The sequence below is a fragment of the Pseudomonas sp. NFACC45 genome (assembly GCF_900113505.1).
Lineage (GTDB): Bacteria > Pseudomonadota > Gammaproteobacteria > Pseudomonadales > Pseudomonadaceae > Aquipseudomonas > Aquipseudomonas tehranensis.
In genome coordinates, this window is the sequence record NZ_FOPO01000006.1 from 115,343 (window position 1) to 173,013 (window position 57,671).

General features: G+C 61.3%; 43 protein-coding genes (1 of these 43 cut by a window edge). 20 read left to right on the top strand and 23 right to left on the bottom strand.

Annotated elements, in window-relative coordinates; translation table 11 throughout:
* Nucleotides 1-525: 525 nt before the first annotated feature.
* The 8 genes from fdhA to BM132_RS12795 all read right to left on the bottom strand — a co-directional run bounded on the left by fdhA (nt 526) and on the right by BM132_RS12795 (nt 10,719).
* A complete protein-coding gene (gene fdhA, locus BM132_RS12760) occupies nt 526-1,725 on the bottom strand; it encodes a formaldehyde dehydrogenase, glutathione-independent (protein WP_047228141.1) in 1,200 nt (399 codons plus the stop codon).
* 188 nt (nt 1,726-1,913) lie between these two features.
* Entirely contained in the window at nt 1,914-2,771 is an 858-nt protein-coding gene (gene purU / locus BM132_RS12765) for a formyltetrahydrofolate deformylase (RefSeq protein ID WP_014340578.1), read from the bottom strand.
* Between the two features lie 206 nt (nt 2,772-2,977).
* Nucleotides 2,978-3,610, bottom strand: a complete 633-nt coding sequence (locus BM132_RS12770; RefSeq protein WP_092400767.1) for a sarcosine oxidase subunit gamma — start codon at nt 3,608-3,610, stop codon at nt 2,978-2,980.
* Nucleotides 3,611-3,804: 194 nt separating this feature from the next.
* The gene (locus BM132_RS12775) at nt 3,805-6,822 is read right to left on the bottom strand and encodes a sarcosine oxidase subunit alpha (protein WP_092455704.1); all 3,018 of its coding nucleotides are present in this window, start codon (nt 6,820-6,822) and stop codon (nt 3,805-3,807) included.
* Nucleotides 6,819-7,148: a sarcosine oxidase subunit delta gene (locus BM132_RS12780; protein WP_092400761.1), complete on the bottom strand. Its 330-nt coding sequence runs from the start codon at nt 7,146-7,148 to the stop codon at nt 6,819-6,821. Before BM132_RS12780 ends, BM132_RS12775 begins: the two co-directional genes overlap by 4 nt.
* Before the next feature lie 14 nt (nt 7,149-7,162).
* Nucleotides 7,163-8,413, bottom strand: a complete 1,251-nt coding sequence (locus BM132_RS12785) for a sarcosine oxidase subunit beta (protein WP_003177603.1) — start codon at nt 8,411-8,413, stop codon at nt 7,163-7,165.
* Between the two features lie 21 nt (nt 8,414-8,434).
* Nucleotides 8,435-9,688: a serine hydroxymethyltransferase gene (glyA, locus tag BM132_RS12790; RefSeq protein WP_092455706.1), complete on the bottom strand. Its 1,254-nt coding sequence runs from the start codon at nt 9,686-9,688 to the stop codon at nt 8,435-8,437.
* A gap of 326 nt (nt 9,689-10,014) precedes the next feature.
* Entirely contained in the window at nt 10,015-10,719 is a 705-nt protein-coding gene (locus BM132_RS12795; protein WP_092455708.1) for a TraX family protein, read from the bottom strand.
* Nucleotides 10,720-10,914: 195 nt separating this feature from the next.
* Here BM132_RS12795 and BM132_RS12800 point away from each other — a divergent pair, with 195 nt between their 5' ends.
* Nucleotides 10,915-11,955, top strand: a complete 1,041-nt coding sequence (locus tag BM132_RS12800; protein WP_092455710.1) for a threonine aldolase family protein — start codon at nt 10,915-10,917, stop codon at nt 11,953-11,955.
* Nucleotides 11,956-12,093: 138 nt separating this feature from the next.
* Here BM132_RS12800 and gbcB read toward each other — a convergent pair whose 3' ends face one another.
* Nucleotides 12,094-13,194: a glycine-betaine demethylase subunit GbcB gene (gene gbcB / locus BM132_RS12805; protein WP_047228148.1), complete on the bottom strand. Its 1,101-nt coding sequence runs from the start codon at nt 13,192-13,194 to the stop codon at nt 12,094-12,096.
* A 285-nt stretch (nt 13,195-13,479) separates the two neighbouring features.
* Between gbcB and gbcA the strand changes: the two genes are divergently transcribed.
* Complete coding sequence (gbcA, locus tag BM132_RS12810; protein WP_092455712.1) at nt 13,480-14,775, top strand: glycine-betaine demethylase subunit GbcA; 1,296 nt, start codon at nt 13,480-13,482, stop codon at nt 14,773-14,775.
* A gap of 96 nt (nt 14,776-14,871) precedes the next feature.
* Here the strand turns inward: gbcA and BM132_RS12815 are convergent, their stop codons facing one another.
* The 10 genes from BM132_RS12815 to BM132_RS12860 all read right to left on the bottom strand — a co-directional run bounded on the left by BM132_RS12815 (nt 14,872) and on the right by BM132_RS12860 (nt 31,457).
* Nucleotides 14,872-16,116, bottom strand: coding sequence for a metallophosphoesterase family protein (locus tag BM132_RS12815; RefSeq protein ID WP_092455715.1), 1,245 nt, complete (start codon nt 16,114-16,116; stop codon nt 14,872-14,874).
* A 27-nt stretch (nt 16,117-16,143) separates the two neighbouring features.
* Complete coding sequence (locus BM132_RS12820) at nt 16,144-18,012, bottom strand: c-type cytochrome (RefSeq protein WP_092456032.1); 1,869 nt, start codon at nt 18,010-18,012, stop codon at nt 16,144-16,146.
* A 212-nt stretch (nt 18,013-18,224) separates the two neighbouring features.
* Nucleotides 18,225-21,677 (bottom strand): GMC oxidoreductase, encoded by a 3,453-nt coding sequence (locus BM132_RS12825; protein WP_092455717.1) that lies wholly within the window; start codon nt 21,675-21,677, stop codon nt 18,225-18,227.
* 1,091 nt (nt 21,678-22,768) lie between these two features.
* Nucleotides 22,769-23,335, bottom strand: a complete 567-nt coding sequence (locus BM132_RS12830; protein WP_092455719.1) for a GNAT family N-acetyltransferase — start codon at nt 23,333-23,335, stop codon at nt 22,769-22,771.
* Between the two features lie 327 nt (nt 23,336-23,662).
* Nucleotides 23,663-24,433, bottom strand: coding sequence for an electron transfer flavoprotein subunit beta (locus tag BM132_RS12835; protein WP_092400736.1), 771 nt, complete (start codon nt 24,431-24,433; stop codon nt 23,663-23,665).
* Nucleotides 24,434-24,448: 15 nt separating this feature from the next.
* Entirely contained in the window at nt 24,449-25,669 is a 1,221-nt protein-coding gene (locus tag BM132_RS12840) for an electron transfer flavoprotein subunit alpha (protein WP_092455721.1), read from the bottom strand.
* Nucleotides 25,669-27,633 carry a dimethylglycine demethylation protein DgcB gene (gene dgcB, locus BM132_RS12845; protein ID WP_092455724.1) on the bottom strand — a complete coding sequence of 655 codons (1,965 nt, stop codon included), beginning with the start codon at nt 27,631-27,633 and terminating at the stop codon, nt 25,669-25,671. The genes BM132_RS12840 and dgcB overlap by 1 nt, the downstream gene beginning before the upstream one ends.
* Before the next feature lie 161 nt (nt 27,634-27,794).
* Nucleotides 27,795-29,855: a dimethylglycine demethylation protein DgcA gene (dgcA, locus tag BM132_RS12850; RefSeq protein ID WP_092400727.1), complete on the bottom strand. Its 2,061-nt coding sequence runs from the start codon at nt 29,853-29,855 to the stop codon at nt 27,795-27,797.
* A gap of 15 nt (nt 29,856-29,870) precedes the next feature.
* Complete coding sequence (locus tag BM132_RS12855) at nt 29,871-30,401, bottom strand: DUF5943 domain-containing protein (RefSeq protein ID WP_065760209.1); 531 nt, start codon at nt 30,399-30,401, stop codon at nt 29,871-29,873.
* 78 nt (nt 30,402-30,479) lie between these two features.
* Nucleotides 30,480-31,457: a dipeptidase gene (locus BM132_RS12860; RefSeq protein WP_047230381.1), complete on the bottom strand. Its 978-nt coding sequence runs from the start codon at nt 31,455-31,457 to the stop codon at nt 30,480-30,482.
* A gap of 235 nt (nt 31,458-31,692) precedes the next feature.
* Between BM132_RS12860 and BM132_RS12865 the strand changes: the two genes are divergently transcribed.
* Nucleotides 31,693-32,094, top strand: coding sequence for a lysozyme inhibitor LprI family protein (locus tag BM132_RS12865; protein ID WP_092455726.1), 402 nt, complete (start codon nt 31,693-31,695; stop codon nt 32,092-32,094).
* 45 nt (nt 32,095-32,139) lie between these two features.
* On the top strand, nt 32,140-32,556 hold the full coding sequence (locus BM132_RS12870) for a DUF3010 family protein (protein ID WP_092455728.1): 417 nt from the start codon (nt 32,140-32,142) through the stop codon (nt 32,554-32,556).
* Between the two features lie 153 nt (nt 32,557-32,709).
* Here the strand turns inward: BM132_RS12870 and BM132_RS12875 are convergent, their stop codons facing one another.
* Nucleotides 32,710-33,885: an AAA family ATPase gene (locus BM132_RS12875; protein ID WP_092455730.1), complete on the bottom strand. Its 1,176-nt coding sequence runs from the start codon at nt 33,883-33,885 to the stop codon at nt 32,710-32,712.
* A gap of 68 nt (nt 33,886-33,953) precedes the next feature.
* On the bottom strand, nt 33,954-34,913 hold the full coding sequence (locus BM132_RS12880; protein WP_092455732.1) for a GlxA family transcriptional regulator: 960 nt from the start codon (nt 34,911-34,913) through the stop codon (nt 33,954-33,956).
* Between the two features lie 168 nt (nt 34,914-35,081).
* On the opposite strand from BM132_RS12880, the gene choX reads away from it, so the two are divergent.
* From choX to BM132_RS12910, 6 genes are all read left to right on the top strand, one after another.
* Nucleotides 35,082-36,026: a choline ABC transporter substrate-binding protein gene (gene choX, locus BM132_RS12885; RefSeq protein ID WP_092455734.1), complete on the top strand. Its 945-nt coding sequence runs from the start codon at nt 35,082-35,084 to the stop codon at nt 36,024-36,026.
* 72 nt (nt 36,027-36,098) lie between these two features.
* Nucleotides 36,099-36,986, top strand: coding sequence for a 3-dehydrocarnitine:acetyl-CoA trimethylamine transferase CdhC (locus tag BM132_RS12890; protein ID WP_076383396.1), 888 nt, complete (start codon nt 36,099-36,101; stop codon nt 36,984-36,986).
* Between the two features lie 142 nt (nt 36,987-37,128).
* A complete protein-coding gene (locus BM132_RS12895) occupies nt 37,129-38,094 on the top strand; it encodes an L-carnitine dehydrogenase (protein WP_092455736.1) in 966 nt (321 codons plus the stop codon).
* A 211-nt stretch (nt 38,095-38,305) separates the two neighbouring features.
* Nucleotides 38,306-38,782 (top strand): thioesterase family protein, encoded by a 477-nt coding sequence (locus BM132_RS12900; protein ID WP_092455738.1) that lies wholly within the window; start codon nt 38,306-38,308, stop codon nt 38,780-38,782.
* A 20-nt stretch (nt 38,783-38,802) separates the two neighbouring features.
* Nucleotides 38,803-39,966 (top strand): gamma-butyrobetaine dioxygenase, encoded by a 1,164-nt coding sequence (locus BM132_RS12905; RefSeq protein ID WP_092400704.1) that lies wholly within the window; start codon nt 38,803-38,805, stop codon nt 39,964-39,966.
* A 379-nt stretch (nt 39,967-40,345) separates the two neighbouring features.
* Nucleotides 40,346-40,609 carry a hypothetical protein gene (locus BM132_RS12910; RefSeq protein WP_092455740.1) on the top strand — a complete coding sequence of 88 codons (264 nt, stop codon included), beginning with the start codon at nt 40,346-40,348 and terminating at the stop codon, nt 40,607-40,609.
* A gap of 94 nt (nt 40,610-40,703) precedes the next feature.
* Here BM132_RS12910 and BM132_RS12915 read toward each other — a convergent pair whose 3' ends face one another.
* Both BM132_RS12915 and BM132_RS12920 read right to left on the bottom strand, forming a co-directional pair.
* On the bottom strand, nt 40,704-41,807 hold the full coding sequence (locus tag BM132_RS12915) for a choline metabolism transcriptional regulator GbdR (RefSeq protein WP_092403477.1): 1,104 nt from the start codon (nt 41,805-41,807) through the stop codon (nt 40,704-40,706).
* 447 nt (nt 41,808-42,254) lie between these two features.
* Nucleotides 42,255-43,631, bottom strand: a complete 1,377-nt coding sequence (locus BM132_RS12920) for an L-serine ammonia-lyase (RefSeq protein WP_092403479.1) — start codon at nt 43,629-43,631, stop codon at nt 42,255-42,257.
* 426 nt (nt 43,632-44,057) lie between these two features.
* Between BM132_RS12920 and BM132_RS12925 the strand changes: the two genes are divergently transcribed.
* The 10 genes from BM132_RS12925 to dbpA all read left to right on the top strand — a co-directional run.
* Entirely contained in the window at nt 44,058-45,005 is a 948-nt protein-coding gene (locus tag BM132_RS12925) for a choline ABC transporter substrate-binding protein (RefSeq protein WP_092403481.1), read from the top strand.
* A gap of 66 nt (nt 45,006-45,071) precedes the next feature.
* Nucleotides 45,072-45,917 carry a choline ABC transporter permease subunit gene (gene choW, locus BM132_RS12930; RefSeq protein ID WP_047230366.1) on the top strand — a complete coding sequence of 282 codons (846 nt, stop codon included), beginning with the start codon at nt 45,072-45,074 and terminating at the stop codon, nt 45,915-45,917.
* A complete protein-coding gene (gene choV / locus BM132_RS12935; protein WP_092403483.1) occupies nt 45,914-47,092 on the top strand; it encodes a choline ABC transporter ATP-binding protein in 1,179 nt (392 codons plus the stop codon). Before choW ends, choV begins: the two co-directional genes overlap by 4 nt.
* Before the next feature lie 473 nt (nt 47,093-47,565).
* Nucleotides 47,566-48,186, top strand: a complete 621-nt coding sequence (betI, locus tag BM132_RS12940; protein ID WP_092455742.1) for a transcriptional regulator BetI — start codon at nt 47,566-47,568, stop codon at nt 48,184-48,186.
* Nucleotides 48,187-48,266: 80 nt separating this feature from the next.
* On the top strand, nt 48,267-49,739 hold the full coding sequence (gene betB, locus BM132_RS12945; protein WP_092455744.1) for a betaine-aldehyde dehydrogenase: 1,473 nt from the start codon (nt 48,267-48,269) through the stop codon (nt 49,737-49,739).
* A 253-nt stretch (nt 49,740-49,992) separates the two neighbouring features.
* The gene (gene betA, locus BM132_RS12950; RefSeq protein ID WP_092401657.1) at nt 49,993-51,696 is read left to right on the top strand and encodes a choline dehydrogenase; all 1,704 of its coding nucleotides are present in this window, start codon (nt 49,993-49,995) and stop codon (nt 51,694-51,696) included.
* Nucleotides 51,697-52,062: 366 nt separating this feature from the next.
* Nucleotides 52,063-53,505, top strand: coding sequence for a TldD/PmbA family protein (locus tag BM132_RS12955; RefSeq protein WP_092455746.1), 1,443 nt, complete (start codon nt 52,063-52,065; stop codon nt 53,503-53,505).
* Nucleotides 53,505-54,842 (top strand): metallopeptidase TldD-related protein, encoded by a 1,338-nt coding sequence (locus BM132_RS12960; protein ID WP_092455748.1) that lies wholly within the window; start codon nt 53,505-53,507, stop codon nt 54,840-54,842. The genes BM132_RS12955 and BM132_RS12960 overlap by 1 nt, the downstream gene beginning before the upstream one ends.
* A 211-nt stretch (nt 54,843-55,053) precedes the next feature.
* A complete protein-coding gene (gene mdtD / locus BM132_RS12965; RefSeq protein ID WP_092401648.1) occupies nt 55,054-56,481 on the top strand; it encodes a multidrug transporter subunit MdtD in 1,428 nt (475 codons plus the stop codon).
* 303 nt (nt 56,482-56,784) lie between these two features.
* Nucleotides 56,785-57,671 carry the 5' portion of an ATP-dependent RNA helicase DbpA gene (dbpA, locus tag BM132_RS12970; RefSeq protein WP_256244261.1) on the top strand. It continues 451 nt past the right edge of the window, so the window shows 887 of its 1,338 coding nt (coding positions 1-887); it begins with the start codon at nt 56,785-56,787; its stop codon lies off the right edge, out of view.

A 57,671-nucleotide genomic window follows, 5' to 3' on the forward strand; every position in this document is an offset into this window, starting at 1 on the left:
ATTTCCTATCTGTCTGATCTGCTGTCAATTCTGAGAGTAGTCCAGCCCTGTTGATCAAATGATTATCTGAACTTCAATCTAGCGAGGAACGAGAATCATGAACAAATTTTTTTTCGCTGGCATGCTGTCCGTCGCTGGGCTGCCAGGCACCGTTCATACTGTGTACGCAGCAAGTTGCCCCTCTGTACAAGAGATAGTAGCTACTCCATTGCCAAATACCTCGCCGAATGATCCGGTAGGGTCTTACGAATATAAAGTGAGCAGTTCAGGCTGGTCGGGGCGGGCCCATGGGGACAATATCCTGTTGCTGAAAGGCTTAGCACTGGAAAGCTCAGCCTCAAACACCTGCGTATATGCTGTGGAGAAAACAATAGACCAATATGGGAACACCGAGAAGCGAACACTGACACTAACCAAAGGGAGTTGATCACTCATTCTGTACCTCCCATTTTTTGCACGAAGCCAGCCAAGACAAATAAAAAAGGGCGACATCACTGTCGCCCTTTTTCCGTCTTGCCTACCGCTTTAGGCCGCACTGAACATCTTGTGCGGATCGATTACAAATTTCTTCGGTACGCCTGCATCGAACTCGCCGTAGCCTTTAGGCGCGTCGTCCAGGCTGATGACCTGTACGCCAACGATTTCTGCGATGTTGATGCGATCCCACATGATGGCTTGCATCAGTTGGCGGTTGTACTTCATCACTGGGGTCTGACCGGTGTGGAAGCTGTGGGATTTGGCCCAGCCGAGGCCGAAGCGGATGCTCAGGCTGCCCATTTTCGCCGCGGCATCGACTGCGCCCGGGTCTTCGGTGACGTAGAGGCCGGGGATGCCGATCTTGCCAGCCACGCGAACCACACCCATCAACGAGTTGAGCACGGTGGCCGGAGCTTCGTGCTTGACGCCTTCATGGCCGTGACCACGGGCTTCGAAGCCCACCGCGTCAACGGCGCAGTCGACTTCCGGTTCGCCCAGCAGCGCGGCGATCTGTTCGTGCAGCGGAGTGTCTTTGGACAGGTCGGCGATTTCAAAACCCTGGGCCTTGGCGTGGGCCAGGCGGATCGGGTTGACGTCACCGATAATGACCACAGCGGCACCCAGCAGGCGGGCGGAAGCGGCAGCCGCCAGGCCAACCGGACCGGCACCCGCGATGTAGACGGAGCTGCCAGGACCAACGCCGGCGGTAACGGCGCCGTGGTAGCCGGTCGGCAGGATGTCGGACAGGCAAGTCAGGTCGCGGATTTTCTCCATGGCCTTGTCGCGGTCCGGCAGCTTCAGCAGGTTGAAGTCGGCGTACGGCACCAGCACGTATTCGGCCTGACCACCGGTCCAGTCGCCCATGTCAACGTAACCGTAGGCACCGCCGGCACGGGCCGGGTTGACGGTCAGGCAGACGCCGGTGTGTTGCTCTTTGCAGGAACGGCAGCGCCCGCAAGCCACGTTGAACGGAACAGACACCAGGTCGCCGATCTTCAGGTTTTCGACGTCGTTGCCCTTTTCGATCACTTCACCGGTGATTTCGTGGCCCAGGACCAGGCCGGTCTGAGCGGTGGTGCGGCCGCGCACCATGTGCTGGTCGGAGCCGCAGATGTTGGTGGATACCACGCGCAGGATGACGCCGTGCTCGATCTTCCTGCCGCGCGGGTCCTGCATTTTTGGATAGTCGATTTTCTGTACTTCGACCTTGCCGTTGCCGAGATACACGACACCACGATTGCCAGACATGCTTTCACCTCGCTGTTGTTTTTGTGGAACTGCGTTGCCCAGGCAGGCAGCGCGTTGATTGCTCGGGTAGTGCTTGTGTCTTGTTTCTTTGTTGTTTGGGAGGACCTCTTCGCGAGCAGGCTCGCTCCCACATTGGATTTTTGTGCGCTCCCGCATTTTGTGGGAGCGAGCCTGCTCGCGATGTCGGCCTAAAGAACGACAGTGCGATTGGCGTTGAGAAACACTCTTCGCTCGATGTGATACCCCACCGCCCGGGCCAGGGTCAGCCCTTCGATATCCCGGCCCTTGGCGATCAGGTCTTCGGGGTAGTGGCTGTGGTCCACCACTTCCACGCCCTGGGCGATGATCGGGCCTTCGTCCAGGTCGTTGTTGATGTAGTGCGCCGTGGCGCCGACCAGTTTCACGCCTTTGTTGTAGGCCTGGTGATACGGCTTGGCGCCCTTGAAGCCCGGCAACAGCGAGTGATGGATGTTGATCGCCTTGCCATCGAGTTTGCGGCACAACTCCGGCGAGAGCACCTGCATGTAGCGGGCGAGAATCACCAACTCGGCGCCGGTGTCTTCGATCACCTGCCACACCTGCCGTTCCTGGGACGGTTTGTCGTTCGGGTCCAGGGGGAAATGGTAGTAGGGAATCTGGTGCCAGTCGGCCAGCGGCTTGAGATCCGGGTGGTTGGACACCACGGCCACCACGTCCATGGACAACTGGCCGATGCGCTGGCGGTAGAGCAAGTCGTTGAGGCAGTGATCGGCCTTGGAGACCATGATCACCACTTTGGGCCGGTAGTTGGGTGGCGTCAGTTCGAAGACCATGCCAAAGGCTTCGGCACGCTCGGCCAAGCCGCTGCGGAAGTTTTGCTCGTCGAAGCCATCCGGCTGGCGAAATTCCACGCGAATGAAAAAACGTCCCGAGAGCCGGTCATCGAAGGAGTGGTGCTCAGTGACGTAGCAGCCCTGCTCGAACAGAAAGCGGGTCACCGCGTCCACCGTGCCGAGCACGCTGGGGCAGTCGGCAGTCAAGATCCATGTGTCTGGGGCGCGGCTCATTGCGGTGACTCCTGTTCAAATTAACTGTGGCGAGGGCGCTTGCTCCCGCTCGGTTGCGTAGGAGCTGTCGAGTGCAACGAGGCTGCGATCCTGTCTCAGACAATCGAATCTGGAGCGAAAGATCAAAAGATCGCAGCCTTCGGCAGCTCCTACACAGCCCAGCGGGAGCAAGCTCCCTCGCCACAAAAGCAGTCCAGGGACTTAAATCAGGCCTGCACGCTCAATCCATACTCAGCCGCCGCATCCTGCAACCACAGCCACCAGTAATCGGAGAAGCTGCGGCGGATCACCAGTTCCCAGGTGTCTTCGCCCGTGTGGCGGATCACCAGTTGCGACTTGGCGAACACCGTACCCACGGCCTTGCCCACCGGAAAATTGCTTGGGTGTACGTCGTAGCTGGTGGATTTCATCAGCACGTCACGCACGTTCGGGCCGGACAGTTCGAGGATCTGCTGGCCGCCGCTGACGTTGACGATCTGGATGTGCAGGTCGCCCAGGGCTTCGCGCAGGTTTTTCTCGGCGGCAAATTCTTCGCCACTGGGCACCACCAGCAGCCACTCATCCGGGCCGAGCCATTGCAGGCTGGTTTCGCCCTTGATGATGACGGTCAGCGCGCCAGGCAGCTCCAGGCCCAGAGCCTTGTGCACGCCAGCGGCGAACGCAGGATCATGACCATCGCCACGGAGGGTCAGGTGGCCCAGGAGTTTTTTCTCGCGCACGGTCACGCCGGCGTTTTTGCGGCCCTTGCCCACCAGGCTGGCGAGGTCGGCATGGTGCAGCGACGACTCGGCCTTGGCCCCGGTGGTTGGGCGTTGTTGGTACACGTTGACTGCGGTCATGTGGAGCACCTGTCTTGAATTTTGTTGTTCCGGCATTTGTGGTGACTGTCCTGCCGCCTTCGCGAGCAAGCCCGCTCCCACATTGGATTGATGCCTGGCTCAAATTCCTTTGGCGACTTGGATCCTGTGGGAGCGGGCTTGCTCGCGAATCAGGCGACGCGGTGTAACTGCCCACCCACAGGACCAAAGTCCCTTTAGATATTCTGCCGATCCCCCTTCGGATCGAAGAACACCGAAGAAACAATCTCTGCCTCGATCACGCTGCCGTCGGCCAGAGGCGCGAAGACGCGCTCGCCCATCCGCTTGAGGCCGCCCTTGACCACGCCCATGGCAAATGAATAACCCAGGGAGTTGTGAGCGTAGCTGGACGTCACATGGCCGACCATGGTCATCGGGATTGCCTGCTTGGTGTTGAACACCAGTTGCGCACCTTCCGGCAGCCAGACATTCGGGTCGATCGGCTTGAGGCCCACCAGTTGCTTGCGGTCCTCACGCACACAGTCTTCGCGATTCATGCCACGCCAGCCGATCCACGAGAACGGTTTGGTCCGGCCTACGCACCAGCCCATGTTCAGGTCGTCCGGGGTCATCGAGCTGTCGGTGTCCTGACCGACGATGATGAAGCCCTTCTCGGCCCGCAATACGTGCATGGTTTCGGTGCCGTACGGGGTCAGGTTGTATTTCTTGCCGGCCTCGACGATCTGCTCGAGCACGCCCATGGCATAGTCGGCCTGCACGTTGACTTCGTAAGACAGCTCACCGGTGAACGAGATACGGAACACCCGCGCCGGTACACCACCCACCAGGCCTTCTTTCCAGGTCATGAACGGGAAAGCGTCCTTGTCCAGGTCGATGTCGGTGACTTCGCTCAGCAGCTTGCGACTGTTGGGGCCCGACAGGGTCATGGTCGCCCAGTGGTCGGTGACCGAAGTGAAGTACACCTTAAGGTCCGGCCATTCGGTCTGGTGATAGATCTCCAGCCATTGCAGCACGCGTGCGGCGCCGCCCGTGGTGGTGGTCATCACGAAATGGTTGTCCGCCAGACAGGCCGTCACGCCATCGTCGAAGACCATGCCGTCTTCCTTGCACATCAAACCGTAGCGGGCCTTGCCCACGTCGAGCTTGGTCCAGGCGTTGGTGTAGACGCGGTTAAGGAACTCGCGGGCGTCCGGGCCCTGGATATCGATCTTGCCCAGGGTCGAGGCATCCAGCAGGCCGACGCTGTCGCGCACGGCTTTGCATTCGCGCTTGACCGCAGCGTGCATGTCTTCACCGTTCTTCGGGAAGTACCAAGGGCGCTTCCACTGGCCGACGTCTTCGAATTCAGCGCCATTTTTCACATGCCAGGCATGCAGCGCGGTGAAGCGTACCGGTTCGAAGATGTGCCCGCAGTGCCGCCCGGCTATCGCGCCGAAGGTCACCGGCGTGTAGTTCGGCCGGAACATCGTGGTGCCCATCTGCGGGATGCTCACGTTCAGCGAGCGGGCCGCGATGGCCAGGCCGTTGACGTTGCCCAGCTTGCCCTGGTCAGTACCAAAGCCCAGTGCGGTGTAGCGTTTGACGTGTTCGACCGACTCGAAGCCTTCGCGGGTGGCGAGTTCGATGGCGGCGGCGGTGACGTCGTTCTGCAGGTCGACGAATTGCTTCGGCGCTCGTGCAGTGGATTTTTCATGCGGCACCTGAAACAGCGCCAGGGTCGGCTCTTCCTGACGGCTCAGGGCTTTGGGCAACAAGCCCTCCACCGCCTTGAAACCGGCTTCAGTGGCCGCGCGCACGCCGCCCTCGAAACCATCGGCCAAGGTATCGCCGAGGCTGTAGACGCCATTCACGCCGCCGACGCACACACGCTTCTGCGGGGCTTCGCCCGGTACGAAACCGAGGATGTCTTCGCGCCAGATCGGCTTGCCGCCCAGATGCGACGCCAGGTGAACCACTGGGCTGTAACCGCCGGAGCTGGCCACCAGATCGCAGTCCAGCCATTCGCCGGGACTGGTGACCTTGTGCGCCTTGACGTCAATGGCGGCGATGCGGGCCCCGGTGACGCGCTTGCTGCCACGGGCCTCAATCACGGCGCTGCCGGTGAGGATGCGGATGCCTTTGGCGCGCGCCTCTTCCACCAGCGCACCACGCGGGTTGCTGCGAGCGTCGGCGATGGCCACCACTTGCAGGCTAGCGTCGAGCCAGTCCAGCGCCACGCGATAGGCGTGATCGTTGTTGGTGCTCAGCACCAGTTTCTTGCCCGGCGCCACGCCGTAGCGGCGCACGTAGGTGGAGACCGCGCCGGCCAGCATGTTGCCGGGAACGTCGTTGTTGCCGTAGACCAGTGGCCGTTCGCAGGCACCGGTTGCCAGGACTACGCGCTTGGCGCGGACCCGGTTGATGCGCTGGCGCACCTGGCCGATTGGCGCACGGTCACCGAGGTGGTCGGTAAGGCGCTCGTGGATGGTCAGGAAGTTATGGTCGTGGTAACCGTTCACCGTGGCGCGCGGCAACAGCACCACATCTGGCATCGACTTGAGCTCAGCGACAACAGCGGCCACCCATTCGGTCGCTGGCTTGCCATCCAGGCTCTCGCGGGAATCGAGCAGGCTGCCGCCGAACTCTTCCTGCTCGTCGGCCAGGATCACCCGCGCACCGCTGCGGGCCGCTGCCAATGCCGCAGCCAGCCCAGCAGGGCCCGCGCCGACAACCAGCACGTCGCAGTGACGGTTCATGTAGTCGTAGGTGTCCGGGTCGTTCTCGGTCGGCGAGCGACCCAGGCCGGCGGCCTTGCGGATGTACTTCTCGTAAGTCATCCAGAACGATTGCGGGTACATGAAGGTTTTGTAGTAGAAGCCCGGCGGCATCAGCTTGCCGCCGACCTTGCCGAGAATGCCCATCATGTCGTTGTTCACGTTCGGCCAGCCGTTGGTGCTGGTGGCGACCAAACCTTGGTACAGCGCCTGTTGCGTGGCGCGCACGTTAGGGATCTGCGTGGCTTCGGTAGCACCGATCTGCAGCACCGCGTTCGGCTCTTCGGCGCCGGCGGCAAAGATGCCGCGCGGACGGGAATACTTGAAACTGCGGCCGATGATGTCGACGCCGTTGGCCAGCAGTGCAGCGGCCAGGGAATCGCCCTCGAAGCCTTTATAGGTCTGGCCGTTGAAGGTGAAGCTCAGCACTTTGTTGCGGTCGATCCGTCCGCCGTTGGACAGGCGATTGATCTGGCTCATACCTTCTCTCCCAGAGCCTGCGCGGCCGCTTTCGGACTCTCAGCCTTGTCGGTGAATTGCGGCTTTTGGCCGATCTTGTAGGTTTCCAGAATCTCGTAGGTCACGGTGTCACGGGTCACGTTGAAATACTGGCGGCAACCGGCGACGTGGTCCCACAGCTCATGGTGCAACCCGCGCGGGTTGTCACGGAAGAACATGTAGTCGCCCCACTCCTCGTCGGTGCAGGCATTCGGATCCAGCGGACGCGGGATGTGCGCCTGGCCGGATGCATGGAATTCCTCTTCGGAGCGCAGTTCGCCGCAGTGAGGACAGAAGATGTGCAACATAGGGATTTCTCCTGTTAGTGGGCGACGGCAGCAGCGCCGTGTTCGTCGATCAGTGCACCGTTGTGGAAACGGTCGATGGAAAACGGCGCGGCCAGCGGGTGCATTTCACCTTTGGCCAGGCTTGCAGCGAAGACATTGCCTGAGCCCGGGGTGGCCTTGAAGCCGCCGGTGCCCCAACCGCAGTTGAAGAACATGTTCGGCACTGGCGTCTTGGAGATGATCGGGCAGGCGTCCGGCGTGGTGTCGACGATGCCGCCCCATTGGCGGTTCATGCGTACGCGGGACAACACCGGGAACATCTCGACGATGGCCTGAACCGTGTGTTCGATCACCGGGTACGAGCCGCGCTGGCCGTAGCCGTTGTAACCGTCGATACCGGCACCGATCACCAGGTCGCCCTTGTCGGACTGGCTGATGTAGCCGTGCACGGCGTTGGACATGATCACGCTGTCGATGATCGGCTTGATCGGCTCGGACACCAGCGCTTGCAGCGGGTGGGATTCGATCGGCAGGCGGAAGCCCGCGAGTTTGGCCATGTGCCCGGAGTTACCGGCGGTCACCACGCCGACGCGCTTGGCGCCGATGAAACCTTTGTTGGTTTCCACGCCGATGCACACGCCGTTTTCCTTACGGAAACCGATCACTTCGGTCTGCTGGATCAGGTCCACGCCCAACGCGTCCGCCGCCCGGGCAAAGCCCCAGGCCACGGCATCGTGACGGGCCACGCCGCCGCGACGCTGGACGGTGGCGCCCATCACCGGGTAGCGAGTGTTTTTCGAGCAATCGAGGTACGGAATCTCGTCGGCCACTTGTTTGGCGTTGAGCAACTCGCCGTCCACGCCGTTGAGGCGGTTGGCGCTGACGCGACGCTCGGAATCACGAATGTCCTGCAAGGTATGGCACAGGTTGTAGACGCCACGCTGGGAGAACATCACGTTGTAGTTCAGGTCCTGGGACAGGCCTTCCCAGAGCTTCATCGCATGTTCGTACAAGTGGGCCGATTCGTCCCACAGGTAGTTGGAGCGCACGATGGTGGTGTTGCGCGCGGTATTACCGCCGCCCAGCCAGCCCTTCTCGACCACGGCCACGTTGGTGATGCCGTGTTCTTTAGCCAGGTAATAGGCGGTCGCCAGACCATGCCCGCCACCGCCGACGATAACCACGTCGTAGACCTTTTTCGGGGTCGGCGTGCGCCACATCCGTTGCCAGTTTTCATGATGGCTGAGAGAGTGTTTGAAGAGGCCGAAGCCCGAATAGCGTTGCATAGTCATTACTCCAAAACCGACTCAGCGATAAACCGGGAAGTCCGCGCACAGGGCCGCCACTTGCTGGGCAACATTGGCCTCGACATCGGCGTCGCCCAGGTTGTCGAGGATGTCGCAGATCCAGCCGGCCAGCGTCACGCACTGGGAGACCTTGAAGCCACGCGTGGTCACCGCCGGGGTGCCGATGCGCAGGCCCGAGGTCACGAACGGCGATTGCGGGTCGTTCGGCACGGCATTCTTGTTGACGGTGATGTGCGCGCGGCCCAGAGCGGCGTCGGCGTCCTTGCCGGTCAAGCCCTGACGGATCAGGCTGACCAGGAACAGGTGGTTATCGGTGCCGCCGGACACTACATCGTAGCCGCGCTTGATGAACACGCCAGCCATGGCCTGGGCGTTATCGATCACTTGCTGCTGATAAGCCTTGAAGCCAGGCTCCGCCGCTTCCTTGAAGCACACCGCCTTGCCGGCGATGACGTGCATCAGCGGGCCGCCCTGGGCACCGGGGAATACCGCAGCGTTGAGCTTTTTCTCGATCTCTTCGTTGGCCTTCGCCAGGATCAGGCCGCCACGCGGACCGCGCAGGGTCTTGTGAGTGGTGGTGGTGACCACGTCGGCGTAAGGCAGCGGGTTGGGATAAAGACCGGCAGCGACCAGACCGGCAACGTGGGCCATGTCGACGAACAGCAGGGCTCCGACCTTGTCGGCGATCTGGCGGAAACGTGGGAAATCCAGGGTCTTGGAGTAAGCCGAGAAGCCGGCGACGATCATCTTCGGCTTGTGCTCGACCGCCAGGCGCTCGACTTCGTCGTAGTCGATCAGGCCCGTGGTGGTGTCGATGCCGTACTGCACCGCGTTGTAGAGTTTGCCCGAGGACGACACCTTGGCACCGTGAGTCAGGTGACCGCCGTGGGCCAGGCTCATGCCCAGAATGGTATCGCCGGCCTGCAACAAGGCCAGGTACACGGCGCTGTTGGCCGAAGACCCGGAGTGCGGCTGGACGTTGGCGTAATCAGCGCCGAACAGTTGCTTGGCGCGTTCGATGGCCAGGGCTTCTACTTTGTCAACGTGCTCGCAGCCACCGTAGTAGCGCTTACCCGGATAGCCTTCGGCGTATTTGTTGGTCAGGCCGCTGCCCTGGGCCTGCATCACACGCTTGCTGGTGTAGTTCTCTGACGCGATCAGCTCGATGTGATCTTCCTGGCGTTGCTCCTCGGCATTCATCGCCGCCAGCAGTGCATCGTCGTAACCCTGGATCTGGTCTTGCTTGCTGAACATCGCGTCTCTCCCAGCGGCGGCGGTGCGCCTTTCGTCTCGGTGAGGCACTGACCACCGTTCGGTCGTGCCCTTTGGAAGCGATGGTATGGCCGGCGCAGGCAGGTCAAATGCCTATGGACGCCACGCAAAGGTGCGTTTACGACATAGGAACAGACACGGTCCTGTTTGGACTGGAGACAGGGTCCTTGTGGCGAGGGGATTTATCCCCGCTGGGTCGCGAAGCGGCCCTAAAACCAGACACCTGGGTGTGTCGGATTGATCGAGTTAGCCAGCTTGGGGGCTGCTTCAGCCCAACGGGGATAAATCCCCTCGCCACAAGGTTCTGTTCAGGCCGATAGGTGGCGAACCACGAGCAAGACCAGGAAATGCGCCGGATAAAGGCCATACGCCCAACGCCGCATCGGCGGAGGATAAAAACGACCAGCGTGTCGCAAAAGCATCAGCCCCAGCCATGGCGCAAACAGACACGCCAGCAACCCGCCGATCGCCACCCAATCCCCCAGCCACGCCGCGCCATACAACACCCGCCACTGATTGGCCGCCAAGCACACCAACCCCGGCAGCAACGCGAAATACCCGGGTCGGCGAAACACCAGCAACATCGCCAGCGGCAGCAGGACGCCAAAAAAACCGAACATCAAGCGCGACGAAAACAGCGCCGCCAGCAGCAACGCCCCCGCCGCCAGCAAACGCGCCTCCAGCGTATGGGTTTGCCAGCTACGCGCCACCAGCAAGCCCAGGGTCAGGGTCGGCAGCACGTTCAAGGTGGCGGGAACAGGAATGAACAACCGGTAAGGAATTTCGCTCACTGAGCTGAACAGCAACAGCCAACCCAGATACCGCCACGGGCTCGCGCTGGCCCCGTTGCGCGCCAGGTTCGCCGCCATCGCCAGGCAAAACCAGGGAAACGCCAGACGCCCCGGCACATACAACCAATCGGCGGAGTAACCGACATATCGCAGATGATCGAGCATCATCGCCAACAGAGCCAACCACTTGAGCAGATCCAGGGCCCCGTCACGTCGGTTCATGGGTACAGCCGCCCTAGGGTTTTGTGAGTTTCTGACAGAAACATCCAGTGTGTTCCCCCGCGATTCTTGGGTAAAGTGCGCACCACTATCGACCACCGCGTGCCGGACTCAAAGCACGCCGGACCACGGAATTCTCCATCCAGGAATTCTGTCAGGGATCTCTTACCCAGGACTCTCTATTTCAGGAGCAAGGCCATGACCGACAAGAGTCAACAATTCGCCAGCGACAACTATTCCGGCATTTGCCCCGAAGCCTGGGCCGCCATGGAAGAAGCCAACCAGGGTCACCAGCGCGCCTACGGTGACGACGAATGGACCCACCGCGCGGCGGATGATTTCCGGGCCTTGTTCGAAACCGACTGCGAAGTGTTCTTCGCGTTCAATGGCACGGCGGCCAACTCCCTGGCGTTGTCCTCACTGTGCCAGAGTTACCACAGCGTGATCTGCTCGGAAACCGCCCACGTCGAGACCGACGAATGTGGCGCGCCAGAGTTCTTCTCCAATGGTTCCAAGCTGCTGGTGGCGCGCACCGAAAATGGCAAGCTGACCCCCGAGTCGATCCGCGAGATCGCCCTCAAGCGCCAGGACATCCATTATCCCAAGCCACGGGTCGTGACCCTGACCCAGGCCACGGAAGTCGGCAGTGTCTATACCCCGGAAGAAATCCGTGCCATCAGCGTCACCTGCAAGGAGCTGGGGCTTAACCTGCACATGGACGGCGCTCGCTTCTCCAATGCCTGCGCCTTCCTCGGCTGCTCACCAGCGGACCTAACCTGGAAAGCCGGCGTGGACGTGCTGTGCTTTGGCGGAACAAAAAACGGCATGGCGGTGGGAGAAGCAATCCTGTTCTTCAACCACGCCCTGGCAGAAGACTTCGACTATCGCTGCAAACAGGCCGGGCAGTTGGCCTCGAAGATGCGCTTTCTCTCGGCGCCCTGGGTCGGCCTGCTGCAAAACGACGCCTGGCTCAAGCACGCACGCCACGCCAACCACTGCGCGCAATTGCTGGCGCAGCTGGTGAGCGACATTCCTGGCGTGGAACTGATGTTCCCGGTCCAGGCCAACGGCGTATTTCTGCAACTCTCCGAACCCGCCATCGCCGCGCTGACGGCCAAGGGCTGGCGCTTCTACACCTTCATCGGCAAGGGCGGCGCGCGGTTCATGTGCTCGTGGGATACCGAAGAAGCACGAGTGCGGGAATTGGCGGCGGATATTCGGGAAGTGATGAGCGCGTAGGAGCTGCCGAGCGGAGCGAGGCTGCGATCTTTCCCCCGCCAGTTGAATCTCAAGCGAAAGATCAAAAGATCAAAAGATCGCAGCCTCGCTCCGCTCGGCAGCTCCTACAGGGCCGAGGGGGAATTGTGTGCGGGCGGATCAAAACTCGATCCGCACATCCCCCTTCGGCACGCTGCAGCACGACAGGATGTAACCTTCGGCCTCGTCGTCCTCGGTGATCCCGCCGTTGTGATCCATCTCCACTTCCCCGCCCAGTTTCAAGACCTTGCAGGTGCCGCAGATGCCCATGCCGCAGGCCTTGGGGATCATCATGCCGAGCTTGGCAGCGGCGGCGTGGACGGTTTCTCCCGGTCCCACGCGAATACTCTTGCCGGAGGCGGTGAACTCCACCAGATGCAGATCCGCCACATCGACTTCCGGGGCGTCGGCAGCCTGTTCGGCTTGCTCCACGGCATCGGCACGGGCTTCCGGTGGTGTGGCGCCGAAGGACTCCTCGTGGTAACGCGTCATGTCGAAGCCAGCCGCTTCCAGCAGGCGCTTGACCGCGTTCATGTATGGCGTTGGGCCACAGCAGAACACTTCGCGCTCCAGGAAATCCGGCGCCATCAGCTCGAGCATCTTGTGGTTCAGGTAGCCTCGGTAACCGGCCCAAGGCTCGCCCAGGCCGTGCTTTTCGCAGATCAGGTGCAGATTGAAGTTGTCGATCCGCGAGGCCATGTGCTCCAGCTCGCGGTGATAGATGATGTCCTTGGGCGAGCGGGCGCTGTGGATAAACACCATATCGACGTTGGCGTTGGTGTCGTAATACCAGCGCGCCATGGACATCACTGGCGTGATGCCGACGCCGCCACTGAGATAAAGCACCTTAGGGTTCGAGAAGTCGATGGCATTGAACAGGCCGACCGGCCCGTGCACCGCCAGCTCCTGGCCTTCGTGCAGGGTGTCGTGCAGCCAGTTGGAAACCTTGCCCCCCGGTACGCGCTTGATGGTCACCGAAAAGCTGTAGGGCACCGACGGCGAGCTGGAAATGGTGTAGGAGCGCATGATCGGCTGACCTTCGATTTCAAGCTCCAGGGTGACGAATTGCCCCGGCTTGAAAAAGAACAGAATCGGCTGATCAGCCATGAAGCAAAAGGTGCGCACATCCCAGGTTTCCTGGATGACTTTGACGCAACGGACAATGTGACGACCATTGGCCCAGGTCTGGGTGGTTACCGGGTTCAGGAAGCTGTTGGACATGCTGATCTCCACGGCCGACTGTCGGCCTCTTATGAGGCGATTCTGCGTATAGCGCGAATCGCCCATTTACCTATCTGCGACATTCACATGCTTACCGCGACCAGCCCCTAACGACAGGACCTTGCGCGTCGGGAACAGATTGGGCCATGTCGCCCATGGATAAGGTTCGCCCCCTGCGCGGCCCCACACTCGCCCTCAACAGACAAATAATATTTTCTGCCTTGCGTAGCACATTTGATTAGCCACTTTTCGCCGGCCACGTAGAGGGCCCATGAGGATAAAACGATGGACGTCACCGCAACCCTGAGCCTGGGCGATCCGCTGGAACCCGCACGCAAGGCCACCGCGCAAATGCTGCAGGAACGCGAGCGCACTTTCTCGCTGCCGCAGCCGTTCTACTCCGATGAGCGCCTGTTTGATATCGACATGCAGGAAATCTTTCAGAAGGAGTGGTTGATCGCCGGCATGACCTGCGAAATCCCGACCAAAGGCAACTACCTGACCCTGCAGGTCGGCAAAAACCCGATCATCGTGATTCGCGGCGCCGACGGCGTGGTGCATGCGTTCCATAACGTCTGCCGTCACCGTGGCTCGCGGTTGTGCACCAGCGAGAAGGGCAAGGTCGCCAAACTGGTTTGCCATTACCACCAGTGGACCTACGAGCTGGACGGTCGCCTATTGTTCGCCGGCACCGAAATGGGCGCCGACTTCGACATGAAGCAGTACGGCTTGAAGCCAGTCAACGTGAAGACCGCCGGTGGCTACATCTTCATCAGCCTGGCGGAGAACCCGCCGGCCATTGACGACTTCCTGGCGACCTTGACCCATTACATGGAACCCTACGACATGGAAAACACCAAGGTGGCGGTGCAAACCACCTTGATGGAAAAGGCCAACTGGAAGCTGGTACTGGAAAACAACCGTGAGTGCTACCACTGCGGCGGCGCGCACCCGGAACTGCTCAAGACCCTGTTGGAGTGGGACGACGTCACAGACCCACGGGCCGATCAGGCGTTCAAGGACCATGTCGCGGCCTCCGCCGCAGCCTGGGAAGCCGAGAAAATCCCTTACGCCCACGCCAGTTTTGGCCTGCGCAACCGTATCGTGCGCATGCCGCTGCTCAAGGGCACCGTGTCGATGACCATGGACGGCAAGCAGGGCTGCGCCAAACTGATGGGTCGCATCAAGAACCCGGACTTGGGCTCGATGCGCATCCTGCACTTGCCGCACTCGTGGAACCACTGCATGGGCGACCACATCATCGTGTTCACCGTGTGGCCGATCAGCGCCCAGGAAACCATGGTCACCACCAAGTGGATCGTGCACAAGGACGCGGTCGAAGGCGTGGATTACGACGTGGCGCGCATGCGCCAGGTCTGGGACGCCACCAACGACCAGGACCGTCGCCTGGCCGAAGAAAACCAGCGCGGCATCAACTCCACCGCCTACCAGCCAGGCCCGTACTCCAAAACCTATGAGTTCGGCGTGGTGAACTTCGTGGACTGGTACAGCGAGCGCATGCTCAACAACCTGGGGGCGGAACCTGCGCCTTACCTCAAGGGCGTGCCGGTCCAGGGCTGACAGCAAAAAGCATCGCGAGCAGGCTCGCTCCCACATGAGATTGCATTCCAATGTGGGAGCGAGCCTGCTCGCGATAGCGGTCTGGCATTCACCCAATTATTTGGAAGACCACCGCACCGACCCATCCTCCCCATAAAACGTCTCTTCGATGTTCTCCCCCACCAACCGCACCTTCACATACCCGTTCAACACTCGTTCCGGGTATGCCTCATCCCCCGCCAGCTGCGTTTCCGACCACAACACCCCGGCGTGTCCGTTCAACTCGCTGGTAGTGCCGTAGGGAATCGCCCCGTGTCCGGCGCAGCGTGCGTGCAACCCGCCCTGGGTGGCGTAGCAGATGCCGTTGTGCAAATGCCCCCAATACCAGTAGTCCGGCTCACGCCCGAGGGCATCGCAGACGGGTTGGTAAAGCGCGGTCTTGTGGTGCCCGGAAATATCGAAACCCTGATGATGACTGAGCACCATGAGCTTTTTGCGCTTGGGCAGGCTTTTCATCCAGTCAATCTGTTGCGCGTTGAGGGTGCCGTCCATGTACAGATTCATGGCGTCCGAGGCGTAGGCACTGTCCAGGCCGACCACCAGCCAATCGTCGTTGTACAGAGCAAAGTAACTGGTGCCCTGTTGCACCGGGAAGCGCTTGGTCAGCTCCTTGAAATAACCGTGGGCGCCGCTGTACATCTCGTGGTTGGAATTGAGCGTGAACGAGCCGTGCTTGCCCTGGGGCCAGCCGACCATGTCGACGTCTTCCTGGGAATGGGTGCCGGCGTAGTACACATCGCCCAGATGAATGGTGAAGTCGGCCTCGGCCAGTTGCATCTGATTGGCGACAGCCACGGCCGGAGCATGACTGTCGAACGGTCCGGTGCCCCAGTCGCCAGCGATCGCCAGCACCACATCGCTGTCCATTTTCACCAGCGCCGGGTTAGTGGCGAACGGCGCGTGATGGCGCAGGTTCTCGATCCACTTGAGCAACGCCTCACTCCACAACAGGTCGAGCAACTCCCATTTGCGGCAACCGAGCAAGGTGCCGTCCTTGAGCACGCGGGTCGGCAGTTCGTCCTCGGTTTGTGGCAAGGCGCTGGCATTGCCGATCTTCAGGATCGAAAGACCGTGGGCCAGCTCCCACGGCACGGTCGGTTCGTCATCCGGCAGGTCGCCGTGATCGATGACGTGCCGGGCCTGATCGTGGCCGCGCTGGAGCAACTTGACGATGGCCTCGAACTCTTCAGGCTCCAGGTCGTTGACGAGTTTCTTCCAGGACATCTCCAGCCGCGTGACCAACCCGTGCAGGCGGACTTTGACCTTGTCGAACTCATGTTCCCAATGGTGCAGTAATGACATGTGAACGCTCCTTCGCAGTGCCCTGGGCTACAGGGTTTTCATGAATTCGATCAGGGCCCGTTTGTCGGCATCCGACAACTGCGTGCCATACAGGTGGCCGCCGTTGTGGTTGCCTTCCAGGCGGGTGTCGTATTTGAAATCCGCCGACGCCTTCATCTGCGCGCCGCTGGTGATGAAGCCGACCTTCTCCTGGTCGTAGATGTCGGAACCGGTGTAGAACACTTGCGGGCGCAACTCGGGCGGTTGCAACAAGTCCCACAGGGTCGGCACCGAACCGTTATGCAGATACGGCGCCCTTAGCCAGACGCCGTCGGTGGGGGTGTTGCTGTAGCTCTGGGTCTTGCGGTACGCGCCGAAGTCGAACGGCGGTTTCTTGAAGCCGTGGAACGCCGTCACCAGCCCGACGGTGAAGGAGTTCAGGCGATGGGGATCGGTGCCCAACTGGTCGATGTTGGTGGTGACCTGTCCTGTGTCGGCACGGCCGAAGGCGTGGCAAGCGGCACAGTTCTGCTCCCAGATCGGTTTGCCCTGGGCGACTTTCGCCTGGTCCAGGGCGAACGGCCACGCCGGCGCCTTGTGGCCCAGCAACCAATTGGTCACCCGGTTGAAACTCGGTGGCAGCACCGATTGCGGCGTCGCGCCCACGGCCATGGCCGCCGCGTAGTTGCGTTCGTGAATCTTGTTGTTATTGCCGTCCCAATGCAGATACATCGACTCACGGGGTTTCTGGTTCCAGACCTGCGGCAAGTCCACGGTGCCGATGGTGGAGTCATCCGGGAAGCCGAACACCACCATTTTGGTCGGGTTGAAGGTATCGGTCCGCCCTGGACCTTGGGCCGGACGCAGCTTCTGCCAGGCGTAGGCCTGCTTCTGCTTGAGAAGTGCGCTCTTGGCCATGGGGATGATCAGGTAGCGGTTGTACAGTTTTTCGAAAAAGCCCAGTTGGAACTTGTTGTTGATCGCCGCCATGACCGCATCAGGAGTGAATTTCGGGTCGCTGGCACAATCGTAGGCAAACCACTGGAAGGCCTGCAGTTGCAGGGTGTTGGCCGGTGCGGTGGCGACCGGAACCGCTACGTCACTGGCATTGGCCCGGTACGAGCCGGTGTGGCACAGCGCGCAGTTCGGCTCCACGGTGGGATAACCCAGTTGCCGCTTGGCCATGCCGATGGGCAAGTCGTTACCGTTCTCATAGAGAAACCCGAACACCTCGTAACCGCCGGGCTTGGGCAGTTTTTCCGGACACATCTGCGGCAGCACGGCGAACAGGTAATAAGGGATCCGCGCTTCGATGCCCAGGCCGATGGCGGCGTATTTGTAATGGTCTTCGTCGGAAGCGAAGTCTGGCTGGGGCACCTCTCGTATCATCTGGTACCAGGTTTGGTAGCCGATGAAACCCAGCAGCAATACCACCACCAGCGTGCCGACCTTGAAACCATGACGGTGCCAGCGCCGCGCCCAACCGACGCGCCACTCCCGCCAACCGGCGCAGAGCAGGGCCAGAGGACGCTGGGCGACCGGGCTGCCCAGGTACAGCAGCACGCCCAGAATCAGGAACATGCTCAAGTCGCCCATCAACATCGGCACGAACAACTGGCCCTGGTTATTGGTGTTGATCAGGTAGATCCAGAACACCACCGCCACCAGCCGCGACAGCACGCACAACCACGAATGCACCACGAAACGCGGCGCATTGAACCCCGAGGGCATGTAGAACAGGCTGATCCCCACCAGCAACATGCCGGTGTTTTCCAGCCAGGGATCGGACAACACGGGCGGCAGGCCGAGCATGGACGTCAGCAACGCCGGCGCGAACAGCGCCGGAATCGCGAAGACCATGTTCATCACAATCCCCACCCAGATGATGCGTTGGAACCAACGGATGTAAGTGTTCATGGCATCCTTTTCCTTATTCTTGACCCAGCACACAGCCTTTGTGGCCAGAAATTGCTCCCGCGGGGCGCTGTAGGAGCTGTCGAGCGAAGCGAGGCTGCGATCTTTGCGCAGCCCATTGAATCGAGAGGGAAAGATCAAGATCAAAAGATCGCAGCCTTCGGCAGCTCCTACAGAGGCCAGCGGGAGCAATCTCTGGCCACGGGATCAGTCTCCTAACCGAGGGCGGTCTTCTCCAGGTGTTCGAGGATGATCGGATACACATCCACCACCGCATCCTTGCCGAACATGCAATCGATGTGACCGTAGCCCGGCACTACATGGCGGCTGAACAGCTGCGGGCCGTGCATATCGCACAGTCGCTCGTAGGTCTTGAGGGTGCTTTGAGGGAGGTAGCACTGGTTCTCGGCACCGCTGATGAAGCAGATCGGCAATTTCAACCGATCGAAATGCGGCATGTAGACGTCGTTGCCCTTGAAGTCCACCAGATGCCCCTTGCGCACGATCAGCGCCAGGTGCTCGAAGGTCTGGATGTTCGACTCACCGAACAATTCATGCAGGTTGTCGTGCAGGGTTTCGTTGAGGGTGTCGTGGCGGTACAGCGACGCATACATGAACGTGATGCGGTGACAGACCGGATTGGTGCAATAGCCCTGGGCCTCGATCCGGGCATAACCGTTGAGGGCCTTGTCGTAGAGTTTGTTGAACCAGCTTTCCTTGGTGTCGGCGTAGGCCGTAAGGGACTTGATGCCGATGGCATCGAGCATCCCCGGCAGGTGCAGCCCGGCTTTCAGACCGGTGGCGGTAGCGACCACCGTATCGGCGGCGATCTGCGAACAGACCACCGAGCGCACCCCTTGCAACCCTGCCAGCATCGACATGAAGAACGTCGTCGCACCGTAGCAATGCACCACACATTGCACGTCACGGGCCAGGGTCGCCTGCTGGATCTGCTCAATGGCCGCCTTGAAATCGTACTGGGCCACCTGATCGCCGTTCCACTCATGCTTGCTGGCCGGTAGCAGGATGCTCACCCGCAAGTCCAGCAGCCAGACGTCATACTCATGCTTGCACAGGTACTCCAGCAGGTTGGTATGAATGGTGTCGGTGGAGAAAATATTCGACCCCACCCCCAGGCCATGCACCAGCATCACCGGGCCTTTGCTGCCCGCTTGATAGCGAGTCAGACGTAGCTCGACGTTGTCCTCGGTCTGGAAAAAATGCACGGTCGGCGCCGGGGCGTCCAGCGGCCGCTTGCTGCGGGGCGGCGCGTCCGGGTTGAAGTACACATCGCCTGCAAATACCCCACCGTAGCTCTCCCACAAAATGCCGGCGAAGAACTTGCCGAAGCGGGCCAACGCTTCCACTCGCTCACGCTCGTTGCGGGCGTTGAGCACTTTCATGGTGGTCATCTGCTTGGCGAAGTCGGCCGGCAGAATGTGCATCACCCCCGAGCCGATGACCTCGCCGCTCTTGTCCGGCCCGCGATACAGCGTGACATAGAGCGTGCTGGTGTCGTGCCAGATGTTCAGCACCCCGTTGTCCTCGGGCACGGTCTTGAAGGCACTGAAGTAATAATCGCTGCCATCCTCGGCGGTCAGTTTCATGTCGTAGTTCATGTGCCGCACATCCACCTGTTCCTGATATTGCTCGAACAGGTTGAACACCCCGTTGCTTGCGACCAGCGGCTTGGGCGAGAGCAGCGGCGCATCCAGCGTACCCACCAGGGTTGCAGCGTGTTCCGGTTCCTTGATCAGGCGATTGAGGTCGGCGGCGGTGATGGTCAGGGTGAACTCGATGGTCGAGTTATCGGCTTTGCCGCGCTTGGCCGCCGCTTCGTAAAGCGAAAGATCAGTGCCCTGGGGCTGGGTAAATGCCGTGGAGAAGTACCCCTTCATGGTTTCAGTGAACTGCACGCCCAGGGTCGGCGCCGCCACCGGTTTGCGCGGGGCCGAGGGTAGCGTGTAATCGATGATCCAACCGCGATCGGCCGCCAGCAGGCCCATGTTGCGTTCGCTCACCGCCGAAATGGTCAACAACGGGTTAACCGCCAGGGAAGTCGGGATCACCGCACCGTCGGTCACGTACAGGCCAGGGTAGACATCCGTACCGCTGGCGCCACTGAACACCTGGCCCTTGTGGTTGACCACGCCTTGCGTCGCGTCTTCCCCCATCACGCAGCCGCCCAACGGGTGGACCGAAACGATGCTGTGCTTGAGCAGCTTGGTCCAGATCGGATTTTCGACCCAGATCCCGCCCAACGCCTTGGTGCTCTGGTGCAAACGCTCATTGCCCAGCGTCACGTTTTCCTGCTCGCCGACGCCGGGCCAGTCGATGCGCAACTGATCCTTGTTGTCGAGCACCATGCGCCCCTTGCCGTTGTCGTGACTCATGATCAGGTACGTCTGCATGTTGTGCAGCGCGCCATGATACGGGCCGCGCAGAAAGCTCTCGGCTTCCCGGGCCTTGTACTTGAGGCTGGCACCCAGGCCCGTGTCGGTGGGCACACCAATCATCCCGGCGAACGCCGCCATGCTCGGCACCATGGGCCGGCCGAGTGCGCCGGGGATCGAGCCCTCCTCGATGACCATCCGGCTGCGCCAGTCACCCTCGGTACGCATGTCGATGATCGAGGTAATGCAAGGTCCCACCGGCTCCAATTCCTTGGCCGAATGGGCGCCGAAGCCGATGCCATTGATGGTCTGGTCGCAGTTGTGACCAAAGCCGAGGATGTCGCCGTTGCCGCTCATGTTCTCGCCCAGTTGACTGGACATCGACAGGCCCTTGTCCCGTGAGCGCAGCATGATCTCGGTAGAGCCCAGGGTGCCCGCGGACACCACCACGATGTCGGCGCGCACGAACAAGGTCGGCGCCGAGAACATTTCACGGCCGCTGTCCAGGTACTGGAAGTGCACGATCCAGCCATCGCCGTCGCGCTCCAGGTGCCTGACCTCGGCCTGGCAGAAAATCTCCGCGCCGTGGTTCCAGGCATCCGGCAGGTAATTCATCAGCGTAGTGTTCTTGGCCTTGTTGTTACAGCCCGAGACGCAATCTCCACAGCCGTTGCACGGCAACTGCTCGACGCCGACGTGGTTCAGGTTGTTGGGTAGTTTGTCGAACGTCACATTGATGGGCGGCTTGTAGAAATGCGCGTCCTGCTTGAGGTAACTGGCCGATTTGCGGTTGGCGTCGAGCTTGGGCAGCTTCGGCGACGAGTCGGGATACGGGTTGGGCTTGAGCATTTCCCGGGCCCGTTCGTAGCCGTCCTTGAGCAGCGTGTCGCGATGTTCGCGCACCGCCAGTGGCCAACGCGGGTCCTCGAATACGCCGGGCTCCGGCTCCAGCGCAACGTTGGCGTTGATCAGCGACGTACCGCCCAGGCCGCAACCGACCACCACGTTCTGCTGGGCGTTGACGTGCAGATCAAACAGCCCGGTGCGCGATCCGATGTGACCGTCCGGGTCATGCACCTGCAACTCCTCGGTGGCCGCGAGCATGGTGTTGGGGTATTCGCCGGGCTGGATCTCCCGGCCCCGCTCCAGCAGACAAACCTTGCGCCCGGCCCGGGACAAACGTGAAGCAGCAATGCCACCGCCGTAGCCGGAACCAATGACGATAACGTCGTAATGCTCCTTGATGTCGCTGATGGGGGTCGAGATCCGTGTCATGTTCAAGTCCTCAAGGCAGATGGGGCAACTCTGCGGTTGCCTGCAAATCGACAGGCGCACGAACGCCTGGCCACTATCCCGTACGGGTTGGAGCGGCAGTCAACGGTGCTACAGGGGAAACTCAGGGCTCAACGAGGCGCTATAGACGCGCACGCTGATTGGTGGCGCGACGACGTCTACGTTTGGGTAATCGGGTGGGAGGGGTCGGAGTACAGGTCGCAGCCGAGATCGGGTACCAGCAGGGGGGCTTGCTATCCATCATGCGTTCTCCCTGAACCAGATATGGATAAAGTGGCGGTGTCCTTGTGCCATGAGTGAAGACAGCTGCCAGGGCCACGTCAAGGTGGATCCTTAGAACTGTATGAAATTTGATCTATCGCGTCTGGGCCTATGCCCGCCGTGGCCCTTACGCTTTCGCAAACAAGTTATCCACATGTCCACCCACAGCTAATGGGGACAAGTGCATCATTGCGACCTGTTTTTTTAAGTAAAAGCTAAAGAAAAACCGTGACTTATGAACAAAGAGCATTTCTTTTCCATATAGATCAAAAACTGATCAGCGGCGTGAAAGCCTTGTCTGTCCTGGCTTCTGGAGGAGAGCGAACACCTTATCCACAGAAGCGCCAACAGTGTTTGGGGGTAATTCTGACGGTTCTGTGGAAAACCGCGTCTGCGGCCGGTAAATAGCGGTTTTAGCGGAATTTTCCGGATAAAAATGACGGATTGATCATTTTATAACCAACCCCATGAAAGCCCCGTTCCGTATGGCTTGTAGACGATAGCGAACATCTTATCCACAGAAGCGCCAACAGAGATTGGGGGCAAGTAGCGCTCTGCACTCACGCTTATTCACAAACAAAATCGAGGAAAAACCGCGAGTTAGGCTGGTTGTTTTTTAAGCGCACGCTTAGGGAGCTTGATCCGCGTGGGGTGTGGCGAGGGGCGAACAGGTTATCCACAGAGGCGCGCACAGGGATTGTGGGTAAACACCCATCCTTACTGTGGGAGCGGGCTTGCTCGCTCCCACAGGTTATATGGCAAGCCTTGGAACAGCCTTCAGCCCTTAGCGCCAGAGCTGTCCGCCGTGACGGTTAAGGCCGGTGCATCAAATACGCCTCCCCCGTCACCCGAATCATCGGATGGGGGACGACCTGGCAGGTTTTGACGATGCCAAAGCCATGGCGCTCATAAAAGCGCCGGGCGCCGGTGTTCGCTGCGTAGTCGATCAAGCTCAGGCCCTTGAGCTGCAACTGATCGGCACGCTGCTGAGCCCGCTCGAGAAAGCGCACGCCGAGCCCCTTGTTACGCCAACCTTCATGCAGGGCCAGACTCGAGATATAGAGGGTGTCGGGGACTTCCATGTCGGCGTAGGGCGCCAAGACCGGATCTGTCACTGGGGCCGCCTGTGGATCATGACGCGTCACATAAGCGTGCATCATGCCGATGACCTGGCCGTTGGCCTGGGCGACAAGGCAGTTCTGGTAGGAAAAATCGACACCTTCCCGGGCATAACGCGCGGCGCCCACCTCAAGAAGGTCCTGGCCTGGCTCCGCCAGCTGGCTCCAGATGTAATCCGATGCCCCCTCCGAGGAGATCCGGAACAAACGAGCGATATCGCGGGTATCCGTGGGCAAGGCGGGACGAAGTTCAACTTCCATTGATGTAGCTCCATTGGCTGTCAAACAGCTTTTTTAGGCGCAGGTTTGAGTCACGACAACATGCCGGGGCAGCGGTTTTATGGCTGGATGTTGCAGCGGGTCAGGTTGGTCGTTTTTTGAGCGAAGGCTTGAAAAGCCTGGTTGGCGCGGTTTGCGGATAGGCCCAAACAGGTTATCCACAGAGGCGCGCACAGGGATTGTGGGTAAACCTCAGCCCTTGTGGGAGCGAGCCTGCTCGCGATGGGGCCATGCCAGTCAACATGGAGGTGAATCGAAGACCGCTATCGCGAGCAGGCTCGCTCCCACAGGGACAGGGTGAGCTTGGATTTAGCGAACCACCCCTTCCTCAACCAACAACTTGAGAATCGCCTCGGCGCCCGCCTCCGGGCTCACGCCTTTGAGCACCTGCCCGCCTCCGCCGCTGGCCTTGGCCGTGGCGGCTTTCATGCGGTCGGCGCCGCTCTTGGCCTTGATCACTTTCAAGCGTTTGGGCCGTGGTTTTGCCGGTTGCAGGGTCGCCACCGCCAACAGAGCGTCGTCGATTACCTCGACTTCTTCAGCGTGCAACGCCCCGCGTCGGGCCGGGCCGTAGGCGCTTTGCCGGGGTTTGGGGGCCGCGTTATCCACCGTGGCGAGAAATGGCAGGCGCACTTTGAGACGTCGCCGCTGGCCGCGGGGCAAGGCTTGCAGCACCAAGGCTACGCCACTGTCGATGGATTCGACCTGGGCCAACCCCACCACCAGCGGCCAGCCGAGACTTTCCGCCAGCAGGAACGGCAACATGCCGGAACCCTCGCCGGTTTCCGCCTGACTGCCAGTGAGCACCACATGGGCGCCCGCGTCGCGCAGATAGTCGGTCAGGGCCGGCAGTGCGTCGGCGCCGGCAGGATTATCCAGTACGTAGAGTTCGTCCAGGCCCATGCCCAGATAGGCGCGCAGGGCCGGTTCAGCCACGTCGCCTGCATGCAACACTTGCAGGTCTTTACCGGCCAGTTGCAGGCCCAGCTCCACGGCCCGCGCATCCTGCTCGGCGCGCCGGGGCCGACCGGAGGTGGGGTGGGCGCCGATGGACACCAGGCTGATCACTTGAGTACTCATGGTTGAATCCTTAGCTTAAGCCGCATCGCGCTTGGCTTCGTTGCGGTACGCCTCTACCGCCGCGATCAAGGCCTGGAGAATCGCCGCGCTGTCGCCAATCACCGACAGGTCTGCCCGTTTGATCATGTCGCAACCGGGGTCGAGGTTGATCGCCACCACCTTGTCACAGGCACCGATACCCTGCAGATGCTGGATCGCCCCGGAAATCCCCACCGCGACGTAGACCCGCGCTGTAACCCAGGTGCCGGACGCGCCAACCTGGCGATCCCGCGCCATGAAGCCATCGTCCACCGCTACCCGCGAGGCACCTTCGGTGGCGCCCAGGGCCGCAGCAGTCTGATGGAAAAGCGTCCAGTCCTTGACCCCGTTGCCACCGGAGAAAATGAATTCGGCCTCGGCCATCGGGATCGCGCCCGGGTCCACCGCCACCGCGCCCAGATCTTCGATGCGCGACAAGCTGCGCGCCACGCCTGTGGATAACTCCACCGGCAGGGCTTCGTGACGGGTTTCACTGACCGGCTCGGCGCATTCGGCCGCCGCCAGGATCAACCGTGCCAACGGCCGCGCCAGGTCTTGCAGGCCGGCACCGGCGCGGCCGATGCACTCCTCACCCTTGACCTGCCAGACCCGCGTGGCCGGGCGCTCGCCCAAAGCTGCGGCAAACCGCCGGCCCATTTCGCCGCCACCGGTGCGGCTGTCAGGCAGCAACCAATGGCGTGGATTGAATTGGTTATCCACAGCTCGAAGGCCCTGGACTCGCTGTTCCGGTGCATAACCGCTGAATTCTTCACCTTCGAGCACCAGCAAGCGATCGACGCCCGCCGTCGCAAAAGCGTTCTCCTTGTGCTCACCGAATACCACCGCCAGCACCGCACCGTCCGTACCCGCAAGCTGATGGGCCAGGCCCAGCAAGTCGCGATCGTGACTGCTGAGGCGACCGCCGACCATGTCCGGCACCACACAGATGTAGAACGCCGGTTGCGGCACCTGATGCAGCGGCAGTTGCACTTCAACAGCTGCGCTGCGCTTGCTCGCGCCGCCCTGCTGGGCACCGCTGCGGTCGATACGTTTGATACCGTTAGGGCCGATGAAACCCACGCCGTGGACATTTTTGCGGATGATGCCGTTGGGGCCCATCCAGCTGTGCTGGACCGGTTGCATGGCCGCGTGCAGCGGGTGCAGGCGGTTACGGGCGATCCACTCGGCGCGAGGGTCGCGGCGGATGATGTCGCTCATTAGTGCACCTCCGCAGGTTCACGTTTGGCCGGAGCCGCTGGTTTGTTCGCAACCGCGTCTTCGAGCAGGGCGTCGGCCACCAGTTCAGCGATGTCCTTGATCATCGGGCGCGGCTCGACCACCCCCTCAAGCATCGCGGTGCACTGTGGACAACCCACTGCCACCAGTTCGGCACCGGTTTCGCGGATATCTTCCATGCGCATGTCGGGGATACGCTGCTTGCCCGGAATGTCAGTGATCGGCGCGCCGCCGCCACCGCCGCAGCAACGGGAGCGGAAACCGGAACGCTGCATCTCCTTGATCTCGATGCCCAGCGCACGCAACACCTGGCGTGGCGCCTCGTATTCGCCGTTGTAACGGCCCAGGTAGCACGGGTCGTGATACGTCACGCTGTCGCCCTTGTGCTGGCCGAGGTTCAGGGCGCCGGCCTCGATGACTTCTGCCAGGTAGGTGCTGTGGTGCTGCACCAGATAGTTGCCATCAAATGCGCCGTATTCGTTTTTCAGCACGTGGAAGCTGTGAGGGTCGCAGGTGACGATCCGGTTGAAGCTGTATTTGCCCAAGGTCTGGATGTTGCGCTTGGCCAATAGCTGAAAGGTCGCTTCATCACCCAGGCGCCGGGCCACATCGCCGCTGTCGCGCTCTTCGAGGCCGAGCACGGCAAAGTCGATGTTCGCCGCCTTGAGGACTTTGACGAAGGCGCGCAAGGTGCGCTGGTTGCGCATGTCAAAGGCACCGTCGCCAACCCAGAACAGCACGTCGGTGGATTTCACCTCGCTGAGCAGGTTCAGGTTCAGGTCCGCCGCCCAGTTCATCCGCCCGCCCGGGGCGAAGCCGCCAGGGTTGTCGGTGGCAATGAGATTTTCCAGTACCTCAGCGCCCTTGTTCGGCGTGGCGCCTTTTTCCAGGGTCAGATGACGACGCATGTCGACGATGGCATCGACGTGCTCGATCATCATCGGGCATTCCTCGACGCACGCCCGGCAAGTGGTGCAGGACCACAGCGTCTCGGCGTCTACCAGGCCGTTGACGATTGGCTGGTGTGGATTGCCGCTGTGTTCGCCCACCGGTTTACCCTTGCCGTCAAGGGATGGGTAGGGGCTGCCGGCGAATTTCGCATCGGTGCCGCCGGCCAGGCCGACGACCATGTCCTGGATGAGTTTTTTCGGGTTCAGCGGCTGGCCGGCGGCAAAGGCCGGGCACGCGGCTTCGCACTTGCCGCACTGCACGCAAGCGTCGAAACCGAGCAACTGGTTCCAGGTGAAATCCTTGGGTTTCTCAACGCCCAGCGGTGCAGCGGGGTCGTTCAGGTCCAAAGGTTTGAGACCGGTTGAGCGGCCGCCACCAAAGCGTTCGGCGCGGCGGTGCCAGGCCAGGTGCAGGGCCCCGGCAAAGGCATGTTTCATCGGCCCGCCCCAGGTCATGCCGAAAAACATTTCCGACACACCCCAAAGCACGCCCAGGCCCAACAGCGCCACCAACACCCAGCCCCCGAAGTCCGCCGGCAAGATTCCAGCGACGGGCAAGGTCACCAGGAAAAAACTGATGGAAAACGCGAACAGGCTCTTGGGCAAGCGCATCCACGGGCCCTTGGACAGCCGTGACGGCGGATTGCGACGACGCAAGGCAATGAAGATCGCGCCGCTGAACATCAGCAACGTGGCGAACAGCAAGGCATAGCCCAGGATGCGGTTCTGCAGGCCGAAACCATGTACCAGGATCGCCAGCAGCGCCGCCAGCACAAACCCACCCGCCGTGGCGACGTGGGTGTTGGCGATGTATTTGTCCCGCGCCACCACATGGTGCAAATCCACCATGTAGCGCTTGGGCATGGCGAAAAGACCACCGATCAGGTCGACCTTGGACGGTCGCCCCCGGCGCCACATGTTCACCCGCCGCAAAGCGCCAAGGACCGCAAGGCCCAAAGCGGCGAACAGCAGGATGGGAAGAAGGGTGTTCAGCATGGTGAAGCTCCCAAAGACCTCAGCTCTTGCAGGTCGAGATGCCTTACTCGGTTCCTGTGGGAGCGAGCCTGCTCGCGAATGCATCCTGTCAGTCACATTTGAATTGACTGACCCACCGCTTTCGCGAGCAGGCTCGCTCCCACAGGGTTATGTGCAAGCCGTTAGAAATCCTTGCACAACCGCAGGGCGTCGTAGATGGCGGCGTGGGTATTACGCTGGGCCACGCAGTCGCCGATGCGGAACAGCAGGTAACCATCGCCGCTCTGTTCCAGACACGGTTGGGGCTTGATCGCGAACAAGGCTTCGACGTCGATCTGGCCCTTGTTGCGCGAACCTTCCTTGAGCGCGTAATAGATTTCTTCGTCCGGTCGCACGCCGTTTTCCACCACCACCTGATCCACCACGCGCTCTTCCTTGGCCCCGGTGTATTCGTTCTCCAGCACCGCCACCAGCTTGTCGCCTTCGCGGTAGACCTTCTCCAGCATCATGTCCCCGGTCATGATCACTTCCTTGGGGTACATGCTGCGGTAGTAGGTCGGGAACGAAGTCCCGCCAATGGCCACGCCCGGCTTGATGTCGTCAGTGACGATTTCGACCTGGCTGCCCTTGTCGGCGAGGAAGTCGGCCACCGACATGCCGGTGAATTCACAGATGGTGTCGTAGACCAGCACGTTCTTGCCCGGTGCAACCTTGCCATCGAGCACGTCCCAACTGCTGACCACCAACCCTTCGGCGGCGCCCCAGTGCTCGTTCTGCTCGATGAACGGATGCCCACCGACGGCCAGCACCACCACATCCGGACGCAGGTCCATGATGGTCGCCGCGTCCGCCGCCACGCCCAGGCGCAGGTCGACTTTCAACCGCGCCAGTTCCAACTGGAACCAGCGGGTGATACCGGCGATCTGGTCGCGCTGCGGGGCTTTGGAGGCCGTGGTGATCTGTCCGCCGATGAATTCTTTCTTCTCGAACAGGGTCACGTCGTGGCCACGTTCGGCCGCCACACGGGCCGCTTCCATACCCGCCGGACCGGCACCGACCACCACCACCTTGCGTTTCGGCCCGGTGGATTTCTCGATGATGTGCGGCACGCCCATGTATTCACGGGACGTCGCGGCGTTCTGGATGCACAGCACGTCCAGACCCTGGTACTGCCGGTCGATACAATAGTTGGCGCCCACGCACTGCTTGATCTGGTCGATCTGGCCCATCTTGATCTTGGCGATCAGGTGCGGGTCGGCGATGTGCGCGCGGGTCATGCCGACCATGTCGACGTAGCCGCCCTCCAGGATCCGCGTGGCCTGGTTCGGGTCCTTGATGTTCTGCGCGTGCAGCACCGGGACCTTGACCACTTCCTTGATACCGGCGGCCAGGTGCAGGAACGGTTCCGGTGGATAACTCATGTTCGGGATAACGTTGGCCAGGGTGTTGTGGGTGTCGCAACCCGAGCCCACCACGCCGATGAAATCCAGCATGCCGGTGTCGTCGTAGTACTTGGCGATCTGCTTCATGTCCTCGTGGGACAAGCCATCCGGGTGGAACTCGTCACCGCACAGACGCATGCCCACGCAGAAGTCGTCGCCCACTTCGGCGCGCACGGCTTTGAGCACTTCCAGGCCGAACTTCATCCGCCCCTCGAAGGTGCCGCCCCATTCGTCGGTGCGCTTGTTGACCCGTGGGCTCCAGAACTGGTCGATCATGTGCTGGTGCACGGCGGACAGCTCAACGCCGTCCAGGCCACCGGCCTTGGCACGCCGTGCCGCCTGGGCGTAGTTGCCGATCACCCGCCAGATTTCTTCCGGCTCGATGGTTTTGCAGGTGGCACGGTGCACCGGCTCGCGCACGCCGGACGGCGACATCAGGGTCGGCCAGTTGAAACCGTCCCAGCGCGAGCGACGACCCATGTGGGTAATCTGGATCATGATCTTGGCGCCATGCTTGTGCATGGCGTCGGCCAGGTTCTGGAAGTGCGGGATGATGCGATCGGTGGACAGATTCACCGAGCTCCACCATTCCTGCGGGCTGTCGATGGCAACCACCGAGGAGCCACCGCAAATCGCCAGGCCGATACCGCCCTTGGCCTTCTCTTCGTAATACTTCACGTAGCGGTCGGTGGTCATACCGCCGTCGGTGGCGTAGACCTCGGCGTGCGCGGTGCTGAGTACGCGGTTGCGGATGGTCAGTTTGCCGATCTGGATCGGCTGGAACATTGCTTCAAAAGCCATGGCGCAATCCTCGACTTACAACGGCTTGACGATGAACAGGCCGTCGTCGTGGCCTTCTTCGGAACCGCCGTAGACCTGCTCGGCCACAGTGCGGATCGAACTGCCACGGGCGGCGAGAATCTGGTCCATGGCGCCGGCGAACCAGCCGGTGAACATATAGTCGACCTTGCGCCCGACCTTGCCGTACACATAGACGAACGCGGAGTGTTCCAGCTTGACGCTGGCGGTGCCTTTTTCCAGGTCGATGTCCTGGATCTTGAACAGGCCCCAACCACGCTGGGACAGACGCTTCATGTAGTGCTCGAATACCGCGACGCCTTCCAGGCCATGGCATTCGGCTTCTTTTTCACACCAGTGCCAGGCGGATTTGTAGCCGGCCTTGTAGAGAATCTCGGCGTAGGCGTCGGCGCCCAGCACTTCTTCGATACCCATGTGGTTGTTGACGAAAAAGTGACGCGGCACGTAGAGCATCGGCAGGGCATCAGAGGTCCAGACACCGGTTTCACTGTCGACTTCGATAGGCAATTGAGGGGCGATTTTGGCCATGGAAACTTAACTCCGAAAATGCGTGGTATGCCTGCGACGCAAAGGGTCGCAGGTAAAGGATTCAGTGATGCGGCGGCTTTATTCGCCCCAGACGTCTTTCAGGACATTGACCCAGTTCTCGCCCATGATCTTGCGCACCACCCGCTCCGGATGGCCGCGCTTGAGCAGCGTCTCGGTGAGGTTCGGGAACTCGCCCACGGTGCGGATGCCCAGGGGATTGATGATCTTGCCGAAGCTGGTCAAACGACGGGCATAACCCTTGTCGTGGGTCAGCATTTCGAAGAAGTCCTGGCCATGGCCCTGGGTGAAGTCGGTGCCGATGCCGATGGCGTCTTCGCCGACGATGTTCATGGTGTATTCGATGGCCTCGGCGTAGTCATCGATGGTCGAATCGATGCCCTTGGCCAGGAACGGCGCGAACATGGTCACGCCGACGAAACCGCCGTGGTCGGCGATGAACTTCAGTTCTTCATCGGACTTGTTGCGCGGGTGTTCCTTGAGGCCCGAGGGCAGGCAGTGGGAGTAGCAGACCGGTTTCTTCGATTCGAGGATGACCTCTTCGGAGGTCTTGGAGCCGACGTGGGACAGGTCGCACATGATCCCGACCCGGTTCATCTCCGCGACGATTTCACGACCGAAGCCCGACAGGCCGCCGTCACGCTCGTAGCAGCCGGTGCCCACCAGGTTCTGGGTGTTGTAGCACATCTGCACCACGCCAACGCCGAGCTGCTTGAAGATCTCGACGTAGCCCAGTTGGTCTTCGAAGGCGTGGGCGTTCTGGAAGCCAAAGATGATGCCGGTCTTGCCCTGAGCCTTGGCGCGCTGGATATCAGCGGTGGTTTTCACCGGGATCACCAGGTCGCTGTTTTCGCGGATCAGTTTCTGGCTGGCGACAATATTGTTGATGGTGGCCTGAAAACCTTCCCACACCGACACCGTGCAGTTGGCGGCAGTCAGGCCGCCCTTGCGCATGTCTTCGAACAGGTCACGGTTCCACTTGGCAATGATCAGCCCGTCGATAACGATGCTGTCGGCGTGCAATTCGGCTGGGCTCATCAGGCAGTCCCCTTTTGTCAGCGATTCATGCGCCGAATCGTGTGCCGGCGCTTTGGGGCCAGCATATGCCTCGGTGCATTGGCGACCGGGTGCAAAAACGACAGGGGAATTGCCGAAAGCGTCAATCCACGACAAAGGGCTATGAGCGGGCCACCCTGCCCGTCTGTTCTTTACCCGACGCTTGCGCCAGAATCCGCCGCATCACTGGTTTTCACTGGACTCGAGCGGCAACGCAATGAAATCAATCATCCTGGCTTTGGCTCTGAGCAGCACCGTCGCCCACGCGACCGAAGACACCGAACACAACCCCTGCGATGCCGTGGAAAACGACGTCCAGACCCTGGCCTGCTCGGCCTACGGCAAAACCGCCGCCGAACAACTGCTTGCCGACAACCTGCAGAGCCTCAACGAACGCCTGCAAACCCTCTACGCCGACAACAAGGCCCAGCTCGACGACATCACCCGCAAAATCAGGACAGCCCAGCAATTCTGGCAAAAACAACGCGATGCCGACTGTGCCATCGCCGCCTTCCCGGCCAAACCCGGCAGCGAAGCCTACAAAATCGCCGAAAACGACTGCATGGCCCAGGTGAGTGATGACCGGTCGGAGTTTTTGGAGTCGATTGGGCAGGAGTAACGTGGAGCTGTAAGCTGCACGTCACCACCGAGCAAAGAGACTCCCATGAAAATCTGCGGCATCGAAATCAAAGGCAGCGAAGCGATCATCGCCGTTGCCTCGTTGGATCAGCAGGCGCTAACCCACATCGCGCTGAACACCAAGAAAATCGCCCTGGACGACGATGACGAAGCCGCCAACGTCAAGGCCTTCGCCGCTCAGGTGCGGGCGTTCGTAGTGGATAACGGTATCGAGCACATCGCCATCAAGAAGCGCAGCAAGAAAGGCGAGTTCGCCGGCGGACCGACCACGTTCAAGATCGAGGGGGTTTTCCAGTTGCTGGAGGGCTGCGCGGTGACACTGCTGTCACCGCAGACCATCAATGCGCAGAGCAAGAAGCATGACTTCGCCCTGCCGGCGACGCTGAACAAATATCAGCATGAAGCGTACAAGGCGGCATGTTCGGCGTTGGTGAAAAAATAACGCCTACCTGTGGCGAGGGAGCTTGCTCCCGCTGGGCCGCGAAGCGGCCCTGAACCTCGCACCCTGGTGTGTCAGGTTGATTGAATGGATGACATTGGGCTGCTTCGCAGTCTGCGGGAGCAAGCTCCCTCGCCACGGGATGTATTTCCGGCTTCAATGCTGCTTTCGATACCCTTTCAACCAATCCGCAAACGCTTTGTCCTCCAGCGCATAACCACCACGATTGGACTTCCACACCAGTTCCTTGTCACGCAGGGCATCGATGCAGGATTGGATGGTTTGAGTGCCGGGCACGACTTCGCTTCCCATACTGCTAAGCACCTTGCCCACAGCTTCCAACGTTGAATCGGTGAAGGGCGCAAAGGGCTCGTTGTTTTGCGAGCGCTCGGCCATGACCTGCAACACTGCCCGTTGTGGCACCGTCAGGGCATTCCAGGCGCTTTCAAATTCGGTCCAGACGCCGGCGCGCAGCATTTCGGCGCTGCTGCGCAGCAATTCGCCCAAATGACTCGCCTCCCCCAGTTCCAGGGCAATTTCGCCGATGACGCTGCGCAACATCTCAGGGCGGCGCCCCACCAGCTCAAATGCCTGGTCGAGGTCATCAGCATTGAACTGGTTGGTTTGGGCCAGATGAGCGTTCAAATGGGCGGCATAGGCTTTGGTGAACTCTTTGCCCAGCAGTGGGAATGGCGTGATGCTGGAACCATAGAAGGGTTGATTGCGGCTGAGTACCAGGTGAGCGAGTTTGTCGCGATTGGAGCCGGTGAACACCAGGCGCAGGCCGCTGGTGGCGTCTTCACGCCCCTGGTTGAGCTGATCGCGGGCGGCCTTGAGGCCGAACATCGCATTGACCCCGGCCTCGGTGGTCAACGCATGCTGGGCTTCGTCGATCACCAGCACCACGGTTTTATCGGCAGCGCTGTGCAATAACTCCAGCGCCTGGGTCAGCGTCGCACCTTCAGGCAGTTGCGGCAGGCTGAAATCCCAGGACAACGTGCGCAAGAAGCTGAGTTTGTCGATGCCCATGGACTTGGCCAGCTTGCGAATGCCCTTTTCATAAGGCACCAGCGCTGCGGCAATAGCCGAGGCAATCAGGTCGGCAGGGTCTTTCTCCTTGTTGGCCCACAGGTCGACGTAAACAGCGAGCCAGCCACGCGCCTCGCATTCGGGAATCAAGTCTTCGCGCAGGAAGGTACTTTTTCCAGTACGTCTCGGAGCGGCCAGGAACAGGCCTGAGGTGTAATCCTGGATCCCGGCGCCGACCAGCCCATCGACAATATTGCGGGCCAGATCTGGGCGCCGAAAGACAAAACCGGGGTGCTTGGACATGGTTTTATACTCAATTATGGCGACAGGTATAATTTATAGTCGCGAGTATAATTGAGTATAAAAGCCTGTCAAACCACCTCCCGCCCATCCCCTTGGCGCCGCCGGTCTTCCCGCGGGCACCGTTCAAACCTCGCTCGATAACTGCGAGTGAAATACGACGGTGACTCGAAACCGCAGGCGATACTCACTTCCAGCACACTCATGTCGGTCTGGCGTAACAGTTGCCGGGCCTTTTCCAGGCGCAGGCGTAGATAGAAGTTGCTGGGAGTGTCGTTCAGGTGCAGGCGGAACAGGCGTTCGAGCTGGCGGCGGGTGACGTTGATGGATTCGGCCAGGGCCAGGGTGCTCAGAGGCGGTTCACTGTGGGTTTCCATCTCGCCGATGACGTGCACCAGTTTCTTGTTGCGGATGCCATAGCGGCTGGCAATTTCCATGCGCTGGTGGTCTTTGCGCGGACGGATGCGGCCGAGCACGAATTGTTCGCTGACCTCAATCGCCAGTTGCGGGCCATGGGCCTGGCCGATCAGGTCCAGCATCAGGTCGATGGACGCGGTGCCGCCAGCGCAGGTGATGCGCCGACGGTCAATTTCGAACAGTTCCTGGGTCACACTCAGCTGTGGATAAGATTCCTTGAACGCCTCGATCGCTTCCCAGTGCAGGGTTACGCGATGCCCTTCCAGCAGCCCCGCCTCGGCCAGGACCACACTGCCGGTGTCGATGCCGCCCAGGGTGACGCCCTCGCTGTCCAGCCGATGCAGCCAGCGCTCCAACGCCGGGGTCACAAACTTGAGCGGTTCGAACCCCGCCACCACCCAGAGGGTCGCGCCTTTCTTCAATGGCTCCAACGCGGCATCGGCGTTGACCGACATGCCATTGCTTGCCAGCACCGCCCCGCCATCGGCGCTCAACACATGCCAGCGGTACAACTCACCGCGAAAACGGTTGGCGACCCGCAATGGTTCGATGGCCGAAATGAAACCGATGGCCGAAAAACCCGGCATCAACAAGAAGTAGAAATCCTGGGACATGTAGCGCACTCGGTTGGCGGGTAGCGTGCGGTCCTTGATACGCCACAGGTCGCCGCAGTGCAAGAGCGAGTCGCCGCAGTGCGTTTTGCCGGCGGGCCGGCTGCGTAACTTGGCATCACCGGTGCGCAGATGCCGGAACCCATAACAAAGACTGCCGAGGAACCCGACATGAAACGACTGATCAGCTCCTGCGTTCTTGCACTCAGCACTTCCACCTTCCTGAGCTCCGCTGCGATGGCAGCCGATCCCGCCGCGTGCCAGAACGTGCGCCTGGGCGTGGTCAACTGGACCGATGTCATCGCCACCAGCGCCATGACCCAAGTGTTGCTCGACGGCCTCGGCTACAAGACCAAACAGACCAGCGCCTCCCAGCAAATCATTTTCGCCGGCATCCGCGACCAGCGTCTGGACATGTTCCTGGGCTATTGGAACCCACTGATGACCCAGACCATCACCCCGTTCGTCGAGGCCAAACAGGTCAAGGTCCTGGAGCAACCCAGCCTCAAGGACGCCCGCGCCACCCTGGCCGTGCCGACTTATCTGGCCGACAAGGGCCTGAAGACTTTCGCTGACATCGCCAAATTCGAGAAAGAACTGGGCGGCAAAATCTACGGTATCGAGCCTGGCTCCGGCGCCAATACCCAGATCAAGGCGATGATCAGCAAGAACCAGTTCGGCCTGGGCAAGTTCCAGTTGGTGGAGTCCAGCGAGGCCGGCATGCTCGCGGCGGTGGACCGCGCCGTGCGGCGCAAGGAAGCCGTGGTGTTCTTCGGCTGGGCGCCGCACCCGATGAACGTCAACGTGCAAATGACCTACCTCACCGGCAGTGAAGACGCCCTCGGCCCGAACGAAGGCATGGCCACCGTCTGGACCGTCACCGCGCCGGACTACGCGCAAAAATGCCCGAACGTCAGCCGCCTGCTGAGCAACCTGACGTTCACCGCCGAAGACGAGAGCCGGATGATGCAGCCACTGCTGGATCACAAGGACCCGCTCGAATCGGCCAAGCAATGGCTCAAGGATCATCCGCAAGACAAGCAGCGCTGGCTCGAAGGCGTCACCACCTTCGATGGCAAGCCTGCCGCCGACAACCTGAAGCTGACCAGCAACTGAACAAACATCATCCATCTGCGCAGCGCCAATCGGCTGCGCAGTGACTCATCACGCCTGTAAGGAACCTGCACCATGAACCACGACGTCATCATCACCTGCGCACTCACCGGTGCTGGCGACACGACCGCCAAAAGCCCACACGTGCCGGTCACCCCGAAACAGATCGCCGCGGCCGCCGTCGAAGCCGCCAAGGCCGGCGCCACGGTGGTCCACTGCCACGTTCGCGATCCGCAGACCGGCAAGTTCAGCCGTGACGTGGCGCTGTACCGCGAAGTGATGGAGCGCATCCGAGAGGCGGACGTGGACATCATCGTCAACCTCACCGCCGGCATGGGCGGCGATCTGGAGATCGGCGGTGGCGAAAATCCCATGGAGTTCGGCCCCAATACCGACCTGGTGGGCCCGCTGACCCGCCTGGCCCACGTCGAGGAGTTGCTGCCGGAAATCTGCACCCTGGATTGCGGCACCCTGAACTTCGGTGATGGCGACACCATTTACGTTTCCACCCCGGCGCAACTGCGGGCCGGGGCCAAGCGCATCACCGAGCTGGGGGTCAAGGCCGAGCTGGAGATCTTCGACACCGGCCACCTGTGGTTCGCCAAGCAGATGATCAAGGAAGGCCTGTTGGACAACCCGCTGTTCCAGCTTTGCCTGGGCATCCCGTGGGGGGCGCCGGCCGACACCACCACCATGAAAGCCATGGTCGACAACTTGCCGGCGGACGCCGTGTGGGCCGGCTTCGGCATCGGCCGCATGCAAATGCCGATGGCGGCCCAGGCCGTGCTGCTGGGGGGCAACGTGCGGGTGGGCCTGGAAGACAACCTGTGGCTGGACAAAGGCGTGCTTGCCACCAACGGCCAACTGGTGGAGCGCGCCAGCGAAATCCTCAGCCGCCTCGGCGCCCGCGTGCTCACCCCGGCTGAGGGGCGCAAGAAGATGGGTCTGACCACCCGCGGTTAACCCCAACCTACACCTTCCCTTGTGGGAGCGAGCCTGCTCGCGATAGCGGTGCAACAGGCGACTGATGTGCCGGCTGACACTGCGCCATCGCGAGCAGGCTCGCTCCCACATTTAGATCAGCGAACCCTTTCAGGAAATCACCATGAGCTTCATCACCGACATCAAGACCTTCGCCGCCCTGGGCAGTGGTGTAATCGGCAGCGGCTGGGTCAGTCGCGCCCTGGCCCATGGCCTGGACGTTGTGGCCTGGGACCCGGCGCCAGGTGCCGAGGCAGCGCTGCGCAAACGCGTGGCCAACGCTTGGGGCGCACTGGAGAAACAAGGCCTGGCACCCGGCGCCTCCCAGGATCGGCTGCGCTTTGTCGCGACCATCGAAGAATGCGTGCGCGACGCCGATTTCATCCAGGAAAGTGCCCCCGAGCGCCTGGAGTTGAAGCTCGAGCTGCACGGCCAGATCAGCGCCGCCGCCAAGCCTAATGCGCTGATTGGTTCCAGCACATCGGGACTGCTGCCGAGCGAGTTCTATGCAGGCTCCACCCACCCGGAACGCTGCGTGGTCGGACACCCGTTCAACCCGGTCTACCTGTTGCCGCTGGTGGAAGTCGTCGGCGGCAAAAACACCGCACCCGAAGCGGTACAGGCCGCAATGCAAGTGTACGAATCCCTCGGTATGCGCCCCTTGCATGTGCGCAAGGAAGTCCCCGGATTCATCGCCGACCGGCTGCTCGAAGCGCTCTGGCGCGAAGCGCTGCACCTGGTCAACGACGGCGTGGCCACCACGGGGGAAATCGACGATGCCATCCGGTTTGGCGCCGGCTTGCGCTGGTCGTTCATGGGCACGTTCCTGACGTACACACTGGCCGGTGGAGATGCCGGAATGCGCCACTTCATGGCTCAATTCGGTCCCGCGTTGCAGTTGCCGTGGACCTACCTACCGGCACCGGAGCTGACCGACAAGCTGATCGACGATGTGGTGGACGGCACCAGCGCGCAACTGGGCAGCCACAGCATTTCTGCCCTGGAGCGCTATCGTGATGATTGCCTGCTGGCGGTGCTGGAGGCGGTGAAGACCACCAAGGCCAGGCATGGCATGACCTTCACCGAATAACCCCTACCCTTGTGGCGAGGGAGCTTGCTCCCGCTGGACTGCGCGTAGGAGCTGCCGAAGGCTGCGATCTTTTGATCTTTCGCTCAGGACTCAATTGTCTGGGAAAAGATCGCAGCCTCGTTGCACTCGACAGCTCCTACACCGCAACCCAGCGGGAGCAAGCTCCCTCGCCACAACGGTGTACACCCGCGACTATTTGTGGAGTTCCACCATGCCCACCCTCACCACCTACCAAACCCGCATCCTCCCCGAATGGGTCGATTACAACGGCCATCTGCGCGATGCCTTTTACCTGTTGATCTTCAGCTACGCGACCGACGCATTGATGGATCAGCTGGGCATGGACAGCCAGAACCGCGAAGCCAGCGGCCACTCGCTGTTCACCCTCGAACTGCACTTGAACTACCTGCACGAAGTGAAGCTCGACGCCCAGGTCGAGGTGCGCACACAGATCATCGGCCACGACGCCAAACGCCTGCATCTCTACCACAGCCTGCACCTGGTCGGCGGCGATAAGGAACTGGCCGGCAATGAGCAGATGCTGTTGCACGTCGACCTGGCCGGCCCGCGCTCGGCGCCCTTCACCGAACAGACCCTGGGCAAGCTCAAAGCCCTGCTCACGGAACAATCCGACCTGTCGCCGCCGGCCTACATCGGTCGGGTCATCGCATTGCCACCGGCCCGATAAAACCCGAACAGGAGATCGCCATGAACACCGCCGCCGCTTTTGCCGACTTCCGTCGTTACCCCCTGATCTGTGCATTGACCGCAGTGACACCCTTGACCGACCGGGTGCAGGTCACCTGGGCCGACGGTCGGATCAGCCCCTTCCATCATCAGTGGCTGCGAGACAACTGCCCCTGCCCGCAATGCGTCTACACCGTGACCCGCGAGCAGGTGTTGGAAATCGTCGATGTACCTGAAGATCTGGCGCCCGGCGCGACCCGTTTGGACAGTGATGGCTGCCTGTGCGTGGATTGGCAGGACGGCCACCAGAGCCGCTTCGACCCGGGCTGGCTGCGCGCCCATGCCTACGATGACCAGTCCAGGGCTGAACGCCTGGCGAGCAAACCCAAGCGCCAGCTCTGGCAGCACGACCTGCAACTGCCGGTGTTTGATTACGAGGCGCTGATGGACGACGCCGACACGTTGCTGCAATGGCTGCTGGCGGTGCGCGACATCGGCCTGACCCAGGTGCGCGGCGTACCCACCGAACCCGGCTCGCTGAAACTGATCGCCCAGCAGATTTCGTTCATCCGCCAGAGCAACTTCGGCGTGCTGTTCAACGTGCAATCCAAGGCCGATGCCGACAGTAACGCCTACACCGCTTTCAACCTGCCGCTGCACAGCGACCTGCCCACCCGGGAGCTGCAACCAGGATTGCAGTTTCTGCATTGCCTGGTGAATGACGCCGACGGCGGCGAGAGCATCTTTGTCGACGGTTTTGCCATCGCCGAGGCGCTGCGCCAGGAAGACCCCGAGGCCTTTGCCGCGCTGTGTGAAATCCCGGTGGAGTTTCGCAACAAGGACCGCCACAGCGATTACCGCTGCCTGGCGCCCATCATCGCGCTGGATGCCCTGGGACAGGTCTCGGAAATCCGCATGGCGAACTTCCTGCGCGGGCCGTTCGACACCTCGGTCGAACAGATGCCCAGGTTGTATCGCGCCTACCGCCGCTTCATCGCCCTGACCCGCGAGCCGCAATTTCGCTTGATGCAAAGGCTTGAACCCGGTCAGTTGTGGTGTTTCGACAACCGCCGCACCCTGCACGCCCGCAATGCCTTCGACCCAACCACTGGAGCCCGGCATTTCCAGGGATGCTATGTGGATCGCGATGAGTTGTTGTCGCGGATTCTGGTGTTGCAACGGTAGACCGCGTCATCGTTCATCGCGAGCAGGCTCGCTCCCACAGGGGTTCTGTGTCGTGCACAAGACCTGTGGGAGCGAGCCTGCTCGCGATAGCGGCCTGCCAAACACCCCATCACCCTCTGATTCACCCAGGCAAAAAAATCCCCGATCAAGCCGTGACTGGATCGGGGCAGTTGCGTTACTGGAGGAGCTGTTGCGCGAGGGTGACCAAACCGTCGTGATTCAGCTTGGGGCCAGTGTGCCCAGTCCAAGCCTGGGCAAGTTAGCCGAAAACGACGCCCCCATAGTCATTCATGACATCGCGACCATTTGCCCTTGCCGCCGCTTCGGGCCGCTACCAGAATCGAGTCACGACCCCAATCCCTGAACAAGGAAAAGCGTCATGATGCACGCCGATTTGATCGACCAGGAAGACCTGCTGGGCCTGCTCAAGACCCTGGGCCTCCAGATACCCAGCGGTTCCACCGCCGAACAGGCTTGCGAGTGTGCGGTGCGCGGGCTGGACACGGCCCGCGCCAATGAGTTGCGCATGATGGTCAGGAATATGTACACCAGCAGCGCCACCATCTTGCCCGCCGTGCGCCGGGCGATTGATCTGCAGCTGCTGCCGGCTTTGGCCGAGTATCAGAAAAACCAGAACGCCTGAAAAACCAATCGCGAGCAGGCTCGCTCCCACAGGTTTTGTGATCGGCACAGAACCCCTGTGGGAGCGAGCCTGCTCGCGATGAAGGCGCCGCGGTCTAGAGCCTCACACTGGCAAACGTCGACTCATTACGCGCCTGGCTCAACGCCGACAACGGGCCGGACAATGGCGACAGCACCAGGGCCTGTGGCAGCGGCATCATCGCCACCTGCTGCGCGGTGTTGGAGCCGACGCGCTCGTCGCGCGGTGGAATGCCGAAGTATTCGCGGTAGCACTTGGAGAAGTGCGGCGTGGAAACGAAACCGCACACCGACGCCACTTCGATGATCGACATCGGCGTCTGCTTGAGCAGTTGCCGCGCCCGGATCAGCCGCAGCTTGAGGTAATAGCGTGACGGCGAGCAATGCAGGTATTTCTGGAACAAGCGCTCCAACTGGCGCCGGGAGACGGCGACGTACACCGCCAGTTCGTCCAGGTCGATCGGCTCTTCGAGATTGGCCTCCATCAGCGCGACGATTTCCTGCAACTTCGGCTGATTGGTGCCAAGCATGTGCTTGAGTGGCACGCGCTGGTGATCCTGCTCGTTGCGAATGCGCTCATAGACAAACATTTCGGAGATCGCTGCCGACAACTCGCGGCCGTGATCGCGGCTAATCAGGTGCAACATCATGTCCAGTGGCGCGGTGCCGCCGGAACTGGTGAAGCGGTTGCGGTCGAGGGTGAACAGACGGGTGCTCATCGATACCCGCGGAAAGGCTTCCTGCATTGCCGCCAGACATTCCCAGTGCACACTGCAATCGAAGCCATCGAGCAGACCCGCGCAGGCCAAGGCCCAACTGCCGGTGCAGACCGCGCCGAGGCGCCGGGACTGACGGGCCTGGCTTTGCAGCCATGACACGTGTTCACGGGTGACGGTGCGCTGAATGCCAACGCCGCCACACACAATGACGGTATCGATAGGCGGCGCTTTGTGCATGGCCGCGTCCGGCGTGATTTGCAAACCATCACTGGCCCAGACCTGGCCGCCATCAACGGTGAGGGTGGTCCAGCGATACAGCTCGCGACCGGACAGCTGGTTGGCCATGCGCAGCGGCTCCACCGCGGACGCCAGGGAAATGAGCGTGAAATTGTCCAGCAGCAAAAAGCCGATGGATTGAGGCGCACGGTTCTGGGATTGAGCCCCTGGGTTGGACGTCGTCATCGCGGTATCTCCTCACACAAAGCAAGTGATGGCCTCAGGCGGAGGCTCTTTTTATTGGTTGTTGCCCTTGGTCTCTACACAGCAGACGGGCTTTACATCGATAGAGCAATTGCCATGCCTAAATTGAATGCGTGTTCAATAAATCCTGAAAACGACATCGCGCCCAGTCTAAATAAGGCACGCGATGAGTGTGGGTTATAGGTGCCATCAGTGGCGGCAGGCGCCCGCCACAGCCGGCCGTGAGCAGAACGGTAGCACTTGTGGGAACTGGGCTGCGGCACTTGCGCAACCGGTATCACCACAGGTGCGAATGACGAACGGTCGAGGGACGAACAGCGGTGGGTCCGACAAACGGTGTCATGTCTGTTTGCGACGCGCTAAAAGGTGGCGCGTTTGTGGATCAGTGTGCATTTTGTGAGCGATATGCGATCGCCTCTGGCGAGGCGATCAGCACTCCACCGCACTGACCGCCAGGCCACCGCGCGATGTCTCTTTATATTTGTCATGCATGTCGGCGCCGGTGTCGCGCATGGTACGGATCACCCGGTCCAGAGAGATGAAGTGCTGGCCGTCTCCGCGCAGCGCCATCTGCGCAGCGTTGATGGCTTTCACCGCCGCTATCGCGTTGCGCTCGATACACGGCACCTGCACCAGACCACCCACCGGATCGCAGGTCAGGCCGAGGTTGTGTTCCAGGCCGATTTCCGCCGCGTTGCACAGTTGCTCGGGGGTCGCGCCAAGGATCTCCGCCAGGCCAGCGGCAGCCATGGCGCATGCCGAGCCCACTTCCCCCTGGCAACCGACTTCGGCGCCGGAAATAGAGGCGTTCTTTTTGCACAGGATTCCCACCGCCGCCGCGCCGAGAAAATAATCCACCACGTTGGCGTCGGTGACCGCTTCGCTGAACTTCATGAAGTAATGCAGCACTGCCGGAATGATTCCCGCCGCGCCATTGGTCGGCGCCGTCACCATGCGGCCACCGGCGGCGTTTTCCTCGTTGACCGCCAGGGCGAACAGGTTGACCCATTCCATGGCACTCAGGGTCGAACCGATGACATTGGGTTTGTTCAGTTCTTGCAAACTGCGGTGCAACTTGGCTGCTCGCCGACGCACATTCAAACCGCCGGGCAGAATGCCCTCGTGCTTGAGACCTTGCTCGACGCAGTCCTGCATCGCCCGCCAGAGTTTCATCAGGCCGCTGCGGATCTCCTCCTCCGAGCGCCAGACCTTTTCGTTGGCCATCATGAGCTCGGCCACCCGAAGGTTATGGGTGCGACACAACTGGAGCAGTTCTTCGGCACTGGAAAAATCGTAAGGCAACTCGGTGGCATCCAGATCCACCACGCCGCTGGACGCCTGGGCCTGATCGACGACGAAGCCACCGCCGACTGAATAGTAGGTGTCACGGTGCAATTCAGCGTTGTCGCCTTCGGCCACCAGCGTCATGGCATTGGGATGGAACGGCAGGTTTTCGTCGATCAGGCGCATGTCCCGGGACCAGACGAAAGGCACCGGCAGACGACCGTCCAGCAGCAGGGTCTGGGTTTCGCGCAGCAGCTCGATGCGGGGGCCAATCTGCGACGGGTCGATCGCGTCTGGCCACTCGCCCATCAAGCCCATGATCACGGCGTTATCACTGCCATGGCCGATGCCAGTGGCAGACAGGGAACCGTAAAGCTGAACTTCCAGGCGCGTTACTTGTTCCAAAACACCCTGTTCACGTAAACGCTGCACAAACAGCGCTGCAGCGCGCATGGGCCCCACGGTGTGGGAACTGGACGGGCCGATACCAATTTTGAACAGGTCGAACACGCTGATTGCCATTGCCGAGAACCTCCAGAACAGGCACATCCGGGCGCAGGAGCGCCCGGTGGCGGAGCTGCTACGCTCAACGCCGGGATGCCCGCATCATCCGGCTTTTGCCAGGGCGTTCGACGTCTGACACCGACGCAATCATGCCCACCGACGTCGCCCGCCCTTTGCCCCGGTTTTACGACGTTTTTTGCGTATCAGAGGCCAGCCAAGGGCGAAAAAAATCTGTAAACGACGTCACTAACACTGGATGCGACCCTCCCTGTACTGGATACGACGCACCCTGTAGGCGACAGATTTGCACTGGTACATGATCGGTTACGGCTCGTTTGCAAGGCCGCGTGTCAGAGAGTGCTCACGCGCCCCCAACCGCAACATCCAAAAAAAGTGCGGATGTCCTTGAACGGGCGCCGCCGATAAAACACCAGGAGTCCACCCATGAAAGGTTCCACGCCGTTGTTGTTGGCCGCCATGCTGAGTCTTCCGCTGCTGGCCAACGCTGCTGAACCCGCGCAGTGCAGCACCGTCAACTTCTCCGATGTCGGCTGGACCGACATCACCGTGACCACCGCCACCACCAGCGTGGTACTCGAGGCCCTGGGCTACAAAACCAAGACCACCATGATTTCCGTACCCGTGACCTACAAGTCCCTGGCCGACGGCAAGAACATGGATGTGTTCCTCGGCAACTGGATGCCGACGATGGAAAACGACATCAAGGCCTACCGCGAAGCCGGCACCGTGGATACGGTGCGGGCCAACCTGGAGAACGCCAAGTACACCCTGGCGGTGCCCGAAGAGCTCTATAACAAAGGGCTGAAGGATTTCGCCGACATCGCCAAGTTCAAGAAGGAACTGGACGGCAAGATCTACGGCATCGAACCGGGTAACGACGGCAACCGCCTGATCCAGAGCATGATCGACAAGAATGCCTTCGGTCTCAAGGACGCCGGCTTCAAGATCGTCGAGTCCAGCGAAGCCGGCATGTTGTCACAGGTCGACCGCGCCGAGCGCCGCAGCACCGCCGTAGTGTTCCTGGGCTGGGAACCACATCCGATGAACACCCGCTTCAAGATGAAGTACCTCACCGGTGGTGACGAGTACTTCGGTCCGAATTTCGGTCAGGCAACCATCTACACCAATACCCGCAAAGGCTACGTCCAGGAATGCAGCAACGTAGGTCAGCTGTTGAAAAACCTGGCCTTCACCCTGGACATGGAAAGCACGCTGATGGGCAACGTGCTTGACGACAAGATGAAGCCTGACGCGGCCGCCAAGGCCTGGCTGAAGAAAAACCCACAGGTACTCGATACCTGGCTCGCTGGCGTGACCACCATTGACGGTAAACCCGGCCTGGACGCCGTGAAAGCCAAGCTTGCGCAGTAATGCTTTTATGCCGGGCGGGTTCGCTCGTCCGGGCTGTTTATTCCTTGCATGCGGATGTTCACTACCATGCTGATTGATCAGAAAATACCTTTGGGCCAGTACATCGCGGGCTTTGTCGATTGGTTGACGCAACACGGCGCCAACACATTCGATGCCATCGCCCTGTCACTGGAAACGATGATTCACGGCGTGACGTTTGCGCTGACCTGGTTCAACCCGCTTGTCTTGATCGGCCTCATCGCTCTACTGGCGCATTTTATCCAGCGCAAATGGGGCCTGACGGTCTTCGTTATCGCAGCCTTTCTGCTTATCCTGAACCTGGGTTACTGGCAGGAAACCATGGAAACCCTGGCCCAGGTGCTGTTCGCGACCCTGGTCTGTGTCTTGATCGGCGTGCCGCTGGGCATTGTTGCCGCGCACAAGCCGCTGTTCTACACCATGATGCGTCCGGTGCTCGATCTGATGCAGACCGTACCGACCTTCGTTTACCTCATTCCTACCCTGACCCTTTTCGGGCTGGGTGTGGTCCCTGGCCTGATCTCGACGGTGGTGTTCGCGATTGCCGCGCCCATCCGCTTGACCTACCTGGGTATCCGCGACGTTCCAGACGAACTGATGGACGCCGGCAAAGCCTTCGGCTGCTCCCGTCGCCAACTGCTGTCCCGTATCGAACTGCCCCATGCGATGCCCAGCATCGCGGCCGGTATCACCCAATGCATCATGCTGTCGTTGTCGATGGTGGTCATCGCCGCGCTGGTGGGTGCCGACGGTCTGGGCAAACCCGTGGTCAACGCACTGAACACCGCTGATATCGCCCTGGGCTTCGAAGCAGGCCTGGCGATCGTATTGCTGGCAATCATGCTCGACCGAATCTGCAAGCAACCCGACGCCAAAGTAGGGGGTGACGCATGAGCATAATCCGCTTCGAAGAGGTCGACGTGATCTTTTCCAAAGATCCACGTGAAGCCCTCAAGCTGCTCGACCAAGGCATGACACGCAACGAAATCCTGAAGAAAACCGGGCAAATCGTCGGTGTGGAAAAAGCCAGCCTGGACATTGAAAAAGGCGAAATCTGCGTACTGATGGGGCTGTCCGGCTCCGGCAAATCCAGCCTGCTGCGTTGCATCAACGGCTTGAACACCGTCAGTCGCGGAAAATTGTTCGTCGAGCATGAAGGCCGGCAGATCGACATCGCCTCCTGCAGCCCCGCCGAGCTGAAGATGATGCGTACCAAGCGCATCGCCATGGTGTTCCAGAAGTTCGCCCTGATGCCTTGGCTGACGGTGCGCGAAAACATCAGCTTCGGCCTGGAAATGCAGGGCCGGCCGGAAAAGGAACGCAAGAAGCTGGTGGATGAAAAACTTGAGCTGGTGGGCCTGACCCAGTGGCGCAACAAGAAACCTGACGAGTTGTCCGGCGGCATGCAGCAACGGGTCGGCCTGGCCCGCGCCCTGGCGATGGACGCCGATATCCTGCTGATGGACGAACCTTTCTCGGCCCTCGACCCCCTGATCCGCCAGGGCCTGCAGGACGAATTGCTGGAATTGCAACGCAAACTGAGCAAGACCATCGTGTTCGTCAGCCATGACCTGGACGAAGCCCTGAAGCTGGGCAGCCGGATCGCGATCATGAAAGACGGCCGGATCATCCAGTACAGCAAGCCCGAAGAAATCGTGCTGAACCCGGCCGACGATTACGTGCGCACCTTCGTCGCCCATACCAACCCGCTCAACGTGCTCTGTGGCCGCAGCCTGATGCGCACCCTGGACAACTGCAAGCGCATCAACGGTTCGGTGTGCCTGGATCCGGGCGGCGACTCCTGGCTCGATCTGGCCGAAGGCAACACCATCAAGGGCGCCCGTCAGAACGGCGCGGCGCTGGACCTGCAAAACTGGGCCCCGGGCCAAGCCGTCGAAGGCCTGGGCCGTCGTCCGACCCTGGTGGACTCCAACATCGGCATGCGCGACGCGCTGCAGATTCGCTACCAGACCGGCAATAAACTGGTGCTTCACGATAACCAGCAGGTCGTCGGGATTCTTGGCGACAGTGAGCTGTACCACGCACTGCTCGGCAAAAACCTGGGCTAAGCGAAACCGACGAAAACGCCGCGAGATGATCGCGGCGTTTTTGTTTGTGCAGATATGCCTTGGCACTGCCCCTGGTGGCGAGGGAGCTGGCTCACGCTCGGCTGCGCGTAGGAGCTGCCGAAGGCTGCGATCTTTTGATCTTTCGCTCAGGACTCAATTGTCTGGGAAAAGATCGCAGCCTCGTTGCACTCGACAGCTCCTACACCGCAACCCAGCGAGAGAAAACTCCCACGCCACGAGGGGCAGGCGTGACCGCCGTTTGCTCGGCAACCAACCAACGAGTGTTATAAAGACATCCCGAAAAAGTCTTCGCCCCCTGTTCTGCGGGTTTCACACATGAATCCCGACAAACAGCGACGACTTGTCATAGAACTTTGTTTTTGTTGATTGAACGTTCAATTAAAACAAAATAGACTGGCCTTCATTCCGATAGACCTCACTCGTCCATCGGATGGCCTAAGGAGATGTACCAGATGCCCAAGGTCGGTATGCAACCCATCCGCCGCCAGCAATTGATCGAAGCCACTATGCAAGCGGTCGATCAGGTCGGGATGGGGGACGCCAGCATTGCGCTGATCGCCCGTTTGGCCGGTGTCTCCAACGGCATCATCAGCCACTACTTCAAGGACAAGAATGGCCTGATCGCGGCCACGGCCCAGTACCTGATGACTGTCCTGAGCGAGAACGTCACCGCACGCCGTCAGGCGTTGGAGGACCCAAGCCCACGGGCTCACCTGCAGGTGATCATCGAAGGCAACTTCGACGCCAGCCAGGTCAATGGCCCGGCAATGAAAACCTGGTTGGCCTTCTGGGCCACCAGCATGCATCACCCGTCTTTGCACAGGTTGCAGCGGATCAACGATCACCGTCTGTATTCCAACCTGTGTTGCCAGTTCCGCCGCGTGTTGCCCCTCGATGAGGCACGCAGCGCGGCACGGGGCCTGGCCGCGTTGATTGACGGTTTGTGGCTGCGCGGGGCGCTGTCGGGAGACGCGTTCGATACCGCCCAGGCGCACCGGATCGCTTACGAATACATGGATTTCCAACTGGCCAAGGCAGGGGTAACAGAGCACACAGAACCGCTCGGCTCCTGAACCGCCACCGAACCGCGTAGTCAGCTGTAGACGACACGCTCCGGTGGTCAGCCAACCACTCATGCACTTGCGAGGACTTTATGGCCCGTTTCGAACTGCAAAAACTCTACATCGATGGCGCGTACAGCGATGCCAGCGGCGACGCCACTTTCGAAGCCATCAACCCTGCCAACGGTGAAGTACTCGCCCAGGTGCAGCGGGCCACGAAAGAAGACGTCGAGCGCGCCGTGGTCAGCGCCGAAAAAGGCCAGAAGGTCTGGGCCGCAATGACCGCCATGCAGCGTTCGCGCATCCTGCGCCGCGCCGTGGACATCCTGCGCGAGCGCAACGATGAACTGGCCGCTCTGGAAACCCTCGACACCGGCAAGGCCTACTCCGAAACCCGCTACGTCGACATCGTCACCGGCGCCGACGTGCTGGAATACTACGCAGGCCTGGTGCCGGCCATCGAAGGTGAACAGGTGCCGCTGCGCACCACTTCGTTTGTCTACACCCGCCGCGAACCCCTGGGCGTGGTGGCCGGCATCGGCGCGTGGAACTACCCGATCCAGATCGCGTTGTGGAAATCGGCACCGGCCCTGGCAGCCGGCAATGCGATGATCTTCAAGCCGAGCGAAGTCACCTCGCTGACCACCCTGAAACTGGCCGAGATCTACACCGAAGCCGGCGTTCCGCCAGGCGTCTTCAACGTGCTGACCGGCAGCGGCCGTGAAGTCGGCACCTGGCTGACCGAGCACCCGCGCATCGAGAAAATCTCGTTCACCGGCGGCACCGACACCGGCAAGAAAGTCATGGCCAGCGCCTCGAGCTCGTCGCTCAAGGACGTGACCATGGAACTGGGCGGCAAGTCACCGCTGATCATCTTCGACGACGCCGACCTGGATCGCGCCGCCGACACCGCGATGATGGCCAACTTCTACAGCTCCGGCCAGGTCTGCACCAACGGCACCCGCGTGTTCGTGCCGAACCACCTCAAGGCGGCTTTCGAAGCCAAGATCGCCGAGCGCGTGGCGCGCATCCGCATCGGCAATCCAGAAGATGAAAACACCAACTTCGGGCCGCTGGTGAGCTTCGCCCACATGGAAAGCGTGTTGGGCTACATCGAGAAAGGCAAAGCCGAAGGCGCGCGCCTGCTGTGCGGCGGCGCTCGTTTGACCGACGGTGAATTGGCCAAGGGTGCGTTTGTTGCACCGACCGTATTCACCGATTGCACCGACGAGATGACCATCGTGCGCGAAGAAATCTTTGGTCCGGTGATGAGCATCCTCACCTACGAAACCGAAGAAGAAGTGATCCGCCGCGCCAACGACACCGACTTCGGCCTCGCCGCGGGCGTCGTGACCCGCGACCTGAACCGCGCTCACCGCGTGATTCATCAGCTCGAAGCCGGCATCTGCTGGATCAACGCCTGGGGCGAATCGGCGGCAGAGATGCCAGTCGGTGGCTACAAGCAATCGGGCGTGGGCCGGGAGAACGGCATCAGTTCGCTGAACAACTTCACCCGCATCAAATCGGTACAGGTCGAACTGGGCGAATACGCCTCAGTGTTCTGATCTGACGCCGAACTTGAGACTGGGGCCTTTGTGGCGAGGGAGCTTGCTCCCGCTGGGCTGCGGTGTAGGAGCTGTCGAGTGCAACGAGGCTGCGATTTTTTCCCAGACAATTGAGTCCTGAGCGAAAGATCAAAAGATCGCAGCCTTCGGCAGCTCCTACGCGTAGCCGAACGGGGATAAATCCCCTCGCCACAGGTTGCTCGGCGTCAAGGCAAACCGCGACCTGAACCCAATTCAAAAGAGGGTGCATTTCATGTCCCACGTATTCGATTACATCATCATCGGCGCCGGCTCGGCCGGTAACACCCTGGCCACCCGCCTGACCGAAGACGAAGGCGTCACCGTCCTGCTGCTCGAAGCCGGTGGGCCGGACTATCGCCTGGATTTCCGCACGCAAATGCCCGCCGCCCTGGCGTTCCCGCTGCAGGGTCGCCGCTACAACTGGGCCTACGAGACCGACCCGGAGCCGCACATGAACGGCCGTCGCATGGAATGCGGTCGCGGCAAAGGCCTGGGCGGTTCTTCGCTGATCAACGGGATGTGCTACATCCGCGGCAACGCCCTGGACTACGACAACTGGGCCAAGCTGCCAGGCCTGGAAGACTGGACCTATCTGGATTGCCTGCCGTATTTTCGCAAAGCTGAAACCCGCGACATTGGCCCGAATGATTACCATGGCGGCGACGGCCCGGTCAGCGTGACCACGCCCAAGGCCGGTAACAACCCGCTGTTCCACGCCATGGTCGAAGCCGGCGTGCAGGCCGGTTACCCGCGTACCGACGACCTCAACGGCTACCAGCAGGAAGGTTTCGGCCCGATGGACCGTACCGTCACACCCAACGGTCGTCGCGCCAGCACCGCGCGCGGTTACCTGGACGTGGCCAAGAAGCGCTCGACACTGACCATCGTCACCCATGCCCTGACCGACAAGATCGTGTTCGAAGGCAAACGCGCGGTCGGCGTGCGTTATCTGGTGGGCGCGGCTGAAGAGCGGGTCGAGGCCCGGGCGCGCAAAGAAGTATTGCTGTGCTCCGGCGCCATCGCCTCGCCGCAGATCCTGCAACGCTCCGGCGTCGGCCCGGCCAAACTGCTGGAAAGCCTCGACATCCCGGTGGTCCATGATTTACCGGGCGTCGGTGAAAACCTCCAGGACCATCTGGAGCTGTACCTGCAATACGCGTGCACCCAGCCGGTCTCGCTGTACCCGTCGCTGCTCTGGTACAACCAGCCGGCCATCGGTGCCGAATGGCTGTTCAACGGCACCGGCATCGGCGCCAGTAACCAGTTCGAAGCCGGCGGTTTCATCCGCACCCGCCCGGACTTCGATTGGCCGAACATCCAGTACCACTTCCTGCCGGTGGCGATTAACTACAACGGCAGCAACGGCGTGAAGGAACACGGTTTCCAGGCACACATGGGCTCCATGCGCTCGCCCAGCCGTGGCCGGATCCAGGCCAAGTCCAAGGACCCGCGCCAGCACCCGAGCATCCTGTTCAACTACATGGCCACCGAGCAGGACTGGCAGGAATTTCGCGACGGCATCCGCCTGACCCGCGAGATCATGCAACAGCCGGCGCTCGACCCGTTCCGGGGGCGTGAAATCAGTCCGGGCATCGAGGTGCAGACTGACGAGCAATTGGACCAGTTCATCCGCGAACACGCCGAAACCGCTTTCCATCCGTCCTGCTCGTGCAAGATGGGCACCGACGACATGGCGGTGGTGGACGGCGAAGGCCGCGTGCATGGCATGCAAGGGCTGCGCGTGGTCGATGCCTCGATCATGCCGATCATCACCACCGGTAACCTGAACGCGCCAACGATCATGATCGCCGAGAAAATCGCCGACAAGATCCGTGGCCGCCAGCCATTGCCACGCAGCACCGCGCCGTACTACGTGGCCGGCGACGCGCCGGTGCGCGGCAAGCCGATGCGGGAAGTGGGGCCTCTGGCGCAATAAGGCATCACACCGCTATCGCGAGCAGGCTCGCTCCCACATAGAGGCCTTGGCGGACACAGATCTTGTGCCCGACATCCGTCAACTGTGGGAGCGGGCTTGCTCGCGAAGGGGCCCTCACAGCCAACATCTTCGCTGACTGTCGCACCGCTTTCGCGAGCAAGCCCGCTCCCACATAGAGGCCTTGGCGGACACAGATCTTGTGCCCACCATCCGCCGACTGTGGGAGCGAGCCTGCTCGCGATGGCGTCCGACCTGACATTCCAAATCCCCATCTGCCTTGATCCCTCCCCCACCCAGGCCTAATCTAGAGCCGTCGCGTCAATGCGCCGCACCTCGCTGCACCGCCACTCCAGACAAGGAGGTTCCATGTTCGATGTCCACCCCCAGCTCAAGCAGCGGTTTGCTGCCTTGCGCACGGGCGCTGAGTTCTTTTCCCTGCGCTACGTGCGCGAGTCCGGCCAGCATCTGTCGGTGCGCAAGAACATCGCCGAACCGCCCAGCCTGGGCCGTGATGAAGGGGCGATGCTGACCGTGCGGGTCGACGGTGTCGAGGCCTATGCGGCCACCAACGACCTGTCCCAGGCCGGCCTGCAGGCGGCGCTGGAGCGGGCCGAACAACAAGCTCGCCGGCTCAAGCCACACGCCCTGCTCGACTTGCGCGAGCAGGCGGTCTCCAGCGACCGCGCCGACTACTTCTCGCCTCACTTCGACCAGGCGTTCCCGTCCCTCAACGATTGCTATCAGTTACTGGGCGACGAATCCGCCGCGGTGCCCAAGGATGAGCGCCTGGTGAACTGGCAGGTCAGCATCGGCCTGACCCAGGTCGAGCAGATCTACCTCAACAGCGCCGGCGCCGAACTGCGCCAAGCCCAACGCTTTGTTTATCCGGCCCTGGACGTCACCGCCTTCGACGGCAACGACAGCCAGACCCGCACCCTGGGCCGTGAGAACTTCGGCCAGCAAGGCGGCTTCGATGTCATCAACCGCTGCGGCCTGATCGGTGCCGCACCAAAAATCGCTGACCAGGCCCTGCAATTGCTCCTGGCGCCGAACACCCCGCAAGGCCCGCGTGACCTGCTGCTAATGCCCGACCAGATGATGCTGCAGATCCACGAGTCCATCGGTCACCCGCTGGAACTGGACCGCATCCTGGGAGACGAGCGTAATTACGCCGGCACCAGTTTCGTCACGACCGGCGACTTCGGGCATCTGCAATACGGCTCCCAGCTATTGAACGTGACCTTCGACCCGAACGTTCCCGAAGAACTGGCCAGCTACAGCCATGACGACGACGGCACCGCCGCCAGCAAAGAATTTCTGATTCGTGAAGGGCTGTTGCTGCGCCCGCTGGGTGGTGCGCTGTCGCAATTTCGCGCAGGCCTGAGCGGGGTCGCCAACAGCCGCGCCTGTGGCTGGAATCGCCCGCCCATCGACCGCATGGCGAACCTGAACATCGAGCCTGGCGACCAGTCGTTGGAGCAACTGATCCAGGGCATCGAACACGGCGTGCTGATGCGCACCAACCGCTCCTGGTCCATCGACGATGCCCGCAACAAATTCCAGTTCGGTTGCGAGTGGGGCCAATTGATCGAAAACGGCGAGCTCAAGGGCGTGGTGAAAAACCCCAACTACCGGGGCATTTCCGCGCAATTCTGGAAAAGCCTGCGTGCGGTGGGCGACGCCAGTACCGCTCAGGTCCTGGGCACGCCAAATTGTGGCAAGGGCGAACCGAACCAGGTCATCCGCGTCGGCCATGCCTCGCCGGCGTGCGTGTTCAGCAACGTTGATGTGTTTGGGGGAGATGCCTGATGAGCACCGTCAATAATCAGGCCGCGGCCTTCAAGGCGTTGGTCGACTGGCTGCGTGAAGCCCTGCATGAGCCGGAACAATTCACCCTCGGCTACGCCGCCGAATCCTCGGCCTTCGTGCGCTTCAACCATGGCAAGGTCCGCCAGGCCGGGCAGGTGCAACAGGCCAATGTCAGTTTCAAACTGATCGACGACGGCCGCCATGCGGATTTGCAGATCACCTTGTCCGGCGAACCCGAAACCGACCTGCATCGCCTGGCCGAAGGTCTGCAACAGTTGCGCGAAACCCTGCCACTGCTGCCACCCGATCCGTACCTGCTGCTCAACCACAACCACTGGCAGAGCCACAACGTGCAGGACCATCCGTTGCCGGACACTGACCAGGCGGTGGCCGAAATCACTCGCGCCGCCGACGGCCTGGACTTGGTCGGCTTCTATGCCGCCGGCCCCATCAGCCGGGGCTTCGCCAGTTCTTCGGGGGCGTTCGGCTGGCATCAGGCCAATAGCTTCAACTTCGATTTCAGCCTGTTCCATGAAAACGGCCAGGCGGTAAAAGCCAGCTACGCCGGGCACGAATGGAGCAGCGAAGGCTTTGCCAGGCGCTTTGAACAGGCCCGCGAGCAGTTGGCGTTTTTGGGCCGCCCCTTGCGCACACTGCCGCCCGGTGAATACCGCGCCTACCTGGCACCCGCGGCGATGGAAGAAATCATGGGCATGCTCAGCTGGGGCGGGTTTTCGGCCCGGGCCATTGCCAGCAAGCAAAGTCCGTTGCAGAAGTTCTACGCGAACGAAGCCAGCTTGAGCCCCGATGTGTGGCTGAGTGAGCAGGTCAGCGGTTCTTTGAGCCCGGCGTTTTCCGACGAAGGTTATCCGCGCGATGACTTGGGCCTGATCGTCAAAGGCATGGCCGGTGCACAGTTGATCAACTCCCGCAGCGCCGCCGAGCACGGCCTGAACGCCAACGGCGCCAGCAGCTACGAATACCCCACGGCGCTGGTGATGAACCAAGGCCAGCTCGAGCAGCAAGACATCCTCGAACACCTTGGCACCGGGCTGTACATCAGCAACCTCTGGTATTTGAATTACTCGGACCAACCGGCCGCGCGCCTGACCGGCATGACCCGCTTCGCCACGTTCTGGGTCGAGAACGGCCAGATCGTCGCGCCAGTCAGCACCATGCGTTTCGACGACAGTGTCTACAGCCTGCTCGGTTCACAACTCGAAGGCCTGAGCCGGGAGCGGGAACTTCTGCTCTCGGCCAGCACCTACAGCCAGCGGGCCACGGCTTCGATGCTGTTGCCGGGAGCCCTGGTCAAGCGCTTGACCTTGACGTTGTAGTACCAACCCTAAGCAAACCTGCGAAGGCGATTACTTGTGGCGAGGGGATTTATCCCCGCTGGGTTGCGAAGCAGCCCTAAAAACTATCACCTGGTGTATCTGGTTAACTGCATTCAATTGCTTTGGGGGCGCTCCGCGCCCCAGCGGGGATAAATCCCCTCGCCACAACAGCGGCACCCGTTCCTGATCAACACGCCATACAAGAGGCCCCATGCCCAACCGCGCACCGCTCGACGCTGTCACCGCCCGCTGGCTTCCTTGGGTCGTGGCGATTGCCTTCTTCATGCAGTCCCTGGACGGGACCATCCTCAACACCGCCCTGCCCGCCATGGCCAGCGACCTGGCGGAAAACCCGCTGCGCATGCAGGGCGTGATCATTGCCTACATGCTCACCGTTGCGCTGCTGATCCCGGCCTCGGGCTGGATCGCCGACCGCTTCGGTACCAAGAAGATTTTCTTCGGCGCGATTCTGTTGTTCAGCTTCGGCTCGTTGCTCTGCGCCTTGTCCAATTCGTTGTCCATGCTGATCGGCGCCCGGGTGATCCAGGGCCTGGGCGGCGCGCTGATGCTGCCGGTGGGCAGGTTGGTCGTGCTGCGGGCCTATCCACGCTCGGAACTGGTGCGGATCATGGGTTTCATCACGATTCCTGGCCTGCTCGGCCCACTGATCGGCCCGACCATGGGCGGCTGGATGGTGGAGTACCTGACCTGGCACTGGATCTTCATCATCAACCTGCCGGTGGGCGTGCTGGGTTGCTACGCGGTGTGGAAATTCATCCCGGACCTGCGCGGCAGCGAGCGTACGCGGTTCGATGGCCTGGGCTTTTTGCTGTTTGGCGCGGCGATGGTGCTGATCACCATCGCCATGGAAGGCCTGGGTGAACTGCACCTGCCGCACTTGCGCGTGATGTTGCTGCTGTTCGCCGGCATGGCCTGCCTGGCGGCTTATTGGCTACGGGCCGGGCACATCGAAAACCCGCTGTTCGCACCGTCGTTGTTCAAGACCCGGACCTTCGCCGTGGGGATTCTCGGCAATCTGTTCGCGCGCTTGGGCAGCGGCGCCCTGCCGTTCCTGGTGCCGTTACTGCTGCAAGTGGCCCTGGGCTATTCACCGTCCCAGGCCGGGATGAGCATGTTGCCCCTGGCGGCAGCCGCGATGGTCGCCAAATCCGTGGCCCGGCCTTTGATCGAGCGCTTCGGCTACCGCAGCGTATTGACCGGCAACACCCTGGCCCTGGGCCTGATGCTGGCGAGCATGGGCCTGGTCAGCGAACAGACGCCGTACTGGTTGCTGCTGGCGCAACTGGCGGTGCTGGGGGCGATCAACTCGTTGCAGTTCACGGCGATGAACACCGTGACCCTGATTGACCTGGACGACGCCAGCGCCAGCAGCGGCAACAGCCTGCTGTCGGTGGTGGCGCAACTGTCCCTGAGCCTGGGCGTGGCCTGCGCCGGCGCGCTGCTCGGCGGCTTTACCGCCCAAGTCGGCAACGACGGGGTGGACACCGTGCTCGGCGCGTTCCAGTTGACGTTCCTGACGGTGGGCATCATGGCGATGCTGGCGGCGACGATTTTTTCCCAGCTGTCGAAAGAGGATGGGCGGCGGACCAAGCGGCCGGATGAGCATATCGAGCACTGACCAGGCTCGGTGAGCTTTCGTGGCGAGGGAGCTTGCTCCCGCTCGGCTGCGCAGCAGTCGTAATCCAGGCGACGCGATCTTTTAGTCACACCGTGTTGGCCGGTTTGGGGGCGCTTCGCGCCCCAGCGGGAGCAAGCTCCCTCGCCACAGGGAATTCGTCCGCTTCAGAACTGCGCCACAGCTCGTCCAGAACTTTCGAAGAAAGTGGCACGAGGCTGCTACACTGCGCGACATTTTGTTTTGCAGGCCAGTCCCGTGACCACCATTGCCACCGCTTTTAATACTCTGCCGCTGTCCGCCGCCATGCTGGCTAACCTCGAATCCCTCGGTTATGCCCAGATGACGCCGATCCAGGCGCAGAGCTTGCCGGTGATCCTCAAGGGCATGGATCTGATCGCCCAGGCCAAGACCGGCAGCGGCAAGACCGCGGCCTTCGGCATCGGCCTGCTGAACCCGATCAACCCGCGCTTCTTCGGCTGCCAGGCACTGGTGATCTGTCCGACTCGTGAGCTGGCCGATCAGGTCGCCAAGGAAATTCGACGTCTGGCCCGCGCCGAAGACAACATCAAAGTCCTGACCCTGTGTGGCGGCGTGTCGTTTGGCCCGCAGATCGCTTCCCTGGAGCACGGCGCCCACATCATCGTCGGCACGCCAGGGCGCATCCAGCAGCACCTGCGCAAGGGCTCGCTGGTGCTGGACGGCCTCAACACGCTGATCCTCGATGAAGCCGACCGTATGCTCGACATGGGCTTTTACGACGCCATTGAAGACATCATCCAGCAGACCCCGGAGCGCCGTCAGACCTTGCTGTTCTCCGCCACCTATCCGGTGGGTATCAAGCAACTGTCGTCCAAGTTCATGCGCAACCCGCAGCAGGTCAAAGCCGAAGCGTTTCACTCCGACGCGCAGATCGAGCAGCGTTTCTATGAAATCTCCCCCGAGGAGCGCATGGACGCCGTGGTCAAGGTGCTGGCGCATTTCCGTCCGGCTTCCTGCGTGGCGTTCTGCTTCACCAAACAGCAAGTCCAGGAAACCGTCGACCATCTGACATCCAAAGGTATCTCGGCGGTCGGCCTGCATGGCGATCTGGAACAGCGTGACCGCGATCAGGTGCTGGCGATGTTCGCCAACCGCAGCACCTCGGTGCTGGTGGCCACCGATGTGGCGGCCCGTGGCCTGGACATCGACGC

Excerpts from the sequence above, each read along its gene's own strand:
- fdhA (WP_047228141.1), bottom strand. The coding sequence starts at position 1,725 with ATGTCTGGCAATCGTGGTGTCGTGTATCTCGGCAACGGCAAGGTCGAA.
- purU (WP_014340578.1), bottom strand. The coding sequence starts at position 2,771 with ATGAGCCGCGCCCCAGACACATGGATCTTGACTGCCGACTGCCCCAGC.
- BM132_RS12770 (WP_092400767.1), bottom strand. The coding sequence starts at position 3,610 with ATGACCGCAGTCAACGTGTACCAACAACGCCCAACCACCGGGGCCAAG.
- BM132_RS12775 (WP_092455704.1), bottom strand. The coding sequence starts at position 6,822 with ATGAGCCAGATCAATCGCCTGTCCAACGGCGGACGGATCGACCGCAAC.
- BM132_RS12780 (WP_092400761.1), bottom strand. The coding sequence starts at position 7,148 with ATGTTGCACATCTTCTGTCCTCACTGCGGCGAACTGCGCTCCGAAGAG.
- BM132_RS12785 (WP_003177603.1), bottom strand. The coding sequence starts at position 8,413 with ATGCAACGCTATTCGGGCTTCGGCCTCTTCAAACACTCTCTCAGCCAT.
- glyA (WP_092455706.1), bottom strand. The coding sequence starts at position 9,688 with ATGTTCAGCAAGCAAGACCAGATCCAGGGTTACGACGATGCACTGCTG.
- BM132_RS12795 (WP_092455708.1), bottom strand. The coding sequence starts at position 10,719 with ATGAACCGACGTGACGGGGCCCTGGATCTGCTCAAGTGGTTGGCTCTG.
- BM132_RS12800 (WP_092455710.1), top strand. The coding sequence starts at position 10,915 with ATGACCGACAAGAGTCAACAATTCGCCAGCGACAACTATTCCGGCATT.
- gbcB (WP_047228148.1), bottom strand. The coding sequence starts at position 13,194 with ATGTCCAACAGCTTCCTGAACCCGGTAACCACCCAGACCTGGGCCAAT.
- gbcA (WP_092455712.1), top strand. The coding sequence starts at position 13,480 with ATGGACGTCACCGCAACCCTGAGCCTGGGCGATCCGCTGGAACCCGCA.
- BM132_RS12815 (WP_092455715.1), bottom strand. The coding sequence starts at position 16,116 with ATGTCATTACTGCACCATTGGGAACATGAGTTCGACAAGGTCAAAGTC.
- BM132_RS12820 (WP_092456032.1), bottom strand. The coding sequence starts at position 18,012 with ATGAACACTTACATCCGTTGGTTCCAACGCATCATCTGGGTGGGGATT.
- BM132_RS12825 (WP_092455717.1), bottom strand. The coding sequence starts at position 21,677 with ATGACACGGATCTCGACCCCCATCAGCGACATCAAGGAGCATTACGAC.
- BM132_RS12830 (WP_092455719.1), bottom strand. The coding sequence starts at position 23,335 with ATGGAAGTTGAACTTCGTCCCGCCTTGCCCACGGATACCCGCGATATC.
- BM132_RS12835 (WP_092400736.1), bottom strand. The coding sequence starts at position 24,433 with ATGAGTACTCAAGTGATCAGCCTGGTGTCCATCGGCGCCCACCCCACC.
- BM132_RS12840 (WP_092455721.1), bottom strand. The coding sequence starts at position 25,669 with ATGAGCGACATCATCCGCCGCGACCCTCGCGCCGAGTGGATCGCCCGT.
- dgcB (WP_092455724.1), bottom strand. The coding sequence starts at position 27,633 with ATGCTGAACACCCTTCTTCCCATCCTGCTGTTCGCCGCTTTGGGCCTT.
- dgcA (WP_092400727.1), bottom strand. The coding sequence starts at position 29,855 with ATGGCTTTTGAAGCAATGTTCCAGCCGATCCAGATCGGCAAACTGACC.
- BM132_RS12855 (WP_065760209.1), bottom strand. The coding sequence starts at position 30,401 with ATGGCCAAAATCGCCCCTCAATTGCCTATCGAAGTCGACAGTGAAACC.
- BM132_RS12860 (WP_047230381.1), bottom strand. The coding sequence starts at position 31,457 with ATGAGCCCAGCCGAATTGCACGCCGACAGCATCGTTATCGACGGGCTG.
- BM132_RS12865 (WP_092455726.1), top strand. The coding sequence starts at position 31,693 with ATGAAATCAATCATCCTGGCTTTGGCTCTGAGCAGCACCGTCGCCCAC.
- BM132_RS12870 (WP_092455728.1), top strand. The coding sequence starts at position 32,140 with ATGAAAATCTGCGGCATCGAAATCAAAGGCAGCGAAGCGATCATCGCC.
- BM132_RS12875 (WP_092455730.1), bottom strand. The coding sequence starts at position 33,885 with ATGTCCAAGCACCCCGGTTTTGTCTTTCGGCGCCCAGATCTGGCCCGC.
- BM132_RS12880 (WP_092455732.1), bottom strand. The coding sequence starts at position 34,913 with ATGTCCCAGGATTTCTACTTCTTGTTGATGCCGGGTTTTTCGGCCATC.
- choX (WP_092455734.1), top strand. The coding sequence starts at position 35,082 with ATGAAACGACTGATCAGCTCCTGCGTTCTTGCACTCAGCACTTCCACC.
- BM132_RS12890 (WP_076383396.1), top strand. The coding sequence starts at position 36,099 with ATGAACCACGACGTCATCATCACCTGCGCACTCACCGGTGCTGGCGAC.
- BM132_RS12895 (WP_092455736.1), top strand. The coding sequence starts at position 37,129 with ATGAGCTTCATCACCGACATCAAGACCTTCGCCGCCCTGGGCAGTGGT.
- BM132_RS12900 (WP_092455738.1), top strand. The coding sequence starts at position 38,306 with ATGCCCACCCTCACCACCTACCAAACCCGCATCCTCCCCGAATGGGTC.
- BM132_RS12905 (WP_092400704.1), top strand. The coding sequence starts at position 38,803 with ATGAACACCGCCGCCGCTTTTGCCGACTTCCGTCGTTACCCCCTGATC.
- BM132_RS12910 (WP_092455740.1), top strand. The coding sequence starts at position 40,346 with ATGATGCACGCCGATTTGATCGACCAGGAAGACCTGCTGGGCCTGCTC.
- BM132_RS12915 (WP_092403477.1), bottom strand. The coding sequence starts at position 41,807 with ATGACGACGTCCAACCCAGGGGCTCAATCCCAGAACCGTGCGCCTCAA.
- BM132_RS12920 (WP_092403479.1), bottom strand. The coding sequence starts at position 43,631 with ATGGCAATCAGCGTGTTCGACCTGTTCAAAATTGGTATCGGCCCGTCC.
- BM132_RS12925 (WP_092403481.1), top strand. The coding sequence starts at position 44,058 with ATGAAAGGTTCCACGCCGTTGTTGTTGGCCGCCATGCTGAGTCTTCCG.
- choW (WP_047230366.1), top strand. The coding sequence starts at position 45,072 with ATGCTGATTGATCAGAAAATACCTTTGGGCCAGTACATCGCGGGCTTT.
- choV (WP_092403483.1), top strand. The coding sequence starts at position 45,914 with ATGAGCATAATCCGCTTCGAAGAGGTCGACGTGATCTTTTCCAAAGAT.
- betI (WP_092455742.1), top strand. The coding sequence starts at position 47,566 with ATGCCCAAGGTCGGTATGCAACCCATCCGCCGCCAGCAATTGATCGAA.
- betB (WP_092455744.1), top strand. The coding sequence starts at position 48,267 with ATGGCCCGTTTCGAACTGCAAAAACTCTACATCGATGGCGCGTACAGC.
- betA (WP_092401657.1), top strand. The coding sequence starts at position 49,993 with ATGTCCCACGTATTCGATTACATCATCATCGGCGCCGGCTCGGCCGGT.
- BM132_RS12955 (WP_092455746.1), top strand. The coding sequence starts at position 52,063 with ATGTTCGATGTCCACCCCCAGCTCAAGCAGCGGTTTGCTGCCTTGCGC.
- BM132_RS12960 (WP_092455748.1), top strand. The coding sequence starts at position 53,505 with ATGAGCACCGTCAATAATCAGGCCGCGGCCTTCAAGGCGTTGGTCGAC.
- mdtD (WP_092401648.1), top strand. The coding sequence starts at position 55,054 with ATGCCCAACCGCGCACCGCTCGACGCTGTCACCGCCCGCTGGCTTCCT.